We start from the raw sequence: 57,671 nt of genomic DNA, 5'->3' as shown, positions 1-57,671 counted from the left end.
CAGGTGCGGTCCAGGAACCACCGGTCGTGCGAGATCACCACCGCGCAGCCGGGGAAATGTTCGAGGGCGTTCTCCAGCGAACTGAGCGTCTCGACGTCGAGGTCGTTGGTGGGCTCGTCGAGCAGGATGAGGTTTCCGCCCTGCTTGAGCGTCAGCGCGAGGTTGAGCCTGTTGCGCTCGCCACCGGAGAGCACGCCGGCCGGCTTCTGCTGATCCGGTCCCTTGAACCCGAACGCCGACACGTAGGCCCGCGACGGCACCTCGGTCTGGCCGACGACGATGTGGTCCAGCCCGTCGGAGACGACTTCCCACACGTTCTTTTTGGGATCGATTCCGGCGCGGGTCTGGTCGACATAGCTGAGCTTGACGGTCTCGCCGACCTTGACCGTGCCGCTGTCCGGCTGCTCGAGCCCGACAATGGTCTTGAACAGCGTGGTCTTACCGACCCCGTTGGGGCCGATGACGCCCACGATGCCGTTGCGCGGCAGGGTGAAGGACAGGTCCTTGATCAGGGTGCGCCCGTCGTAGCCCTTGTCGAGATGGTCGACCTCGACCACCACATTGCCCAGCCGCGGCCCGACCGGGATCTGGATCTCCTCGAAGTCGAGCTTGCGGGTCTTCTCGGCCTCGGCGGCCATCTCCTCGTAGCGCTGCAGCCGCGCCTTGCCCTTGGCCTGACGCGCCTTGGCACCGGAGCGCACCCAGGCCAGCTCCTCGGCCAACCGCTTCTGCAGCTTGGCGTCTTTGCGGCCCTGCACCGAGAGCCGCTCGGCCTTCTTCTCCAGGTACGTGGAGTAGTTGCCCTCGTAGGGGTAGGCGCGGCCGCGGTCCAGCTCCAGGATCCATTCGGCGACGTTGTCCAGGAAGTACCGGTCGTGGGTGACCGCCAGGATCGCGCCCGCGTAGGAAGCGAGGTGCTGCTCGAGCCACTGCACGCTCTCGGCGTCCAGGTGGTTGGTGGGCTCGTCGAGCAGCAGCAGGTCGGGCTTGGACAGCAGCAGCTTGCACAGCGCGACGCGGCGGCGTTCACCACCGGACAGGTTGGTCACCGGCTCGTCCGGCGGCGGACAGCGCAGCGCGTCCATGGCCTGCTCGAGCTGCGAATCGAGGTCCCACGCGTCGGCGTGGTCCAGCTCCTCCTGCAGCCGGCCCATCTCCTCCATCAGCTCATCGGAGTAGTCGGTGGCCATCAACTCGGCGACCTCGTTGAAGCGGTCGAGCTTGACCTTGATCTCGCCCAGGCCTTCTTCGACGTTGCCGCGAACGGTCTTCTCCTCGTTCAGCGGCGGCTCCTGCAGCAGGATGCCGACGGTCGCGTCGTTGGCCAAGAAGGCGTCACCGTTGTTCGGCTTGTCCAGGCCCGCCATGATCCGCAAGACGCTCGACTTGCCGGCGCCGTTGGGCCCGACGACACCGATCTTGGCGCCTGGATAGAAACTCAACGTGACGTCGTCCAGGATCACCTTGTCGCCGTGCGCCTTGCGGACCTTTTTCATCGTGTAGATGAACTCAGCCATGCCGCAGTTATGCCTTTCTGATTTGCAGAGTGATCTCGCGGACCATCCTAGGCATCGCCCGCCGGCGGCCGCCCCGCGCCCGACCGGGCTCAGGCGGGAATGGACAGCGGAGCCTCGTCGGTAACCGCGTCACCCGTGCCGGCCGGATCGTCGTCGACCAGCGGGTCCTCGGTACTAACGTCGACGCCGTCGACGGAAGTTCCCGGGGCCGCGCTGTCCTGCCCGGCGTTGGGGCCGGTGTAGCCGGGCTTCTCGATGCGCACGATGACGCGGGACAGGTCCGGCCCGACCGCGGTCGCCCGCATCTCCACCGACGAGCGGCGGTTGCCGTCGCGGTCCTCGTATTCGCTGGTGTACACGTGACCCACCACGATCACCGGCGCGCCCTTGCCCAGCGCGGCGCCCACCCCGGTGACCAGCTTTCCCCAGCAGTTGACCGTGACGAACAGCGAGTGCCCGTGTTCCCAGCCGCCGTCACCGGTGCGGCGGCGCGAGTTGCTGGCGACCCGGAATTTGATGACCTCCTGGTCGCCGACCTTGCGGCGGGCGGGGTCGTTGACGATGTGACCGACGACGGTAAGCGGGGTTTCGAACATGGGCTGATCCCTTCTCGATTGCATTGGCTATGGCTGCCAGTAGGCGCGGCGCCACCGACGAACGCCGCGAGAACAACCCGGGAATCGGCCGTCGCTGTGGAAGAAACCGGGACTGTGGATCAGTCGGGGTCGGCGGGGGCCTGGCCGGCCCGCTTGGGCGTCTCGCCCTGCGCCAGCTGTGCCAGCATCGCGTTGTAGGCGACCAGCTCGGCGTCGTCGTCGCGGTCCGCGGCCCGGTCCAGCCGCTTGGCGGTGCGGCGATCGCTGCGCGCCCACTGGATAAGCAGCGCGAGCATCACGATCACCAGCGGGAATTCCCCTGCCGCCCAGGCGATGCCCCCGCCCAGCCGCTGATCCCCCAGCAGATCGGTGTGCCAGCTCAGGCCGAGGGAGCGGTAATAGTCGGCGCCGAGCACCTTCTTGGTGCCCATCAGCACCACCCCGAAGAAGGCGTGCAGCGGCAGCGATGCGAAAACCACGGCCACCTTGGCCAGCGGCGGGATCGGTCGCGGCGTCGGGTCCACCCCGATCACCACCCAATAGAACAGGTAGCCGCTCAGCAGAAAGTGCACGTTCATCGCCAGATGTCCGGCGTGGCTGCTCGCGGTGGTGTCGAAGAGGTTCGACAGGTACAGCCCGTAGAACCCGGCGACGAACAGCACGGTGGCCACCACCGGGTTGGTGAGGAATTGGGAGATCCGGCTGTGCAGCGCGGCCAACAACCATTCCCGCATGCCCGGCGGATCGTCACGGCCGGCCGCGGGCAGCGCCCGCAGCGCCAGGGTGACCGGGGCGCCGAGCACCAGCAGGATCGGGATCAGCATCGACAGGCACATGTGGACCACCATGTGCATGCTGAACATCGCCGGCATGTAGCGCCCGACCCCCGACGACGTCACGAACAGCAACACCAGGCAGCCGAGCAGCCAGGAAACGGTCCGACCCGGCGGCCACGTGTCGCCGCGCCGCCGCAGCCGCAGCAGCGCGGCCACATATAGCGCGGCGAAGACGAGGGCGGCGGAGCCGAAGATCAGGTCGAAGCGCCAGTCGAACAGGATGCGCGCCACGGTGGGCGGCCCGTCGAAGTCGTAACCGATCTCGGCTTCGGGGATCGACGGGAGCCGGGCCGGCGGTGGCGGCGGCGGGGTGCGGCCCAGCCCGACGGCGATGCCGAAGGTGAGGCCGAAAATGGCGGCCTCGATCAGGGTCAGCCGCAGCAGCGCACCACGTGCGCGTGCCGGATTCGGATCCGCTTGCAGCCCAGCCACACTCACGCGCCGCTGGCGCCAGCCAAGCCCGCCCAGCAGGCACAGCGCGACGAACTTGGCGATGACCAGCCGGCCGTAGTCCGTGCTGAACAGGTCGGACGGCTGCACGCGCACCAGGGCGTTGACCACGCCGCTCACCGCCATCGCGACCCAACACCACAGCGCGATCATCGAGAACCGCCGCGCGGCCAGCCCGAGGTGGCCACCGCCGCGCAGGGCGTGGGCCAGCAGGGCGAGCAGGCCACCGGCCCACAGGCTGGCGGCGACCAGGTGGATCAGCAGGCCGTTGGTGGCCAGGTCGTGCGAACCGCCGGCCGACGAATGACCGGTCAATCCCAGCGGAATCAGCGTCATCACCGACGCGGCGGCCAGCACCGGCGTCCACGACCAGCGCAGCACCGACAGGCTCGCCAGCGTGATCACCGCGGCCATGATCGCGGTCCAGCGCCAGGCCGAGGCGTTAGTGATCAGACCCGCCAACGACCACATCCGCATCGGGGGGATGTCGGCGATGGGATGGCCGGACACGTCGGAGATGGTCAGCGGGACCAGCAGGGCCGCGCACACCGCCCACACGCCCGACGCAACCGTCCCGAGCCGAAGGGCCCGATAGCCGTCGGCGTCGAGGACACCATTTCGCTGCGGCGGCACCAGGAACGCGGCGAACAGGAACGACCCGACCGCGAGCACGGCGGCGATCTCACCCGCGGCGCGAACGAACGGCAGCCCGAGCGTGGTCACCTGGCCTGGGTCGGGCAGGCCCGTCACGGTCAGCGCGCTGGCCAGCGAGAGCGTCCCGATGCCGGCGGCCGTGCAGCCCGCCAGCACCGCGACACCGGCCAGCACCGGCCACACCAGCGCGCGGCGCTGGGTGGAGGCCTCGGTCGGGGCCTTGCCGGCCGGCGGGGCGACGGTCATATGTCCAGGGTATGGGCGGGCCCGTCGGCTACAGAGGCTGGCCGTCCAGAAGGTCCTGGCGCGCCCTGGCCTCGCGGGCCACGAATTGATCCCGCGCGATCTGACCGACGTAGTTGAAGTCTTGCAGGATGTCGCGCAGCTCTCGCAGGAAAGCCCCCCGCCTGTCGGCCAGGTCCGGGGCCGGCGCGATCAGGTCTTGATCCTCGACAACCTGGCGCGCGGTGGCGAACAGCAGCGTCGACACGGATTCGCTGCTGCGGATCCGGGTCTGCGCCACATACTGTCGGCCGACGCCCAACGCCAGGTCGGTCAGTTCCTTGTGTCCGATGTCCGCGGGTGCGTCACGCAGCACGTCGGCGACGATCTCGTAGGCCTCGAAGAACACCCGCAGCATCGCATCCGCCATCAGCGGACGCTTGGCGAACAACAGCGCGTGGATCTCGTCGCCTCCGGCGGACACATGGGCTGCCCAATTGTTGTGCCACGCCATCTCTTCGGCGATGTTGTCCCGGAAGGTCGCCGAATCGGCGAAATAGAAGTCGAACTTCAGCAGATCGCGCAGCCTCATCGCCTGGGTCCAGAAGGCCTCCATGCGGTCGCCGTCGGCGTGGCGGGCGTGGGCCAGCGCGAGTTCGACGATCGAGGTCTCCAGGAAGGCGTGGATCACCGAGTTGCGGTAGAACGCCGCGGCGTGCTGCTCTTCGGGCGCGATGCGCCATACCGGTTCCCGGCCGCCGTCGACCCGGGTGATGGGGTGTCCGTTGGACAGCGCGTCGACCGCCGCGCGCACCCCATCGTGCGTGCGCAGCCGCAACGCGCTGGTGGACATCGGGTTTTGTTTGCGTTCCAGGTAATCCAGTGAGTCCTGCAGGGTGTGGTGCAGCTGGCCGAGCGTCAACGCCGCGCCGCGGGTGGTCAGCAGCAGCGCGCACACCAGGCCCGTCGCCGTCACCGGCGTCGCCTGCAGGATCCGCCAGGCGACCTCGAACGACATTTTCTGCAGCGCAAGCCTTTTGGCGTCCGGATCCTGCGCCAGCGGGCCGTGCGGGACGCCCAGGTAGTGACGCATCGACACGGCTTCGGGGAATCGGACGTAGATCTTGCCGTAGTTGCGCTCCCCCTGGGCGCGGATGAAGTTGTACAGCCAGCCGACGCCCTCGGGCGTCTTCTCACCGCCGCGGGCGTAGGCGGCGTATTCGGCGGTCTCGTGCAGCTGGTCGAAGCTGATCGAGACCGGTTGCAACAGAATGTCTTCGCTGCGGCCGTCCAGGTAGGCGTCGGCGACGTAGGCCAGCAGGCCCAGCTTGGGTGGCAGCATCTTTCCGGTGCGCGACCGGGTGCCCTCGATGGACCAGCTCAGGTTGAACCGCTTTTCGACGATGTAGCCGACGTATTCGCGCAGTACGTACTTGTAGAGCTGGTCGTTGCCGATGTTGCGGCGGATGAAGATCACACCGGAGCGTCGTAGCAGCGGTCCCATCGCGCCGAACGACAGGTTGATGCCCGCGAAGACGTGCACCGGCGGTAATCGGTTCTCCTGCATGGCAACCGGCACCACCGCGCCGTCGATGTAGGACCGGTGCGAGAACAACAGCACCGCCGGGTGCGCTTCCAGGCCGGCCCGCATCGCCGCCACCTGATAGCCGTCGTAATCGATCTCGGGATCGAACCCGCGACTGAGCATCCTGCCGAGAACCCCGACGAGGTCGACCGACGCCCGGCTCCACCCGGTGGCGAGTTCGTCGAGCATCTTTCCGGCCTCGTCGACGGTGGCGCCGGGAATCTTGGCCAGGCCCGAGCGAAACCGGTTGGAGGCCAATATTTCCGGCTTCACCAGCCGCGGCGACTTGTACTGCGGCCCGAGGATTCGGTACTCCACGCGCTCCATCGCCAAGATGGCGCGGCGGATCACGAATTGGGCGAAGTCGTTCCTGTCTTCCCCGACCGTGGTGTCTCGCCATTGCCGCCGCAGCTCGGCGACGGTGGCCGCTTCACCGGCCACCACCCGCGCGCGCAGCGGAGCGGTCCGCACGATCCGTTCTTGCTGACGCTGGTTGGGGTGGTAGGGATCCCGGCCGGGCAGCAAGCCGGCCAGTTTGGCCACCCGGCCGCGATCCGGCTCGGGCAGCCAGAACACCCGCACCGGCACAATCGAACGGTCTTCCCCGGATTCGAGCTGTTCGGCCAGGGCCGTCAGCGCTTCCGGCGGCGCGTCGAGCGGCGGCAGTTTCACCAGGCCGAAGTTTGCTCCCGGATGGCTGGTGCGCTGTTGATCCATCCACGCCGTCACCAGTTCCGTCTCGACCGGCGAGGCCATCGACGCCAATATCAGCGAGTCTCGTCCGGCAAGGACCGCGCTGCTATCCGCGGCCGGTTCGGTCACGGATGCCCTCGGGGCGGCGATTCGGATGGCTCGGCGTCCACGGCGGCGTTGCCGGCGGGTCGTTGTACCTCACCGTCTTTGAGGGCGGCCTGGGACTCGTGGCGATTTGGGTTGGGCGGTGCGGCTTTCGGTGCCGCCTTCTTCGCCGGTGCCGACTTCTTCGCCGCCGCCTTCTTCGCCGGTGCGGCCTTCTTCGCCGGTGCGGCCTTTTTCGCCGGTGCGGCCTTCTTCGCCGGAGCCTTCTTGGCCGGTGCCGCCTTCTTCGCCGGTGCGGCATGCGCCTTCTTGGCAGGCGCCTTCTTGGCCGGCGCCTTCTTGGCGGGTGATTTGGTCCGGCTCTGGGCGTTCTCTGCCGCCTCCTTTTCGGCGTACAGGTCGACCTCGGGCAGGTCGTCGACGGGCCAGTTAGCGAGGGTGTCCAGGTACAGCTGGCGCACCTCGGCGATGCGGTCGGGCAGGGTGTCGAGCGTCCAGTCCTGCACCGAGATCGGCGGGAAGACCGCGACGTCGACCGTGCCCGGGTTGATGACGGTCGAGTTGCGGGCGGCGACGAGCTCGGCGTTGCGGATCACGATCGGGACGATCGGGATGCCCGCGGCCATCGCGAGACGGAAGGGGCCTTTTTTGAAGGGACCGACCTCGGTGGTGTCCAGCCGGGTACCTTCCGGGGCCATCACGATAGAAAGCCCGCTCTTGGCTCTCTCTTCGACCGTGCGCATCGTCTCCAGCGCCGCGGCCGAATCGTCCCGGTCGATGAACACACCGTCCAACGCCTTACCGAGCAGGGCCATGATCGGATTCTTCTGCAGTTCCTTCTTGGCTACGGCAACCCAGTTGTCGTTCACCAGCGAGCCGGCGATGACCGGGTCAACTTGGTTGCGGTGGTTGTAGATAAAGACGGCCGGCCGTTGCGCGGTGAGATTTTCTTTCCCGACGACATTGAGACGTACTCCCGTGGTGGCGAGCACCGTTTGGGAAAAAACGGAGGTGAAGAAATTGGCGCCCCGCCGCCGGTTACCGGTCAACACACCCATCGCCACCGCACCAGCCCCGACGGGGACGATCGAGCCGAGTCCGGCGAGGGTGCGCACCTGCCGGCGCAGGCCCACGGGACCACGGCTACTGAATCGCAGGATCGGCCAACCGCGGCGCTTGGCCACCGCGGCCATCTTGCCTTCGGGATTGGTCGGCCGCGGATTGCCGACCAGGTACATCAGGGCGACGTCCTCGTCACCGTCGGCGTAGAAGTAGCTGTCCTTGAGATCGATGTCGTGCTCGGCGGCAAAGCGCTGTACCGCAGCCGCTTTGCCTGGACCCCACAGAATCGGCTTCTTGACGCTGCCCGTGAGCATGCCGTCCTCGGTGGTCTCGAACTTATTGGTGAGCATGTTGGAGATTCCGAGGAAACGCGCGACGGGGTTGACCTGGATGGTCAGCGCCGAGGAGCTGAGCACCACGGTGTGGCCACGGGCCACGTGAGCACGCACCAGCTCGCGCATCTCCGGGTAGATCCGCGACTCGATCCGCTGGACGAACAGTCGCTCGCCGATCTCTTCCAGGTCGTCGAGGAGTCGCCCGGTCAGCGCCGCGGCGGCCTTACCGATGAGGTCCTCGAACTCGATACGACCCAGCGTGTGACTCAGGCCGGCCTGCACCATGCCGAGCAACTCCCCCACGCCCATGTCGCGGCGCAGCAGCCGCTCCTGGGTCAGGATGACCGCGGTGAACCCGGCGACCAATGTCCCGTCCAGGTCGAAGAACGCGCCGATCTTCGGGCCCGCGGGGCTGGCCATGATCTCGGCCACCGAGCCGGGCAACCGCATGTCCCCTGTGGGGGTTTCGCCCTTGTCCCCCTGCTCTTTCGAGGCACTCACGAGCTCGCCGCCGATCGAGACGACACGGCCGGTTCGACGAATGAGGCGGGCACCGCCCGCGTTGGGGGGTCACCGGCCAGCGCCAGGATTTCGTCGAAGCCTTCGAGCAGGCATTGGGCGAACAACGCCTCGTTGCGCACCGCGGCCCTGTCGTAGCGCACGGTGATGGTGCACCAGCCACCCCGCGAGATCAGCACCACCATCATCGCCACTCCGGGCAGCGGACCGATGCCGTACTGCCGCAAGACTTTTGCGCCGGCGATGAAGGTGTCTCCCGGGAAGACGGGGACGTTGCTGGCCTGCACGTCGGAGCCGATCACCGAGCCGGTGATTCCTTCCAGCACCGCGGTGGGCAAGACGCTGAGCACCGGGGCGAAAGAACCGATGATGTTCATCGCGGGCTCGTCGCGGCGTTGCGTCATCTGAGCGCGAATCTTTTTCATCCGCGAGACGGGATCGACGGTGCCGATCGGCGCCGCGAGGTTGACGCCGGTAAATCGGTTGCCACCGGCCGTATCCGCCTCGGCCCGCAGGTTGACCGGCACCGCCATCGGCAGCGTGTTGATCGGCACGCCGAACGCCTGGTGGTAGCGGCGCAGGGCGCCGCACAGCCCGGCCAGGTAGGCGTCGTTGATCGACCCGCCGCCGGCTTTGGCGGCCTTGTGCAGGTCGGCGAGCGGGATATCGATCGCCTCGCTGCGGGTGGCCAGGCTGCGCCGCCGCAGCAACGGCGACGGCTCGGCGGCGCGGTTGAGCACCCGCATCCCCGACATGGCGTACCCGACGATCCCCGACACGGTGGCGGTCGGTTCCAGAACCGCCCGCCCGGCCGCCGAGACCGCGCCGGACAGTGCGTTCATGACGCCGCCGACCACGGCGAAGGGCAGGTGGTTAATGCCCTGGCGCATCAGATCGTTGGACGAGAGATCTTGCGGGACGGGCAGCGGCAGCGTCGGCTTGGCCGGCGGATTGCGCTCGAGATCGTAGATCTCGGAGAACATCTGAACCCCGCCCACGCCGTCGGTGACGGCGTGGCTGACATGCAGCAGCGTCGCGGCCTTGCCGTCGGCCAGCCCCTCGACCAGGGTGGCCGTCCACAGCGGCCGCGAGATGTCCATCGGCGACTGCAGGGTGACCTCGGCGAGATCGAATACCTCACGCAGCGTGCCGGGTTCGGACACCCGCACCCGACGCACATGAAAATCGAGGTTGAAGTCGGGATCGACCACCCAGCGCGGCGCCGCGGTCGGCAGGGTCGGCACGACGACCTTCTGCCGCAGCCGCAGCACCCGTCGCGAGGCGCCTTCGAATCGGGCGCGGAACTGTTCCCAGTCCGGCGTGGTGTCCAGGAGCTCGAGCGCCATGATCCCCGAGCGGGTGCGCGGGTTGGCCTCTCCCCTGTGCAGTAGGTAGTCGACGGGCCCTAGTTCGTCGGACAACCTGATCGTCTCGACGGACTCAGACATGGTCATCAGCTCGACGCGCCAACGTTGTCACCGTCGATCAAGCCTCCTGCCTTGGACCCACCCACCCCAACGGTCTACCCAACGCTAGTCGGGTTACCGCGCCGGTGAAAGAAGCGGCAGGTACCGCGACCCGGGCTCAGCTGGCCGAAGTGGCCGACAGGGGCAGCGAATCCAGGAGCAAGCTGACACGCCGCCCATAGACGACGCCGAGGAAATCGGCGACCGCATCGGCGGCCAGCCGCGACCGAACCGTCGGCGTGATGTCGAAAGCGTGGTGGGCGTTGCCGAGTTCGGCCTGGGCCACAGTGGCTGCGCCGGCCGCGCGCAGCGCCGCGCAAAAGGCACGGGCCTGGCCGCTGGGCACCAATTCGTCCTTCTCGCCGTGCAGCACGAAGAAGGGCGGGGCGTCGCTGTGCACGTAGGAAACCGGCGACGCCGACGTGAAGCGTTCGGGCTCGTCGGCGTAGCGGGCCTTCATCACGAACTGCTCGAGGAACGGCAGCATCAGCGGGTGCATGTTCTCGAAGTCGGTGAAGTCGTAGACGCCGTAGTAGGGCGCCACGGCTTGCACGGTGGTGTCGGCGTCTTCGAAGCCCGGTTGGAAGGTGGGATCGTTCGGGGTGAGGGCCGCCAGGGAGGCCAGGTGCCCGCCCGCCGAACCGCCGGTGATCGCGATGAAGTCGGGGTCGCCGCCGTAGTCGGCGATGTTCTCCCGCACCCAGGCGATCGCCCTCTTCACGTCCATCAGGTGCGCGGGGAAGGTGGCGCGCGGGCTCTTGCTGTAGTCGATCGAGACGCAGATCCAGCCGAGCTGGACCATGCGGCTCATCAGGGTGTAGGCCTGTGGGCGCCGGCCGTTCAGTGTCCACGCGCCGCCGGGCACCTGGATCAGGACCGGTGCGCGGCAGCCGGGGGCCAGGTCATCGCGCCGCCAGATATCGAGCAGGTGGTCGCGTGCGCTGGGGCCATAAGATATGTCGGAGGTCTGCGCGGCGTACCGGCGGTGCGGGCCGGGCCGGCCCAACAGGCCTCCGCGCGGGGCGCACAGGGCGCCCACCGCGGCGGGGTGACACACCTGCTCACGAAACTCGGGGCCGAAGGCCTCCTCCAGCGACGTGGTGAGGGTCTTGTCCGCCCGCTGGGCGGCCAGCGTCATGCCGACCCGGCCGACGGACGGGTGCGAGACCCGCGACAGCGCGTGCCCGGTAAGAACGTGCGGGGGAAACTCGGTGAACAGCCATCCGGCGAAACAGCCCAGGGCGAACGGCCCGCCGCGTAGCACCAGGTTGCCGAGCTGATAGACACCCCTGGCCTCGGCCGCCAGGCGTGCCGCCTGGGCGCCCGCCCATGCGCGGGGCGAAGACTGATTACTGGCCACGCTCATTGAAACGTCACCTCTCGACGTTATGCACACGCCTCGTCGCGGTTAACGGCCGATGTCCGGCCGGTTTTGTACGTGTGTCGAGGTTTTTCACGATAACCGATAAACGCGGCGCGGGAAGGGTTTTCGTGCGCGTGGCGGCGTGCAGGCGGATCGGCGAGCGCGGTTGGATAGACTGACCTGCACATTGCCTCCGTAGCTCAGGTGGATAGAGCAAGGGCCTTCTAATCCCTAGGTCGCACGTTCGAGTCGTGCCGGGGGCACCCGGCTCGGGTGGTCGGTTCACCTGCTGCCCCGAGCACCGCTCCTTATCGACAGCTTGTCAATTAGCATCTGGAGCGTGAACGCACGCCGGTTGACGCGTTTATTCGGTATCGCGGTGGTGGCGACCTGGGCCGCGCTGCTCTGCCCACCGATTTCCGCGTCCGCCGCGCCGTGTCCCGACGTCGAGGTGACGTTCGCCCGCGGCACCGCCGAGCCACCCGGCGTCGGCGGGGTCGGACAGGCATTCATCGACTCGCTGCGCTCCCAGATCGGTGGGCGGTCCCTCGGGGTGTATGCGGTCAACTACCCAGCCGGCGAGGATTTCGCCCCGTCCGCGTCGGCCGGCGCCGGCGACGCCCACGCGCACGTTCAGTCCATGGTGGCGAACTGCCCCAACACCAAATTGGTGCTCGGCGGCTATTCGCAGGGCGCGATGGTGATGGATCTGATCACCATCGCCCAGGCTTCCATCGCGGGCCTGAATCCTCAGATCCTGACGGCCGACGAAGCCGACCATGTGGCGGCGCTGGCCCTGTTCGGCAATCCGTCGGCCCGGTATCTCGGGGCACCGGTGAGTGGTGTCAGCCCGTGGTACGGCGCGAAGGCCATCGACCTGTGTGCGCCCGGCGACCCGGTGTGCACTCCGGGCGGACCCCTGGCGCTGCCGTCGCACGACGAGATGTTCTCGGCGGCGGACCTGTCCTACCAGGGGTCCGGAATGCCCGGTCAGGCCGCCACTTTCGTGGCCGGCCACCTCTGAGGTCGCCTAACCGAGTTCCTTCATGAATTCGCGCGCCAACGGCCTGGCGGAGGCCGGGTTCTGGCCGGTGAAGAGATTTCGGTCGTGGACCGTATACGGCTTCCAGACCTCGCCGCGGGAGAACTCGACGCCCATCTTCACCAGTTCGTCCTCCGCGGTCCACGGGGCCATCTCCCGCAGCCCGACCGCGTCCTCCTCGTCGTTGGTGTAGGCCGTGACCTTGTACCCGGCAAACGGCGAGACGCCATGTCGCCGAGTGGCCAGCATGGCGACCGGCGCGTGGCACACGATCGCCAGCGGCTTGCCGGAGGCGAGAGCCGCGATCAGCAGCCGGCCGGAGTCGGCGTCGCGCCACAGGTCCTCCATCGGGCCGTGCCCGCCCGGGTAATAGACGGCGTCATAGTCCTCGAGGCGGGCATCGGCCAGTTCGATGGGCCGGCGCAATTCCTCGGCCGACTTCAGGATCTCCTCCAGCTCCATCGCGATCTTCTCGCTACCGGCCATCGACGGCCGCAGGCTCATCGCATCAACGTGCGGCACAACACCGTTCGGTGTGGCAACGACGACCTCGTGACCGGCGCCGGTGAGCTCGCGGTAGGGCGCCGCGAACTCCTCGGCCCAGTAGCCCGTCGGATGCCTGGTGCCGTCCTTCAGGGTCCAATAGCTCGCGCCCGTGACCACGAACAGCACCTTCGCCATCACATACTCCTGTTCGCTCCGCAGTGGAATGCGCTCAAGCGTCGTCCATCCGGTGCTCGGGGTCAAACGCTGCGACCCGCTGCGGGCCCGGCAGGCATCGACGGGTGGTGGCGCTCGTTCGTCCTTGCCCAGCTGGGCACCCCCAGCGCATTCGACCCGACCGAAACGCGCTGCGCCACTTGGCCTATCGGGGCTACGACGCCGGGACATACTGCCACACCGAGTCACGGTTTCCCGTCGACGCCGGGCTGCACGACAATGTGAGGCCGGTTGCGTCATGCGTGGTCACGTCCGGAACGGAACAATGCCGGCCGGCCAGCGGTCGATCGAGGCTGGCGACACCGATACCCAGGCCGATCAACCCGGCCGTCGCGACGGAGACCAGCATCAGCCGGGCGTATCCGATTCTTTGATTGCGGGTCCGTGCGTACGCCCGGTACGCCATGGTCCCGGAGCGCGTCGTCCTGTACCCCGTTGTCCGCATGAGTTGCTCCTAGCGTCGATGCCGAGTGGAGAAGCCCTTTCGAGCTGACATGAGCTTGCGGAGCGCGTCTTGGCGGATCCTCAACGGATCCTTGGGCCCGGCCGACAGACTCGACCGGGCGTCACCAACCTGCTAGCGGGTCGGTGAAGTCACGTCCTGATGTTCCGACGGTGCCCGAGCGGCGAATGCACCAGTGACGCAGGTCACGGCCATATTTTCGCGCTCGCCAGGAAGGGTCGCAGAGCCCTGGCACGGAACCGCCGGTAATGCATCCGGGCAGTTTCCATACCTTTTGACGAATGCACAAAAGTCGAAGTCAGCGCCAAGAGTTTGCGGTTTAATCGTTCTGGGAACAGCGTGTCAAAACGAGCAGATGACGCTCACGGGGAGATCAATACTTAGAGCGTCTTCTCTTCGAGGGGTTGGCGATATATGGCGTCGAATGAGTGGCAGCCAGTGGTGCGCGTCGGGGAGCCGAGGTTCATAGCTGGCGTTGGCAATCGAATCAAAGTCGTAGTCAAGACGAGGGGTTGGTTGAGCCGCGATTGGCGGTGTTATTTCGGAACGCAGGTCTCTCAGCAGCAACTCGATGCCCGGTATTCTTCCTATCCGTGTTGGGACGAAGTCCAGCGCATCGAGGGCTCCTGCGCAGAGGATGACGCGGAGCGGTACATCGAAATGATCGATGCCGCAATCCATTACGCCAACAGCAGGTTGCGCAGCGATGCGCTGCCGGAGGCCATTCTGCAGGGTGCGGGCATCGGTCGGCGCGGGTGCGCGGTGCGTGAGCGCCAAGCCGAACTCGATGAGCTAGCGAAGAAGTTAGCGAAACCGGAGCTGTAACGGCTCGGGCAGATTTCGACGGCTCAACCGGGCCGGCGCGCGACGTTGGCACCCAGCGGGTTTGCCGGCGACGCACCATATGTTTTGCCAGGTCGATTCAGGCGCTCCCCAAAGATCTAAAATGCGGAAGATAACGATTTTATAAATACAATGTCACTTGTAGATTCCAATATCCGTGGCGCGGTCCGCAAAGATGTCCGCGTTTGCGCTACCAGCCGGTAACTAGACCACGCGCCCGTGAATGGCGTTCGACCATGAGCGCGTCAATATGATAGGGGAGCCCGTGTGCAATAGCCGCCCTTTCCTGCGGGTTCTCGCTAATCACGCTCACACCGGCCAATCCCATTCGGATGGCGCGAAGTAGTCTTACCTCGCCCGTGACGCTGCCGCCGGTGGACCGGTGAGGTCGGGCTGATCCACAGCCGATACACGAAGCCGGAGGTGCCCGATGGCCCAGTCCGAAGTCATCCTCTACAACGTCACCAACCGCGTCGCGCTCATCACCGTCAACGATCCCGATCGCCGCAACGCCATAACGGCCGAGTCGTCCGGGGACCTGCGCGAGGCCGTCCAGCGGGCCGAAGCCGACCCCGATGTGCACGCCGTCGTGATCACCGGGGCGGGCAAGGCGTTCTGTGCGGGCGCCGACCTAAGCGCCCTCGGCGCCGCCGGCGGCGGAGCGGCCGAGACGGGCCTGCAGCAGCTTTACGACGGTTTCATGGCCGTCGGCAGTTGCCGGCTGCCCACCATCGCCGCGGTCAACGGCGCCGCGGTGGGCGCGGGCCTGAATCTGGCCCTGGCGGCCGATGTGCGCATCGCCGGACCCGCCGCCGTGTTCGACGCGCGGTTCCAGAAGCTGGGCCTTCACCCCGGCGGGGGTGCGACGTGGATGATGCAGCGCGCGGTGGGCCCGCAGGTCGCCCGGGCGGCCCTGCTGTTCGGCATGCGCTTCGACGCCGACGCCGCCGTGCGGCACGGCTTGGCGTTGAGCGTGGCCGACGATCCGGTCGCCGCGGCCCTGGAACTGGCCGCCGGCCCGGCGGCGGCCCCGCGGGAAGTGGTGCTGGCGACCAAGGCCACCATGCGTGCCACCGTCAGTCCGGGGTCGCTGGACAACGAGCAGCACGAGTTCGCGATGCGCGCCGAGCTCGGGCCGCAGTCGTATTCCATCCAATCACCGGAGTTCGCACAGCGTTTGGCTGCGGCGCAACGCCGGTAGGTATTCCCGCGCCCGATGGGCCGCCGAGGCCATGCTGTCCAGTGGCGTAGCGGCGGCGAGATGGTGCCCCGTACCGCCGCACTCCTGACGCGAAAGCTACAGATCCAGTAGCGCCGTTTCGGGCGACTCGATCAGATCCCTGAGCTCACAGACAAATTGAGCGGCCTGGGCACCGTCGGCGATGCGATGGTCGAACACACAAGTCAACGACATTGTCGGGCGCGCGACGATCTCGGCGCCCCGTACGACGGCCCGCGGCCTGATCGCACCCATGCCGAGGATGGCGGCTTCGGGATGGTTGATCACCGGAATCCCGTCGTCCACGCCCAGCGCCCCGAAATTGGTCGCGGTGAACGTCGATCCCCGCAACTCCCCCGGCGCCAGGCTGCCCGCACGCGCACCTGCGATCAATTCAGCTGCGCGGCCGGCCAATTCGCGGGTGGTCTTAACGTGGGCGTCGGTGATGACCGGAACGAGCAGCCCACGTTCGGTGGCCGTGGCGATGCCGAGGTGCACCCGGTGCTCGACGCGCACCTGCGGCCCCTGCGGCGAGTCGACCCAGGTCGAGTTCAACATCTCGTTGTGGCGCAACGCGATGACCAGCAATCGCAACACGAGAACGAACGGTGTGATTGCCTCCTCCGCCGGCCGGATCCGGTCGGCCAGCCGGACCAACTCGGCGCAGTCGACGTCGACACCGACCTTCGCCGCGGGAATCTCCTTGTGCGACAGCGCCATTTTCTCCGCCATCCGGGCCTGCACACCCCGGACCGGTCGGACGTCGGCGCCGTTGCCGTTGCCGCGAGCCGCCGACAGCACGTCCTCCCTGGTGATGATGGCGCCGGCGTCATGCTGCACCGAGTTGAGGTCCACCATCAGCTCCTTGGCCAGCTTGCGCACCGGCGGGGCGGCGAGTGGGCGGGTGGTGCGCCGGCTGGTGTCGATGCCGGCATCGGCGCCATAACCGACCAGCGTGGGCACCCCGGTTTCGGCCGACGGTAGGTCACCACCCTGCGGCGCCGTGTCGATCCGCAGCAGCACCGCCCCCACGTCGATCACATCGCCTTCGGCGCCGTTCGTTTCGACGATCCGCCCGCCGTACGGGCTCGGGATCTCCACTTCGGCCTTGGCCGTCTCCACCGTGCACAGCACCTGGTTCAGCTCGACGTCGTCACCAACCGCCACGTGCCACCGGGTCACCGTGACTTCTTCGAGCCCCTCGCCCAGGTCGGGGACCCGAAACGACTTGACCCGCTCGTCGCTCATGGCTGCGCCAACACGCGCTCGACGCAATCCATCAGCCGGTCGGGCCCGGGCAGCCACCACTTCTCCAGCCGGGCCGGCGGATACGGCGTGTCAAACCCGCACGCGCGCAACACCGGGGCCTCCAGCTCATAGAACAGCTCCTCCTGAATTCGGGCGGCCAACCCCGCTCCATACCCCAGGCTGCGCGGGCCCTCGTGCATCACCACACAGCGCCCGGTCCGATGGATCGACGAGGCGACGGTATCGAAATCCAGCGGCACCAGGGACCGCAGATCGACGACTTCCAGGCTCCAACCACGTTGCCGCTGCGCCTCTTCGGCGGTACCGACCGCGGTGCTGACCAGGCTCCCGTAGGTCACGACGGTCACGTCGGTGCCGGGCCGGCGCACCATCGCCTGCCCAATCGGCGGTTCGGGCCTGGTGACGTCGACCAGGCCGCGACCCTGATAACGGCGCTTGGGCTCCAAATACATGACCGGGTCGGGGCAGGTGATCGCGTGACGCAGCAGCCAATACGCGTCCGCCGGGCTGGACGGCACCACCACCTTCAAGCCGGCGGTGTGGGCCCAGTACGACTCGGTGGATTCCGAATGATGTTCGGCGGCACCGATTCCCCCGAACGACGGGATGCGCACCGTCACCGGCATGTTGATTTCTCCGCGGGTACGGGTGCGGTACTTCGCCAGGTGGCTGACCACCTGATCGAAGGCCGGATAGGAAAACCCGTCGAACTGGATCTCGGGTACCGGCACGAAGCCGCGCAGCGCCAGCCCCACCGCGATCCCGATGATGGCGGACTCCGCAAGGGGCGTGTCGAAGCAGCGGCTCTCGCCGAACGCCGAGGCCAGTCCCTCAGTGACCCGAAACACCCCACCCTCGACCGAAACGTCCTCGCCGAATACCAGCACCCGGTCGTCGGCGGCCATCGCGTCGTGCAGGGCGCGGTTGAGCGCCTGCACCATAGTCAACGACTGCGCGCCGAGCGCGACGTTATCTACTGCCGCGGTGAGTGTTTCGTCGTGGCCGGCCGGGCGATCAGCGAGCTGTGTCATGAACGCCTCTCAATCACTTCGGTCGAGTTCGGCCCGCAGCTGCCGGCGCTGCGCCTGTAGTCCCGGGGTGATCTCGGCGTACACCGACGTGAACACCTCGTCGATGTCGAAATCGGGTGCGTCGAACACCGCGTCGCGCAATTCGGTCCGCATCCGCTTCGCGCGGGCGGCAACCCGTTCCTCCAACCTGTCCGACCACAGGCCCTGGCCGTGCAGGTAGCTGCGGTACCGCGCGATCGGTTCCAGCGCGGACCAGTGGTCGACTTCGTCTTGCGTCCGGTAGCGACTCGGATCATCGGATGTGGTGTGCGGGGCCAGGCGGTAGGTGACCGCCTCGATCAACGTCGGGCCGTCGCCGGCGCGGGCCCGGGCGGCCGCCTCGGCCGTCACCGCATAGCAGGCCAACACGTCGTTGCCGTCCACCCGGATTCCGGGCATCCCGTAGCCAATTGCCTTGTGCGCCAGCGATGGTGCGGCGGTCTGCTTGGATATCGGCATCGAGATCGCCCATTGATTGTTCTGCACGAAGAACACGCAGGGCGTGGCGAACACGGCCGCGAAGTTCAGCGCCTCGTGCACGTCTCCCACGCTGGTCGCGCCGTCGCCGAGGAACGCCATCGTCACCGAATCCTCGCCCAGGCGTTGGGCAGCCATCGCCGCCCCTACCGCGTGCAGGGTCTGGGTACCGATCGGGATCGACAGCGGCGCGCAGCGCTTCTTGGTGAAGTCCAGGCCGCCATGCCAGGTTCCGCGCCACGCGGCGCCCACGTGTCCCGGCGGGATCCCGCGCACCAAAAATGCTCCGAGTTCCCGGTATTGGGGAAACAACCAGTCCGTCTTACGCAGGCACGCCACGGCGCCGACCTGAGCGGCTTCCTGACCGTGGCACGAGGCGAACAGCCCCAGCTCCCCTTGCCGCTTGAGGTTGACGAATTCGCCGTCCAGCTCGCGGGTGACAACCATCATCTCGTAGAGCCAGCTCAGCGTCTCCGCGGGAAGCTCACGGCTGTAGCGGTCTTCGGGCGTCGGTGAGCCATCGGGCGCGACGAGCTGCACCGGCTCGAGATCGACAGTCATCGGCACTGAAGACACCTGCGCCACACCGCCTCCCTCGCCGGGGTGCCGCGTGGCCCGGTGAGCCACAGCGGATCCCGGCACAGTCAGCCGGGGCCCACCGCGAGCGGAGTTCAATCGCCAGTTACCCGAAACGCTTCGCTCGCCGCGACACTGACGTACTCACCATTATGCGCTCAAATGAGAAGAGACCGCGCTGATTGCGACGACGGCACAGCGTGTCGCGCTTCGCCGCGCGCGACCGGTCCGGGTTTCACTCGGGGACGGTCTCGCCCGCCCTGCGCAACGTCATCTGCGCGTGCTTGAGCACCGGCGAGTCGACCATCTGTCCCTCGAACGCGAAGACTCCGCGCTCTGACCGCGCCGCCGTCAGTACCCGTCGCGCCCAGTCCAGCCGCTCCTCGCTGGGGCGATACGCCTCGCGCACCACCGCGATCTGGCTCGGGTGGATACACACCGTTCCGCCGAAGCCCAGCGCGACGGCGTCCTCGGCCTCGTCGCGCAGGCCGTCGAGGTCCCGGATGTCCAGGTGCACCGCGTCGAGCGCCACCCGACCGAAGGTGGACGCCGTGAGCAGGGCCGTCGACCGGACGTGATGGGCGACGTCGCGGTAGCTGCCGTCGGCCTTGCGGCTGGAACTACCGCCGAGCGTGGCGACCAGATCCTCGGCCCCCCACATCAGCGCCACGGTGCCCTGTGCCGCCGCGATTTCGGTGGCGAACACCGCGCCGCGCGGCGTCTCCAGCAACGCGATCACATCGCGCGGCGCCAGCGCCGTCACCTGGGCGGCCGATTCGGTCTTGGACAGCATCACCGTCGTGTACGCGGTGCCGGCCAGGGCCTCGAGGTCGAGGGGATATTCCGCGGTGTCGGCCGCGTTGATCCGCACCACGGTGCGCTCGGGGTCCAGCGGTGTCTCCTGCAATGCCTTGCGCGCCGCGGGCTTATCCGCCTCGGCCACCCCGTCCTCGAGGTCGAGGATCACCACATCGGCGGCAGCGGCGGCCTTGGCGAAACGTTCGGGACGGTCGGCCGGGCAGAACAGCCAGCCGGGGCCCGCGGTTTGCAGGTTCACTTGGTCTCCTCGTCGCTCGGGCGCTTCTGCACCAGGGTGGTGCGCACGGCACGGGCGACGACGTCGCCGTGCTGGTTGCGCCCCGTGTGCTCGAGCGTGACGATGCCTTCGCCGGGCCGGCTCTTCGATTCACGCTTGCCCGTGCACACCGTCTCCGCGTAGAGGGTGTCGCCGTGGAACACCGGCTTGGGGAAGGACACCTCGGAGAAGCCCAGGTTGGCGACGATGGTGCCGAGCGTCAGCTGCGACACCGACAGCCCGACCAGCGTGGAGAGGGTGAACATGGAGTTCACCAGCCGCTCGCCCCGAAAGCCGGGCTGCTCGGCGGCCCACGCCGCGTCGAGGTGGAGCGATTGGGTGTTCATGGTGAGCGTCGTGAACAAGACGTTGTCCGCCTCGGTGACCGTCCGGCCGGGCCGGTGCAGATAGGTGGTGCCGGTTTCGAATTCCTCAAACCACAAGCCGCGCTGGACAATCGACTTGCCGTCAGTCATGACAGTCCCAGCGATCGCGCGATCAGCATCAGCTGCACTTCGGTTGTCCCTTCACCGATTTCGAGGATCTTGCTGTCGCGGTAGTGCCGCGCCACCGGATATTCGTTCATGAAGCCGTAGCCCCCGTGAATCTGGGTCGCGTCGCGGGCGTTGTCCATCGCCGCTTCCGAGGCGATCATCTTGGCGATTGCCGCCTCCTTCTTGAAGGGCTTGCCCGCCAACATCTTTGCCGCCGCATCGTAGTAGGCGGTACGCGCCACATGGGCACGCGCCTCCATCCGCGCGATCTTGAAGCTGATCGCCTGGTAGGCGCCGATCGACTGGCCGAACGCCTGGCGTTCCTTGGCGTACTTGACGCTTTCGTCGACGCAGCCCTGCGCCGCGCCGGTCGCGAGCGCGGCGATCGCGATGCGGCCCTCGTCCAGGATCGACAGGAAGCCCGAGTAGCCGGTACCGCGGGCACCCAGCAGGTTCTCCTCCGGGACGCGGGCGTCGTCGAAGCTCAGCGGGTGGGTGTCCGACGCGTTCCAGCCGACCTTGCTGTACACCGGTTCGACGGTGAATCCCGGTGTGCCGCTGGGCACGATGATCGAGGAAATCTCTTTCTTGCCGTTCGCGGCGGTTCCGGTGACGGCGGTGACGGTGACCAGTGAGGTGATGTCGGTGCCGGAGTTGGTGATGAATTGCTTGCTGCCGTTGATCACCCAGTCGCCGTTGTCGAGCCGGGCCGTGGTGCGCGTTCCCCCGGCGTCCGAGCCCGCCCCAGGTTCGGTGAGCCCGAAGCCGGCGAGCGCACGGCCGGCGGTCAAGTCCGGCAGCCACTTCTGCTTCTGTTCTTCGGTGCCGAACCGGTAGATGGGCATCGCGCCGAGGCTGGCGCCGGCCTCCAGGGTGATCGCCACCGATTGGTCGACCTTGCCGAGTTCCTCGAGCGCCAGCGACAGCGCGAAGTAGTCGCCGCCCATGCCGCCGTACTCCTCGGGGAAGGGCAGGCCGAACAGGCCCATCTCCCCCATCTTCGCCACGACTGCGTACGGGAAGCTGTGCTCCTCATCGTGTTTGGCCGACACCGGAGCGACCACCGTGCGCGCGAACTCAGCGACCGTGTCGCGAAGATCCTGATACTCCTTGGGTAACGCCCCCGCGGTAATGGATGTGGTCATGATGCGTCCTTACTCGAATCGGCCGCCGCGCTGGATTCTTCGGGCACCAGCCGGGCCAGCACCTGATCCACCGTCACCTGATCTCCGACGGAGACCAGCACCTCCACCTGTCCGGAAACCGGTGCGGCAAGCGAATGTTCCATTTTCATCGCCTCGACGACGACCACCACGTCGCCCTCGGAAACGTCGGTGCCCGAGGATGCCTGAACCGCGATCACGCTGCCCGGCATCGGACTGACGATCTCGGCCCGCTGCGCGCCCGCGGCGCGGTGGATCTTGTTCTCCTCGGCCTCTCGCAGGTGCCAGGTTCCTCGCTCGTCGGCGATCCACAGGTGCCTGTCGGCCTCGGCCCAGCTGTAGTCGCGGCGCACCCCGTCCAGTGTCACGCTCATCCGCGTTTCCTCGACTTGCGCTGCGGCGGACAGTATTTCACCATCGCCGACCTGCACCGTGGCCGCCTCGGGCAACCCCCACACCGAGACCGTTTCGCTGCGCAATGGGGTGCGCATGTCGGTGCGGACCGGGGCCGGGGCACCGCCGACCCGCCAGCCCGTCGGGGCGGCCCAGGGGCTGCCCGCGCAGCGGCGCGCCCGCAAGGCCAGGGCCGATTGCCGATAGAGGCCAGCCGCCGCGAGCACGTCATCGGGGGCCGGCAGCGGGGCGAAGTCCGCCAGCCGCTCGTCCAGCAGCGCGGTGTCCAGGTCGCCGGCCTGCACCCGCTCGTCGGCGAGCAGGAATCGGAGGAATTCAATGTTGGTCTGGATGCCCAGGATCGCGGTTCGGCTCAGTGCCCGATCGAGTTTCGCCAGCGCTTCGGCGCGGTCGGTCCCGTGGGCGATCACCTTGCTCAGCATCGGGTCGTAGTCGCTGCCGACCAGCGTCCCGGGCAGCAGCGAGGAGTCGACCCGCACCCCATCACCGGACGGCTCGGACACCTGCAACACCCGTCCACCGGTCGGCAGGAAGCCCCGCGCCGGATTCTCGGCGTACACCCGGGCCTCGATGGCGTGGCCGCGCAGTTCGATGTCGTCCTGGGCGAACCCCAGCTTCTCGCCGGCGCCCACCCGCAGCTGCCACTCGATCAGGTCCAGCCCGGTGACCGCCTCGGTGACCGGATGCTCAACCTGCAGGCGGGTGTTCATCTCCATGAAGAAGAACTCGTCGGGCCGGTCCGCCGAGACGATGAACTCGACGGTGCCCGCGCCGACGTAGTCGACGCTGCGCGCGGTGTTGCAGGCGGCGGCGCCGATGCGCGTCCGCGTGGCCTCGTCGAGCAGCGGCGACGGCGCCTCCTCGATCACCTTCTGGTGACGGCGCTGCAGGCTGCACTCGCGCTCGCCGAGGTGCACGATGTTGCCGTGCGCGTCGGCGAGCACCTGAACCTCGATGTGCCTGGGCCGCAACACGAATCGCTCCAGGAAAAGGGTGTCGTCGCCGAACGATGAGGCGGCCTCGCGCCGCGCACCCACCAGCGCTTCGCGCAGCTTGCCCGGTTCTTCCACCAGCCGCATGCCCTTGCCGCCGCCGCCCGCCGACGGCTTGATCAGCACCGGGTATTCGACCTCGTCCGCGGCCGCGACCAGCTCGTCATCACTCAGCCCGGACTTGGCGACACCGGGCACCACCGGGACGTCGAAGGCGGCCACGGCGTTCTTGGCGGTGATCTTGTCGCCCATCACCTGGATCGCGCGGACCGGCGGGCCCAGGAACACCACTCCGGCTCGCTCGCAGGCCGCGGCGAAATCGGCGTTCTCGGACAGGAATCCGTAGCCGGGGTGGATGGCTTCAGATCCGGTGCGCACGGCCGCCCCGACCACCTTGTCGATGTTCAGGTAGCTCTCGCGCGCCGCGGCGGGTCCCAGCCGCACCGCTTCGTCGGCCTCGAGCACGTGCCGCGCGCCGTCGTCGGGGTCGCTGTAGACGGCGACCGAGCGGATGCCCAGCCGGCGCAGGGTCCGGATCACGCGCACCGCGATCTCGCCGCGGTTGGCCACTAGTACGGTCTCGAACACTGCACTCACATCCGAAAGACGCCGTAGGAGACGGACTCCAGCGGTGCTTGGGCGCACACCGAAAGAGCCAGCCCGACAAAGGTTCTGGTGTCTGCGGGGTCGATGATCCCATCGTCCCACAGCCGGGCCGTGGAGTAGTAGGGGTTGCCCTGACTTTCGTACTGTTCGCGAATGGGCGCCTTGAATGCCTCTTCCTCGTCGGCCGACCACGGTTTGCCCGCGCCGGCGAGTTGTTCGCCGCGCACGGTGGCCAGTACCGACGCGGCCTGTTCGCCGCCCATCACCGAGATCCGGGCGTTGGGCCACATCCACAGGAAGCGCGGCGAATAGGCCCGACCGCACATCGAATAGTTGCCCGCCCCATAGGATCCACCGATCACGACGGTCAGCTTGGGCACCCGGGCGCAGGCGACGGCGGTGACCATCTTGGCACCGTGCTTGGCGATGCCGCCGGCCTCGTAGTCGCGGCCGACCATGAAGCCGGCGATGTTCTGCAAAAACAGCAGCGGGATCTTGCGCTTGTCGCACAGCTCGATGAAATGCGCCCCCTTCAAAGCGGATTCGCTGAAGAGCACGCCGTTGTTGGCCACGATTCCCACCGGGTGGCCGTGAATGTAGGCGAACGCGGTCACCAGCGTCTTGCCGTAATTGGCCTTGAATTCGCTGATTTCGCCGCCGTCGACCAGTCGCACGATCACCTCGTGCACGTCGTAGGGCACCCTCGGGTCGGGGGGCACCACGTCGTAGAGCTCCGTCTGGGCGCAGGTGGGCGCGACCGGAGATCGCACCTCCCACGGGCTGGGCTCGCGCGGGCCGAAGGTGGCCGCGATCGCGCGGACGATCCGCAGGGCATGCTCGTCGTCTTCGGCGAGGTGGTCGGTGACGCCGGAGACCCGGGAATGCAGGTCGCCGCCGCCGAGCTCTTCGGCCGACACGATCTCTCCGGTCGCGGCCTTGACCAGGGGCGGGCCCCCCAAGAAGATCGTGCCCTGCTCGCGCACGATGACGGCCTCGTCGCTCATGGCGGGCACGTAGGCGCCGCCGGCCGTGCACGAACCGAGCACGGCCGCCACTTGCGGAATCTCCTTGGCGCTCATGGTTGCCTGGTTGTAGAAGATTCGCCCGAAGTGCTCGCGGTCGGGGAAGACCTCGTCCTGCCGGGGCAGGAACGCACCGCCGGAGTCCACCAGGTAGATGCACGGAAGCCGATTCTGCAGTGCCACCTCTTGGGCGCGCAGATGCTTTTTGACCGTCATCGGATAGTAGGTGCCGCCCTTGACCGTCGCGTCGTTGGCGACGATTACGCACTCCCGATCCGACACGCGGCCGATGCCGGTGATGATCCCGGCCCCGGGAGATTCGTCGCTGTACATGCCGTCCGCGGCAAGCGGGGAGAGCTCCAGAAACGGGCTGCCCGGGTCGAGCAGGCGGTCCACCCGTTCGCGGGGCAGCAGTTTGCCGCGGCTGACGTGGCGTTCCCGTGCGCGTTCGCTTCCGCCCAACGCCGCCGCCGCGAGCTTGGCATTCAACTCATCCACCAGCCGGCGGTGCTCATCGGAGAACGACGCCTGGGCCTTGGCGGGTGAGGTCACCACGTTGTCCATCGCCGCAGCAGCCTCCTTGCCGTCGTGCGGTCGGGCTTTTTGAGTTAATGCTCATTAACTCAAGGGCCGAGAATACCATTGCCGTCGTTGCCGGTCCAGAAAGGACCGCGGTCGGCGCAGAGCACGAGTTAATCGCGAATAACTCGTGCTACGTTAGGGCCAGTTGACCAGACGGAGGTCCGTCATGACAGCGTCCGCCTCCGAGGGCCAGGCCGGTCCCGCTGACGCTCCAAATCGCCGGAGCCAGTTGAAGTCCGACCGCCGGCTACAACTGCTGTCCGCCGCCGAGCGGTTGTTCGCCGAGCGCGGGTTCCTCGCGGTGCGGCTGGAAGACATCGGTGCGGCCGCCGGGGTCAGCGGTCCGGCGATCTACCGGCATTTTCCGAACAAGGAGTCGCTGCTGGTCGAGTTGCTGGTGGGCATCAGCACGCGGCTACTCGCCGGCGCGCGGAAGGTGCAGACGGACAGCACCGACGCGGCCGCAGCCCTGGACGCGCTGATCGACTTCCATCTGGACTTCGTGTTCAATGAGCCCGACCTGATCCGCATCCAGGATCGCGACCTCGCGTACCTGCCCGCGACCGCCGAAAAGCAGGTGCGCAAATCCCAGCGTCAATACGTCGAGGTCTGGGTGGGGGTGCTGCGGGAGCTGAACCCAGAGCTGGCCGAGGCCGATGCCCGGCTGGCCGCGCACGCCGTGTTCGGTCTGCTTAATTCGACACCGCACAGCATGAAGTCCGCCGATACTTCGCGCAGCAAGACCGTCCGCGCGGCGAGGTCACGCGCCGTCATGCGGGCGATGACGGTGGCCGCGCTCGCGGCCGGAAATTCAGTGCCCATGAGCAGTCCGTCGTAAGGTGACTCAGGGTTTTAACACCGAGCCCAGGTACCCTGCATGCCATGAGGTGGACATGAACGATTCACGTCCCACCGAGCGGTTTCCTACGTCGCAGCCGGGGCCACAGCAGCCGGGGTATGCGCCGCCCGTCGATCCCGCGTACGCCGACCAGATGCCCTACGCGCAGAGCTATCGTGGGGCGGCGCCGCCCTGGGCGCCCACCCCGAACGAGACGAACACCACAAAGCGGCTGCCGGCGTACTGGCAGCAGGATCTGCCCTCGTCGGGCAACCAACCGACGGACATGGCTCCCCCGCCGCCCGAGGGCCCGAAATCGTCGCGATGGTTGTGGCTCGGCGCCGGCGCGGCGGTATTGCTGGTCGTCGCGCTGGTGATTGCCCTGGTGCTGGCGAACGACGCGATCAAGACCCAGACCGCCGTCCCGCCGTTGCCGGCGATGCCGGAGCCGACCACGGAAACGACGACCCCATCGCCACACCGGTCGCCGTCGCTCATCCCGGCCCCGATACCGCCGACCAGCGGCCCCGAGCTGCCGCCCGAGACGACCGGGCCGGCCAGGATGCAAGACGTCGTGTACACCGTCTCGGGTGAGGGCCGCGCGATCAGCATCATGTACATCGATACCGGCGGCCTCATCCAGACCGAATTCAACGTCGCGCTGCCGTGGAGCAAGGAGGTCAGCCTGTCGAAGTCGGCTGACCACCCGCCCAACGTCACGATCGTCAACATCGGCCACAGCGTCACGTGCACGCTCACCGTCGACGGGGTTCAAATCAGCAAGCGCGTTGGCGGCGGCCTGACCATCTGCGACGCTCGCGGCTAGGCGTTACCTCGAAGTCGGTTAGGACGGCTCGGCCGCGGGTTCGGCCACCGCAGCGACGCGCGCCGGAACCCGCACCGCCAGCATCGCGAGCAGTCCGGCGATCAGCACCAGCGAAATTCCGCCCAGGCCGGCCCGCACGGCGCCGAAGACGTCGACGAACACGGAGAACAGCCAGGGCGCCACGAACGCCACCGCCCGCCCGGTCATGGTGTAGAGGCCGAACGCGACGCCTTCCCTGCCGTTCTTGGCCATGTGCAGCAGCAAGGCGCGCGACGACGACTGCGACGGCCCGATGAACATGCACAGCATCAGCCCGCACACCCAGAAGGCGACCGGCCCGGACAGCGCCATCAGGGTCAGCCCCAGGGCGATGATCGCGACCAGTGACGCCACGATGACGGGCTTCGATCCAACGCGGTGGTCGACGAACCCACCCAGCACCGCGCCCACCGCGGCGACCACGCTGGCCGCCACCCCGAAGATCAACACGTTGGCCTGCGAGATGCCGTACACGTTGACGCCGAGCACCGCGCCGAACGCGAAGATCGCCGCCAGCCCGTCCCGGAAGAGCGCGCTGGCGAACAGGAAGTACACCAGGTTGCGGTCGCGCCGCCATTCCGCGGCGACCTCGGTCCACAGCTTGCGGTACCCACCCAGCATGCTCGTCGGCTGGTCCCTCTCCGCCGACTCCGTCAGCCGGTGCGCGACGAACAGCAGGGGAAGCGCCAGCACCGCGAACCAGATCGCGGCCACCACCATCGCCTCGCGGACATAAAGCCCGTCCCGCAAGGGAACTCGCAGCAGGCCACGTGTCGCGTCGGGCCCCTTGCCGGATCCGGAGATGAAGCCGGTGTAGATCACCAGCAGGAGCAGCACGCTGCCGACATAACCCGCCGCCCAGCCGAATCCGGATATCCGCCCGGCCGTCTGCGGCGTCGAGAGCTGACGCAGCATGGCGTTGTACGGGACGCTGGCCAAGTCGCCGCAGGCCGCCGTCGCCCCGAGCAGCACCAGACCGGCCCACAGATAGCCGGGGCTGTCGCGGACGAAGAACATCAAGCAGGTCAGCGTCACCGCCGTGGCGGTTAGCACACTCAGCGCCACCCGCCTGCGGTGCGGGGACTCCACCCACACGCCGACGGCGGGCGCGAGCACGGCGACGGTCAACCCGGCGACGGCCGCCGCGCGGCCCAACCAGCTCGCCGGCGTGGTGGCGCCGGAGATTCCCACGCCAACGCTGCTGGTCAGGTAGACGGCGAAGACGAAGGTCGCCACGATCGCATTCAGACCGGTCGAGCCGCAGTCCCAGAGCGCCCACGCCACCACCCGCGATCGCGCGGGGCTGACGGAACGCGACTCCGGCTGGCTCATTCCCGGCACTCTATAGGCGCCCGCGATCGCCTGCGGGCGCCATTTGGCCCGCTGTCTACGATTGGGCGCATGCCGCTACCCGCTCCAAGCCCCGAGGCGCGCGCCGTTGTGACCGGAGCTTCGCAGAACATCGGTGAAGCGCTGGCCACCGAACTCGCCGCACGCGGACACAACCTCATCGTCACCGCGCGCCGCGAAGACCTGCTCAAGGACCTGGCCACCCGCCTGACCGACAGGTACGGCGTCATCGTCGACGTGCGCCCCGCCGACCTGGCCGACCCGGGCGAACGCGCGAAGCTGTGCGACGAGCTGGCCGCCCGCCCGATCTCGATCCTCTGCGCCAACGCGGGCACCGCGACGTTCGGTCCGGTCGCCATGCTCGATCCCGCTGGCGAAAAGGCTCAGCTGCAGCTGAACGTCCTTGGGGTGCATGACCTTACGTTGGCGGTGCTGCCGGGAATGGTCGAGCGTAAGTCCGGCGGCATCCTGATTTCCGGTTCGGCGGCGGGCAATTCGCCGATTCCCTACAACGCCACCTACGCGGCCACCAAGGCGTTCGCGAACACCTTCAGCGAGTCGCTGCGCGGCGAGCTGCGCGGATCCGGTGTCAACGTGACGCTGCTGGCGCCCGGCCCGGTGCGCACCGATCTGCCCGAGGACACCGAGGCCTCGATCGTCGAGCGGCTGGTGCCGGACTTCCTGTGGATCTCGACCGAGCACACCGCGCGGGTGTCGCTGGATGCGTTGGCGCGCAACAAAATGCGCGTCGTTCCGGGACTGACCTCGAAGGCCATGTCGGTCGCCAGCGGGTACGGGCCGCGCGCCATCGTGGCGCCTATCGTCGGCGCGTTCTACAAGAAGCTGGGCGGCGGATAGGGGCTACTTCCGGCGCCGGCCGGTACCGAAGACGCTCTTGACCGCTTCGCGTATCGCGGTGTTGATCCCGCTTTTCACCGTCGGGTTCTGCAGCACCTCTTCCCACATGGTGGGCCCCTTCGGGCCCTTCGGCTCCGCCGGCTCCGGCATCGGCGGTACCGGCTCGTTCGGCGGGACGGGCGGGTAGCCGGACTGGGGCTGCGGCGGCTGCGCGGGTTGGGCCTGGGACGGCTGCGGTACAGCCTGCGGCTGCGCGGGTTGGGGAGCCGTCTGGCCGTACTTCGCCTGCAGCGGACTGTTTTTCGCCGCGGCCTCGATGTCCCCGGTGCCGATCGACGCCATCAACGAGCGCGGCACCCGCATCCGGGTCCACGCGACCGGCGTCGGTGCGCCCTTCTCGGACAGCACGGTGACCACCGCCTCGCCGATTCCCAGCGACGTCAACGCCGACTCCAGGTCGTACACATCGGTTTTCGGGTAGGTGCGGACGGTCCTGCTGAGCGCCTTCTGATCGTCGGGCGTGAACGCCCGCAGGGCGTGCTGAATTCGGGCGCCCAACTGGGAGAGGATGTCATTGGGAATGTCCGTGGGCAGCTGGGTGCAGAAGAACACCCCGACGCCCTTCGACCGGATCAACTTGACGGTCTGTTCGACCTGTTCGAGGAAGGCCTTGGACGCGTCGGCGAACAACAGGTGCGCCTCGTCGAAGAAGAACACCAGCTTCGGCCTGTCCACGTCACCGACCTCGTCCAGCTGGGTGTACAGGTCGGCGAGCAGCCACATCAGGAAGGTGGAGAAGATGACCGGACGCACCGACTGACCGGTGAACTCCAGCAGCGAGATGACGCCCTGGCCTTGATCGTTGGCGCGCAGCAGATCGTTCGGGTCGAGCTTGGGCTCGCCGAAGAAGGTGTCGCCGCCCTCGGCATCGAGGTTCACCAGCGCCCGCAGGATGACGCCCGCCGTGGTCGCCGACACGCCGCCCAGGGATTTCAGGTCCTCCTTGCCCGCGTCGCTGGTCAGGTAGCTGATGGCACCGCGTAGGTCGTCCGTGGTGACCAGCCGGCGGTTGTGATCCTTGGCCCAATGGAAGATCAGCCCCAGCGTCGACTCTTGAGTAGCGTTGAGCCCCAGCACTTTTGACAGCAGAACGGGGCCGAAGCTGTCGACGGTCGCGCGGATCGGCACGCCGATTCCCTTGGTGCCCAACGACAAGAACTCGACCGCAAACCCGGTCGGCTCCCAGTTGTCGCCGGTGTCCTTGGCCCGCGCGGCAGTCTTGTCGTTCCCTTCGCCGGGCCTGGACAGACCGGACAGGTCGCCCTTCACGTCGGCCATCAGCACGGGGACGCCTGCGGCGCTGAGTTGCTCGGCGATCAGTTGCAGCGTCTTGGTCTTGCCCGTTCCGGTGGCCCCGGCCACCAGGCCGTGCCTGTTGATGGTGGCCAACGGGATACGGATCTGCGCCGTCGGATCGGCCGCGCCGTCGATGACGACGGTGCCCAATTCCAGTGCCTGGCCGTCGACGGCGTAGCCGTCGGCGATGCGCGTCGCGGCCGCTGAATCAGTGCTCATCGTGCTGCGCCCCTCTTCCCCGATGATTCGGCATGCAGTTCGACAACGCTCACCCTACTTCTCCAGCTCATCCGGGGGCGAGGTCCGGCGCGGGCGCCGGCTGGGCCTTGGTTCTGATGGGGCGTGCCCCCAGCGCCCGGCTCCGCCGCACTTGCGATCACCACTAGTCTGAGCGCTGTGCGAGACGAATTGGTGTGGATCGACTGCGAGATGACCGGGCTTGATCTGGGCTCGGACAAGCTGATTGAAATCGCGGCGCTGGTGACCGACGCCGATTTGAACATTCTCGGCGAGGGAGTCGACGTGGTGATCCACGCCGACGATGCCGTGCTCGCGACGATGGGCGACGTGGTCACCGAAATGCACTCGCGCTCCGGGCTGACCGACGAGGTGCGGACATCCACCGTCGACCTGGCCACCGCCGAGGCGATGGTGCTGGACTACATCGGCGAACACGTCAAGCAACCCAAGACGGCGCCGCTGGCCGGCAACTCCATCGCCACCGACCGCGCCTTCATCGTGCGCGACATGCCCGCCCTGGACTCGTTCCTGCACTACCGCATGATCGATGTGAGCTCGATCAAAGAGCTGTGCCGGCGCTGGTACCCGCGGATTTACTTCGGTCAGCCCGTCAAGGGGCTGGCCCACCGGGCCCTGGCCGACATCCACGAATCCATCCGCGAACTGCAGTTCTACCGGCGAACCGCGTTCGTCGCGCCGCCGGGGCCGTCTACCAGCGAAATCGAGGCGGTCGTCGCGGAACTTGACGGTGAAAAAGACGCACCGGGGCCAAGCGATTCGGCCAGCGCGCCGCCAACCGGTTAGTATCGACGTCGCCGCTCGTTGACCGTCATCGTGCGAGGGTCGGCTTGCGGCCGTGGTGGGTGTAGTTCAGTTGGTAGAGCGTCAGGTTGTGATCCTGAATGTCGCGGGTTCGAGTCCCGTCACTCACCCCACAGGTCAGGGAGCATCACCGCTCCCTGACCTTTTATGGTGCTACCGTCTTCGCGCAAACGCCGACACATCCGTGAGTGGAAAAGTAGTGAACAGCCAACGTCCCGCCCCGCCCCGGCCCCGGCGCATTCGGCCGGGGGCGACGGCTGTCGCGGGGATCGCGCTGTTCCTCGCGGGTTGCGGTGGGTCGAGTCACACCACGATGACCGTCACGTCGACGGTGCCGGCCGAGACAAAGACGGTGACGAAGACAGTCCCCCCGCCGCCCCCGCCGGGGCCGAAGACCTCGATCGAAAAGAACGGCACCTACATCGTCAACAAGGACATCGCGGCGGGCACGTACCGCACCGATGGCGGCGTATCCGGGTGCTATTGGGCCAGGCTGCGCAGTTTCAACACCAACGACGTCATCGACAACAACGTCGGCGACGGCCCGCAGGTGGTCGCGATCTTGCCGACCGATACCGCGTTCATGACGCGCAGTTGCGGGACCTGGCACAAGATCGACTGACCGCCGTCAGGTGTTGGCGTTGCCCGCCTTCCACTGCGCCCACGGGATGTTCCAGTCGCCGAGCCCCTCGATGCCCGGCAGCGTCGGCCCGAGCGTGTGCACCACCTCGACGATGTCGCCGCTCTTGCTGTGGTCGTAGAACCACTCGGCGTTGCTCGGACTGACGTTCAGGCACCCGTGGCTGGTATTGGTGTGGCCCTGGGCACCCACCGACCACGGCGCGGAATGCACAAAGACGCCGCTGTAGGACATCTGGGTGGCCCAGTCGACTTCGGTGCGATATCCGTTGGGCGAGTTGACCGGAACGCCGTAGGTCGAGGAATCCATGATGATGTGCTTGAACCGCGCACCAATGATGTAGACCCCGTTGGCCGTTGGGGTGCTGTCCTTGCCCATTGACGTCGGCATGGTCTTGACGACATCACCGTTGACCCGCACGGTCACCGTCTTCGTGGTGTCGTCGGCCGTCGAGATCACCTCGTCACCGATGGTGAAGTGCGTCTTGACGTTGTCCTCGCCGAACATTCCGTCGCCCAGGTCCACCCCGTACGTGTTGACCGCCACGTCGATGGCGGTTCCCGACTTCCAGAAACGCTCGGGGCGCCAACGCACTTCGCGGTTGTTGAGCCAATAGAACGCGCCCTCGACCGGAGGGTTGGTGGTGATGCTGATGGCCTTCTGGGCGGCCGCGCGGTTCGCGATGTTCTCGTCGAAGCGGATCGCCACCGGCTCACCGATGCCGACCACGTCGCCGTCGGCCGGGCTGACGTAGGGCATGGTCAGGTGGGCGGGCGAACTGGTCTCGAAGGTCATCTGCTTGCTGGCCGCGCCGCCCAGGCCGGTCGCCTTGACGTTCAGCGTGTAGCGCCTGTTGTAGCCGAGCTGCTCGGTGGTGGACCAGCGCAGCCCGTCGGGACTCAGCTGCCCACTGACCGACCTGCCGTTCTCGTTGACCATGCTGACCGAGGCGAGCACGCCGTCGGCGACGGTCACTGTGACGGGTGCGTCCACCGTCACACCGACGGCGCCGTCGGTCACCGAGGCGGTGAGCTTGGGGACCAGCAGGTCGGCCAGCGGGGTGCCCTTGTCGAAGATGACCTTCGCAGGTGCCGCCCCGTGGTTGCCATTGCAGGCGGCGCTCAACACAGCAATCGGAACGATCGCGGCCACCAGCCATGATCGTCGTCGTCGCAAATGCGCCATCCAGTGACCTTCCATGCAATTCTCTAGGTGGTCACCGCTGACCAGCGAGGTAGCTGCAGGCATTCTAATGGCTTTCGCCGACACTCCCATGCGCATGCGCGACGGGCTGCCGATCGGTGTCGCCACCGCAATCAATCCGTCATTCGGGGCCGGCTCCGGGGCCCGTGCGGCCGATCAGGCCGGTACGCCGACCTCTTCGTGCAGCTGCGCTTCGACCCACTTGCGGGCGCTGACGGCCTCGACGCGCGCGAGCTTGACGATGGCCGCCGTCATCACGGCCGCCGCCGCCACCAAGGCGATCAGTCCGGCGCGACCCGTGTTCAGCGTCTCGCCGAGGACGACGACCCCGAGCACCGCCGCCACCACCGGCTGTGACATTTGCAGGGTGGGCATGGACGCGGTCAACGGACCGGCCCGAAACGCCGACTGACTCCACACGACACCCCCCAGCGCGACCAGAATGCAGGCGTAGAGCTCCGGGGTCCGGGTCACCGCGGCCGCGCCTTCGCCGAGCCGGGCGACGACTTCTTTGGCGAGCACCGCGAAGACGCCCCACAACGAGCCCGATGCGAAGGCGAACAGCGCCGCGGCCGCAGCGCCACCCCAGACCCGACCGGCGACCACGCAGCCGACCAACAGCGGCCCGAGGACAGCGGCTACCGCCGCCCAGGTTCGAAGTGATGCGCCCGAGTGACCCGCTTGCGGGTTACCGACGGTGACGAACACGATCACCGCAGCCGTGAGCAAACCGGCCCATACCCATTCGCCGCCGGTCACGGTGCGGTGCGACAACCTGGCGTTGAGGGGCAGCGCGAACAGCACCGAGGACATCAGCAGTGCCTGCACCAGCAGTACCGAGCCCTCGCCCAGCGCCGCGGCCTGTAGCGCGATGCTCGCCACCAAAAGCAGTGCGCCCCACCACCACCGCTGATTGCGCAGCAAGTTGGCGAATAATGCGACGGAACCGATCGATCTGTCGGTGATGCGGTGCGCCGCGCGCTGCTGCAGGACGTCACCGATTGCCACGCATAGCGCAGAACTCAATGCCAGTAGTGCGGCGATATTCGTGTGGGCCATAAGGGTTCTCCATCGATGTCCGTTGAGGCGGGCGCCGCTTTATTCGAAAGCCATATCCCGATAACCAGCTCATTGCCTCAGTTACGCCCGGTAGCGGCCCTGGTGGGCCACCGCCTGATCAATGACCGCCCCGCGTCGGGCGCGTCGCGGGTCCAGCGGCCCCGCCCCACCGCGACCTCGCCGTCTTCACCGGTCACAGACCGTTCCCGCAACCAGACCAATGGCCGTGGAGCCCACCACGTCCAGCGGCCCAGCAGGTGAATGAAGGCCGGCACCAGGACCATTCGCACCAGGGTGGCGTCGACAAGCACGCCAAGTGTGAGGCCCAGGCCCAGCATGCGCATGAACGACACATGCGCAGGGATCAACGCGGCGAACGAAATCGACATCACCACTGCGGCGGTCGTGACCACCCGGCCGATGCCGGCGATGCCCAGCGCCGTGCTCTCGTCGATGGCGGCGCGCGCCTCGGCCGCGGTTGATGGTGTCTCCCGGATAGCTTGCGAGGCCAGCCAGTACTCATGGATGCGCGAGACCAGGAACACCTCATAATCCATGGCCAGTCCAAAGGCGATGCAGAACAACAAGACTGGGATGTTGGCGTTCAACGTTCCATTGGGCGTGGTGCCCAGGGCGCCCAGGTGGCCGTCCTGGAAGATCCACACCATCGCGCCGAACGCCGCGGTCAGTGACAGCACGTTGCACACCAGCGCCTGCAGCGGCAGCACCGCGCTGCCGGTGAGCAGGAAGAGCAGCGCGAAGGTGACGAGCGCGATGAGACCGAACACGATCGGCAGTCGCTTGGTGATCGCATCGACGCTGTCCCGGTTGATCTGCGCGAGCCCGGTCATCTCGACCGAGCGCCCCACCGGTCCGCCGACCCGATGCAGGCGGTCGAGCTGGGTGTTCGAGGCTTGGGAATACAGCGGCGCCGTGCTGGCGACGGTAAGGAACGCGCTGCCGTTGGCCATGCCGGTGGCCGCGACCGGCGGCCCCACCCTGTTTCCGGCCACGAACGTCCCGGTCGGCGCGCTGACGGCGGACACGTCGGGCACCCGCGACAGCTCCGCCGCGTAATGCTGCAGGTCCGCGGGGGTCACGCCGTGGGCGTCGGGGACGACGACGGACACCGCCGTGCCTAGCCCGTTCGCGAAATCGTTGTCCAGCATGTCGGCGACCTGGCGCGCCGACGCCGATCGCGGGAGCACGCGCTCGTCGGGAAAGCCCCACTTCACCCCCAGAAACGGGGCGCCCAGCAACAGCAGCAGCACCACCACGCTCAGACCGACCGAGATGGCGTGGCGCAACACGAACCGGGTCGACCGGTACCAGAACTGCGCCTCGAGCGGCTGGTGCGCGTGATCGCGAAACGACCGCTGCCCGTGCAGAATGCGATGCATCACCCGCCGCGCGTCCAGCGAGTCCAACCGGGGCCCCAGCAGCACGATCGCGGCCGGGGTCACCACCACGGTGGCGACCGCCACGATGATCGCGGCGACCACGATCGTGTAGGCCGACGATTTCAGGAAGTACATCGGGAACACCGCCATCACGGCCATCGACAGCCCGACGGTGGTGGCCGAAAACAGCACGGTCCGGCCGGCGGTGGCCATGGTGCGGAACAACGCCCGGTCCCGGTCCTCGGTCCGTGCCAGCTCCTCGCGGTAGCGGGTGATGATCAGCAGGTTGTAATCGATCGCCAGGGCGAGGCCCATGGCGATGCTGAGGTCCAGCGCATACGTCGATACATCGGTGGCGAAGCTGATCAGCCGTAACACCGACATGGTGCCAACGATGGCCAATGCGCCCAAGACGATCGGCAGCGCCGCCGCCACCACTCCACCGAGCACCCAGACCAGTACCGCGAAACTCAGCGGGATCGCGATGGACTCCATGAGCAGCAGGTCGCGCTGGTTCTGCTGGTTGATCTGCGCATACGCCACGGCCATGCCGCCGGCGCGCACGGTGACGCCGTCGCGATCGTGCACCAGGTCCTTGGTCAGCGTGCTGGCGTACGTCTGCGCGTCGTTCTCCCCGCCCTTCAGGCTGGCCACGATCATTCCCGACTTGTTGTCCTTGCTGACCAGTTGGGCCGCGGCCGCCGGCGGTGACGTCCACGCCGACGACACCTTCAGCACCCACGGCGATCGTTTCAGCTGGTCGGCGATCTCGGTGCCGACCCGGCGCGCCTGATTACCGCGGGCACCGGTGGGCGCCGTCACCACGATCAGCATCTGCTGGTCGGTCTGGTTGAACTTGTCCCGAAGAACTTCGGTCGCCCGCGCAGATTCCGAAGTGGGGTCCTGGAAGCCGCCCCCGGACACTCTGTTGACCACCGGTAGCCCGAAGATCGCGGCCCCCACCAGAACGAGAGCGGCGACCGCGATGATGCGTTTGGGCGCCGCGATGGCAAGTCGAGCAATTCCTCGCAGCATTGCGATCCTTTCCCTTCCGACGCCCTCGGCGTAGCTCTATACCCAAAGCGGGCCCCCTTGACGCCCGTCAGCACTGATTTACTCCGTAGCGTCGGAGAACACGCACGTACCTTGCGAGACATTTAGACGGTCGCGTCGGCGCAATGATTCCCGTTGCATCGGTGATTCGCCTTAGATCCCTGCCCGTAGCATTACCTCTGTGGGCGGCGTCACTCAACGGCGTTGCGACGTTTCCCCATCGTGCACTCGGGTACCGAAGAAGGGGCGGGGCCCCCAGTAATCAGGCTTTGCTGGATTCGGTGTGCACATCGCTGATTCGGCTGGGCCAGTACCGAATTGGATGAGCGATGAACGCAACGAATGAAGCCATCAGGGTTAGGCATCCAACCGAAAGCGACTGGCAAGCAGTCTATGAGAATCAGGCCCGCGCATACGGGATTTCGGTCGATCCGCGCGACGTCGCGGCTTGGACACGCCGGGTCAACCTGCAAGACATCCTGATTGCCGAGGACATGTCCGACCCGGCACAGCCGTATCTGGTCGGGACTTCCCTTTACTACAGACTGCGGCTCACGGTTCCCGGTGGTGCCAGTCTGGAAGCCGCCTGGTTATCCATGATCGCGGTCGCGGCAACCCATCAAGGAAAAGGGATCTGGCAGCAACTCAGTATCCACGGTTTCGGAATACTGCAAGAACGTGGTTATCCCATTCTTTGTGGTGTTCCCACCCAGCCAACCGTTTACGAGATCTTGGGCGCCGGCGTGACGAGCTACGCCAGGACCTACGACATCGAGCCACGTTTTACCGAGATGCGTGCCAAACCCACCCGAAATCGCGCTCGCGAGGTCGACGCTTCCGAGGCGGCACGTCTGCTGCCCCCGCTTTATGACCGCTGGTGCGCCAGCACTCCGGGTGCGCTGAGCCGGGACGCCGCGTGGTGGGACGACGTTTTGGAAGACAGGATCACCCAGCGTGACGGCGGATCGGCGCTCAATTTCATCATTCATCCGGACGGCTTCGTGACTTACCGAGTGGTCGGAGCGTCGCCCCACGCATATCGGCGGCCCTTCGGCACGGTGATTGTCCAAGACTTCTGTCCCGTCACAAACGAAGCGCACACCGAACTGCTCGCCACGCTGGTGGGCAATAAGACGTTCGACAACATAGTGATCGAAGTCCCAGTCGATGACCCGCTGCCACTCAAACTCAAAGACCAGCTCGCCGCAAAAACCAAAGGTTTGAGCGATTTTCTCTGGATGCGGATCATGGACGTGCCCGAAGCGCTCGGCGCGCGCACGTACTCGGCCGACGCCGACCTCGTACTGGAGATCACAGATCCGCTTAGCGTCGCCGGGGGACGATACCTACTGCAGACGCGCGGTGGTGTGGGGAAGTGCACGCCACACGACGGCGACGCTGACGTACAAATAGGTCTCGGTGATCTGGGAACGATCTACATGGGGGCGCACCGAGCCTCGGAACTTCACCGAGCAAACCGCATCAACGAACTGCAGCCGGGCACACTGCGCGCCCTGGATGCTGCCTTTAGCACCGAGGGGGTACCTTATTGCGGCACACTGTTCTGATAGCCGTCACACTCCGAATCGGTCTGCGACACATACTATTTCGGGAGGACGTGCTAAGCCCCGACAACGCGCCGCGCGACGGTCGACGCTCATAGTGGCGGATCGGTCGAACGTCTGGTCGCCGTGACGAGGTACCCCCGGCAAGCCGAAGGCCACGTAAGCCAGCCTGGCTGGCACCGCCGCAGGAGGGTCGCCCGCAGCTCGCGACTGGGCAGCTATCCTGGAACACGGCCGGGATTTCACTCCGTGGCGCAACGCCTGTTATTGTCGCCTACGCGGTCTCGGCCGTGCACCAGCGCCGTTAGCTCAGTTGGTAGAGCAGCTGACTCTTAATCAGCGGGTCCGGGGTTCGAAACCCTGACGGCGCACCGGCCCACTATTCGGGGCTTTTCCGGTTCGATGGGGATTCCCCGTTGGGTAACAATCTCCGAGAAATCCTTTTCCCAGCTCCCCCGCGAGCCCTACCATCTCTGCGACGGGGTTTTCAGAGGGGACTTGTGAAAACTGAGCTGAAGTGGGTCGAACCCTACGAGGGCCACTTCCATGCCAACATCGACGACCGCAGCGAGTACCGGGTCCATGCGGTCTCGACGGGCGGATTCCGCGCCGAGCGCGTCGATGACGGCTTTGTGCACCACGACCTGGGCAGGGCCAACACCGCCGCCGAGGCGCAAGCGATCTGTCAGGACCTGCACACCCGGACCATGCGACGTGCCGCGTGGGAGGCCTACATGGCCGAGAACGACCCTCCCGGCTGGGAGTAAGCCGGACCACCGCCACCACCGCGACGCCGGGCCCCCTGGGCCGACGGCATTCCGGTGTACGTCCAGACCGGCCGCGTCACCGATTCCTGACGCGGCGCACCGCCACCACCACGACGAGGGCCCCGACCCCGGCCAGCGACGCCAGCACCACCGGCTTTTGCACGAATCCGATCACCCGGACCTTCAGGTCGTCGGCCAGCCGCCGGGGGTTGGCCCGCTCGGCAAGCGAGTCGACGGTGGCCGCCAGCTGGTCACGGGCGACGTCGATGTCCTGCTTGATGGCTTCGGGGTCCCGGTCCGCCACTGTGTCCTCCAAGTCGCCCACTATCCGGCTCATGCACCTGCCCGAACTACCCTAGATCAGCTGGCGGTAACCCCAACGCTCCGGTGAACAGAAAGGTAGTTACCTTGACCGAGACCACGCGGCTTGCACCGGGCGACAAAGCGCCCTCCTTCAGCCTGCCCGACGCTGATGGCAACAAAGTGTCGCTGGCCGACTACAAAGGACGTCGCGTCGTCGTGTACTTCTACCCGGCCGCGTCGACGCCGGGATGCACCAAGCAGGCGTGCGACTTTCGGGACAGCCTGGCCGAGCTCAACGGCGCCGGCCTCGACGTCATCGGGATCTCCCCCGACAAGCCGGAGAAACTGGCCAAGTTCCGCGACGCCGAGAAGCTGACGTTCCCGCTGCTGTCCGACCCCGACCGCAAGGTCCTGGAGGCCTACGGCGCCTACGGCGAGAAGCAGATGTACGGCAAGACGGTCACCGGCGTCATCCGTTCGACCTTCGTGGTCGACGAGAAGGGCAAGGTCGCCGTCGCTCAGTACAACGTTAAGGCGACCGGCCACGTCGCCAAGCTGCGCCGCGACCTGTCCGTCTAGTCGATCACGGCTGGCTGGTTGTACTCGGTAATGGGGCGAGCGATCCCCTGTTCGTCGCAGACCCGCTGCAGCTTGTCCAGCGTCTCGTCGATCCCCGGTCCAAGCCGGGTGCCGGGCGTGAAGGTGGCCGGAAGGTGCTGCATGCCCTGAATCACGCCGATCGTCGGGTAGTGCACGGTGCCCTCGGGGTCGCAGCGGTAGTCGGGCATCCGGTCGAGCACCGCGGTGAGCATTGACTTGAACACGACCCGGGCGACGTTGGAGCCGATGCAGCGGTGGATGCCGAGCCCGAAGCTGAAGTGCCGGTTGTTCTTCCGGCTCAGGTCCAGCCGGTTCGGATCGGGGAACACCGCGGGGTCGCGGTTGGCCATCGCCCAGGACAGCCACAGGCGATCGCCCTCCTTCAAACGCGTGCCCGCAATCTCGAGGTCGGCGGCGATCGTGCGACCGTCGCCCGGAGCGGGCGTGAAGTAGCGCAGGAATTCCTCGGTCGCCGAGTCGAGCAGCGTTTCCGATTCCCGCCTCAGCAGTTCGCGCTGCTCGGGATTTTCGCCCAGCCATTCGAGCGCGTGCGCCGTCAGCGCCGTCGTCGTGTCGAAACCTCCGCCGATGATCAAGCCGAGCATTCCGAGCAGTTCGGCGTCGGGCGCGGGCTCGCCGTCGATCTGCAGCCGCGCCAACGCGTCCACAATGCCGGGGCGCGGGTTGTCTCGGATCTCGAGCAGGTGGTTGAACAGGTCCGCTCCCATCGCCATCGTCTGCTCCAAAACCTTTGGGGCGTCCGGGGAATCGGCGGGAGTGTAGACATTGGCGTGGGCCGGCTCGCAATAGAGCTGCCACTTCTTCAGCGGAACGCCCATCATCGCCAGGGTCAGGACGGCGGGCACCACGTTCGCCAGATCGTCGACGAAATCGATCCGCCCGGCTTCGATCTTCTCGTCGATGCTCGCCCGTACGATGTCGTCGACGAACGGCTTCCAGCGCTTGACGGCCGCCGGCGACAGATACGGGTTGAGGATGCTGCGGTAGGCGGAGTGCTCGGGTTCGTCCATCTCGAGCATGCCGCCACGGACGCCGCTGCCCTGCGGCAGCGTGGGAATGGTGATGCCCTTGTAGCCGGTGCCTTCGCCGGTGACGTCGTGGTCGTTGGACACCTGCGGGCATCGGGCGAGCTCGAAGACTTCCCGACTGCCCGCGGCCACCCAATGCCCGTCGTAGGTGTCCGTCCACGCCATCGGGCACCTGGCGTGCATCTCCTCGGTGATCGCGGTGAACCGCTCGCGGTACTCCGGGGTGTGGCGATCGAAGTGGTAACGGCTGGTCTTGCCGGCGTCTCCGGTCAGGGTGTTTTCCGTGCTCACGGTGGCGTCTCCTGCCGACGGGTGGCTGCATCTAGAAGCAGTATGCGACGAGACCATCGGTCTCGTTAAGCATTTTGACGGTCGAGTTTCCCGCTCAGCCCAGGTTGGCCGGCAGCAGCGCCTCGCTGATCGCCGCACGTTCCAGCACGCCGAGGTGCTGGCTCTCGTTGATGCTGTGGGCCTGCGTCGCGGGGTCCTCCACGCCGGTGACGAGGATTTTCGCCTCCGGGAACGCCTCGGCGAATTCGGCGATGAACGGAATCGATCCGCCCATGCCCATGTCGATCGCGTCGACGCCCCACGCCTGACGGAACGCGGCCCGCGCGGCGTCGTAGACGCTGCCGGTCGCGTCGATCGCGTAGGGCTCACCGATGTCACCGCGCGTGACGCTGACGTGCGCGCCCCACGGCGCATGCTGTTGCAGGTGCGCGGTCAATGCGTCCAGGTGTGCCGCCGCGTCGCCGCCGGGCGCGACGCGCATGCTGATCTTGGCGCGAGCCCGCGGAATCAACGTGTTGGACGACTTCTCGATGGGTGTGGTGTCGATGCCGATCACCGTGATGGCGGGTTTGGCCCACAGCCGCTGCGGGGCCGAACCCGAACCGATTTCGGACACACCGTCCAGCAGCCCGGAGTCGGCACGCACCCGCTCGGGCGGGTAATCGACTGCGGCGGCGGTGCTTTCGTGCAGACCAGCGACGGCCACGTTCCCGTCGTCGTCGTGCAGGCTGGCTAACAGCCGCACCAGCACGCTCAGCGCGTCGGGCACCACGCCGCCCCAGATGCCGGAGTGCAGGCCGTGGTCGAGTGTGGCGACCTCGACCACGCAGTCGACCAGGCCGCGCAGGGTTACCGTCAGCGCCGGGATTTCGGTGCTCCAGTTGTCCGAGTCGGCGATGACGATCACGTCGGCGGCCAGCGCCTCGCGGTGCGCGGCCAGCAGCCGGCCCAGCGATGGCGACCCTGACTCCTCTTCGCCCTCGACGAACACCGTCACACCCACCGGCGGCTGCCCGCCGTGCGCCCGAAAAGCCGCCAAATGCGTTGCGATGCCGGCCTTGTCGTCGGCGCTGCCGCGTCCGTAAAGCCGGCCGTCGCGCTCGGTGGGTTCGAACGGCGGCGAGGCCCATTGGCTGCGATCACCCTCGGGCTGGACGTCGTGGTGGGCGTACAGCAGCACGGTCGGCGCGCCGGGGGGCGCGGGGTGGCGGGCGATGACCGCCGGCGCTCCCCCTTCGCTGACGATCTGTATGTCGCCGAAACCGGCCTGCGACAACAGATCCGCAACCGCCTGCGCGCTGCGGTGTACCTCGTCGCGGCGGCCGGGGTCGGCCCACACCGATTCGATGCGCACCAGGTCTTCCAGATCGCGGCGCACCGACGGCAGCAGCTCGCGGACGCGCTCAACCAGATCGCTCATGGGCTCGAGGCTAGTCGGCGGTCGTCTCCAGGATCGCCACCGCGGCGGCGGTATCCCCCTCGTGCGTCAGCGAGACGTGAATGATCACGTCGGCCAGGTGTTTGGCGATGTCGCCGCTCAGCCGGACCCGCGGGCGACCCCACATGTCGGTGACCACCTCGATGTCGCGGTGGATGTCCTCCGGCAGCACCGGCCGCTGGGCGAACCGCGATCCCGACCACGCCTTGATCACGGCCTCCTTGGCGGCCCAGCGGGCCGCCAGGTGGCGCGCCGCCGACGAACTCTTGTCCGACGCGTCGCGGCGCTCCCCCGGGGTGAACGTCTCGGAGAAGACGGTTCCCGGCTGGTCGACCTGCTCGGCGAAATCAGGGATGGAGACGAGATCGATCCCCACACCGACAATTCCCATGGGTCGCCAGGCTAACGGACCGAGGTCATCCGGCAGAGACCTGGTAGGCCTCGCCGTCACCCAGGCGCGAATCCGGGTTCAGCAGCATCGCCGCCTCCTGACGCTTCTCCGGCGCGTCATGGTCGAAGCGACGGTTCGGCGGCCGCTCGTACATCGGCGCCCCGCCGGCAATCGCCGACGCCAGCCGCCGCTGACCGGCCAGCAGGCGCGCGTCCGCTCGCCGCTGGTAGTCCGCGCGCTGCTCCGGGTCCAGCGCGGCGACGAACGCCTGCGGGTGCACCAGCGCCACCAGCCCCGAAACATGGCCGAACCCAAGGCTGGTCAGCAGTCCCGCCTTGAGCGGGAACTTCTCCCCGAGCCGCAGCGCCTCGCGCACCCACACGAAGTGGGCCGAGCCGGACAGTTCGTCATCGACGCAATCCAGGCTGCGGTTGGGCGGGATGACCCCGTCGCGCAGCATCTGGCACAGGCCCATCATCTGGAAGACCGCCGCGCCGCCCTTGGCGTGCCCGGTGAGGCTCTTCTGCGACACCACGAACAGCGGAGCACCCTCGGAGCGGCCGAGCGAATCGGCGAGCCGCTCGTGCAGTTCGGTCTCGTTGGGATCGTTGGCCAGCGTCGACGTGTCGTGCTTGGAGATCACCGCGATGTCGTCGGCGCCCACACCGAGCTTGGCCAGCGACCGCGCCAGCACCGAATCCTTGCCGCCACGACCGGCGCCCAGCGCGCCCAGTCCCGGCGCCGGGATCGAGGTGTGCACGCCGTCGGCGAACGACTGCGCGTAGGCCACCACGGCCAGCACCGGCAGGCCCATCTTGAGCGCCAGGTCGCCGCGCGCCAGCAGGATGGCGCCGCCGCCCTGCGCCTCGAGGAATCCCAGCCGGCGCCGATCGTTGGGCCGGGAGAACTTCGAGTCGTGGATGCCGCGGCCGCGCATCATGGAGGTGTCGGCGGTGGCCGCCATGTCCCCGAAGCCGATGATGGCTTCCAGCGTCAGGTCGTCGAATCCGCCGGTGACCACCAGCTCGGCCTTGCCGAGGCGGATCTTGTCGACTCCCTCCTCGACCGACACCGCCGCGGTCGCGCAGGCGCCCACCGGGTGGATCATCGCGCCGTAACTGCCGACGTAGCTCTGAACGACGTGCGCGGCAACGACATTCGGCAAAACTTCCTGCAGGATGTCGTTCGGCTTGTTTCGGCCGAGCAGGTTGCCGTGATACATCGTCTGCATCGACGTCATGCCGCCCATGCCGGTGCCCTGCGTGCTGGCTACCAGGCCCGGGTGCACCCACCGCATCAACTCGGTCGGGGTGAATCCCGACGACAGGAACGCGTCGACGGTCGCGACGATGTTCCACAACGCCACCCGGTCGGTCGAGCTGGCCATGTCCTGGCTGATGCCGAACACGGTCGGGTCGAACCCGGTCGGAATCTGCGCGCCGACGGTCCGCGACAGCTTGGTCTTCCGCGGCACCCGAATCTCGGTGCCCGCCTTGCGGATGACCTGCCAGTCACTGGAGTCGGGCACCGGCCGGATGATGGTGTGTTCCGGATCGAACTCGACGAAGGCGCGCGCGTCGGCCTCCGAGGACACCACGAACGCGAAGTCCTTGTCGAGGAACACCGACACCAGCAGCGGCGACGCGTGATCGGGGTCGATCGCGCCGTCGTCGACGAACTCGCGGATACCGCAGCGCTCGACGACGGTGTCGTGGTAGCGCTCGACCAGCTCGGACTCGTCGACCAGATCACCGGATTGCGTGTCGTACCAACCGGGTTGGGGGTCGTCCTCCCAGCGGATCAGGCCGGTGGTCCAGGCCAGCTCCAAGACACCCGCCGCCGACAGTTCGTTGTCGACCTCCATCTCGAAGCGGGTCCGCGACGAGCCGTAGGGGCCGAGTTCCGCGCCACCGACGATGACCACCAGATCGGCCGGGTCGACGTCGAGGTCCGCCCATTCCGGCGGCGGCGCCGGGGTGAAGCCGCGCGGCGGGGACGGCAGCGCGGCAATGGTGCCTTCGGCGCCGGCCTCGCCGGCCGCGTCCTCACCCGAGCTCGCCTGCTCGCGGGCCTTGGCGGCCAGCTCCGCCATGTCGAGGTTGGCCTCGCCCAGGCCGCCGGTCAGGTCCGCCTTGATCGGCGCACCGGCCGCGGCCACCTTGGACTCGATGTCGCAGAGGGACAGCAACATTGCCGCCATCTGGTCGGTCGAGTACGTGGTGACGCCGGCCTCCTCGACCGCGTCCACGATGGCGTCGTTGTGGCCCATCAGCCCGGTGCCGCGGGTCCAACCGATGAGCGCGTGCGCCAGGCTGACCCGGGCCGCCCACGACGACTCGGCGTGCCAGCGGCTGACCAGGGCGTCCAGCGCCGACTTGGCTTCACCGTAAGCGCCGTCGCCGCCGAACATTCCGCGGTTCGGCGAGCCGGGCAGCACCACGTGCAGCCGCGACGCGATGTCGCGCTCGGCGCCGATCTTCGACAGCCCGCCGATGAGCCGCTGCACGGCCCACAGCAGCACCTTCATCTCCATCTCGGAGCGCGAGCCGGCCTCGGACAGGTCACCCGCGACCCGCGGTGCGGCGAACGGGAACAGCAGCGTCGGGGTCTGCGCGTCCTTGATGTGAATCGATTGCGGCCCAAGGCTTTCGGTCTGTTCGGTGCCCACCCACTCGACCAGCGCGTCGATGTCGGAGTAGGACGCCATGTTGGCCGCGACCACCCACAGCGCCGCGCCGAACCGGGCGTGGTCGCGGTAGAGCCCGCGGTAGAACGCCAGCCGCTCGTCGTCCAGCTTGGACGTCGTGGCGATGACGGTGGCACCGCCGTCGAGCAGCCGCCCGACGACCGATGCCGCGATCGAGCCCTTGGAAGCGCCCGTCACGACCGCGACTTCGTGGCTGTAGCGGCCGGGGTCCGGGTTCTCGGCGCCGGCCGCGATCCGCCCGTACAGCGATGCGTGAATCTGCCGGCCCGCGGACAGGGCCTTGCCCTGCCACCAGGTGGCCTGGGTGGCCACGACATGGCCTGCGCCCTCGAACCTTTCGGACAGCTCCACCCAGCGGGCGTCGATGTCACCCTCGTCGGCCAGCCAGAGCTTGACCAGGTCTTCGCGGGCGCTGGCCCACCGGTCGTCGAACAGCACGGCCTTCTTCGGCTCGAACACCGGTGCCACCAGCCGCGGCCAGTCGGCGCCGAGTTCGGTGGTCACCAGGTCGATCAGCTCGGCATCGGTGGTCGCCGGCGACGCGCTGACCGGGTCGTCCAGGCCCAGCTGGTTGAGCACCAGGCGCGCCGCCGATGCCAGCACGCCGTCGCGGCCGGTGATCTGGTCGGTGAATTCGCTCAGCGCGGCCGCATCGATCGTCGCACCGCCGCCGCCACCGCCCGAAGACGGCAGCGCCACCGCGATGCCCCGACGCGCGGCGACGGAAGCCACCGCGGCATCGATCGCCTTGTCGACGGCCGCGGTGTCGGCCAGCGCACCCTCGTGCAGGTGGCCCATGGCGCCACCCCGGACACTGGTCCCCTCGCGGGTGCCCAGCGCGACCTCGACCGTGACGTGCTTGGCCCAGCCGTCGCCGAGCTCCCAGGTCTTCTTCACCCGCTCGGCGATGGCTGCAGGCCGCTTACCCGACGGCCCCAGCACCGTGCGCAGCTGATCGTTGATCGCGTCGGAAAGCACTGGGCCGTAAGGCTTGTAGGTGCGCGCCAACTTGGTGACCTGCGCGCGCAGCCCGGCCAGGTCGGCTTCGGCCGCGCCGTCGATGGCGCCCAGGTTCAGCTCCGAACCCAGGTCCACCAGCAGCTGGTTGCGCCGCGACGACGCGCCGTCGGTGATGGATTCGATGGAGTCCAGCTCCTCGATCTGGTCGATGCGCATCTTGGCTGACAGCGCGATCAGCGCCAGGGTGGCGTCGGCGGCGTCGAACCCGATGTCGTCGGGTCGGGCCGCACCCGACGGCGCGGTCGGCGCGGCGGCGGGGGCCGCCGGAGCGGCCGCGGCCGCTTCCGGCGCCGACGCACTGTCGGCGGGCGCCTCTGGCTCGTCCTCCGCCTCCGGCTCCGGGTCGGTGTCGGTGGCGAACAGCACCGCCGCGTCGCGCTCGGCGTTGAGCACCTCCACTGTGCTGTGGGCATATTCGGGCAGCTTGAGGGTGTTGGTGGCCAGGCCCGCGACGGTCGGTGCGGACTTCACACCGATCTCGACGAACCGCTCCACACCCAGGCCGCCGGCGGCCTGCTCGGTGAACAGCAGGTCCTGGGTTTCGATCCAGCGCACCGGGCTGGCGAATTGCCATGCCAGCAGCTCGATCAGGACGATGCGGGCCATCTCGATGCGGCGCTCGGCAAGCCAGGTGTCGTAGTCGGCGAGGATCGGGTCGAGCGGCTCGGCCGGCACCAGGTCGCGGATCTCCTGGATGAAGTCGCGGTCCAGCGTGAACGGACGCGGCACCAGGTTGGGGATGTAGCGCCCGATGATGACGTCGGGATCCTTGTCGCGCGGCATGACCCGGTCGAGTGATCGCCGGAACTCCGCCACACCGACCCGCAGCACGCGGGAGTGGAACGGGACGTCGATGCCGGGCACCAGGATGAACGAGCGCTTGCCGCCGGTGATCTCGCGGCGCCGCTCCACCTCTTCCTCGAGCGCCTCCAGGCCGCGCACCGTGCCGGCGATCGCGTACTGCGACCCGCGCAGGTTGAAGTTGACGATCTCGAGGAATTCACCGGTCTTGGCCGCGATGTCGGCGACAAACGCCGGCACCTCGTCGTCGGGCAGGTCGATCTGCGACGGCCGGATGGCAGCCAGCCGGTAGTTGGACCGGCCCAGCTCGTCGCGCGGCACGATGTCGTGCATCTTCGATCCACGGTGAAACACCGTCTCCAGCAAGGCTTCCAGCTCATAGATGCCGGTCACGCAGGCCAGCGCGGTGTACTCGCCGACGGAGTGGCCGCAGGCGATCGCATCCTCGACGAAGGCGCCCTGCTCGCGCATCTCGGCGACCTGCGCCGCGGCCACCGTGGCCATCGCGACCTGGGTGAACTGCGTCAGGTACAGCACGCCCTCGGGGTGGTTGTAGTGCACACCGCTGGCGATGATGCTGGTCGGGTTGTCGCGCACCACGTGCAGAACCGAGAAGCCCAGGGTCTCGCGGGTGAACTTGTCCGCTTTGTCCCACACCTTGCGGGCGGCCTTGGACCGGGCCCGGACGTCCATGCCCATGCCCTTGTGCTGGATGCCCTGGCCGGGGAACGCGTAGACGGTGTGCGGGGCCGCCAGGCGGGCCGTCGCCGACATCACCAAATCGGATCCGATCTTGGCGGTGACCTCCAAAACCTCGGCGCCCTGGTCGATTCCGACCCGGTCGACGCGGAAGGCGACCTCGTCGCCGGGACGCACCATGCCCAGGAAGCGCGCGGTCCAGCCGATCAGCCGCGCCGGCGGGCGGGCCTGACCGTCGGTGGCGGTCACCGCGTGCTGGGCGGCGGCCGACAGCCACATGCCGTGCACGATGGGCGATTCCAGACCTGCCAGCAGCGCGGCGGCCCGGTCGGTGTGGATGGGGTTGTGGTCACCGGAGACCACCGCGAACGGACGCATGTCGACCGGCGCGGTGATGGCGACGTCGCGGCGGCGCCGGCGCGGGGTGTCGGTCGCGTTTTCGGAGACCGCGCCACCGGCGCGCGTCGGGTCGGTCAGTTCGGCGGCCCCGGTGCGGCCCAGGATGGCGAAACGCTCATCGAGGGTGGCGATCGCCTGACCGTCGGTGTCGATGATGGTGACCGAGACCGGGACGACGCGCCCCGTGTCCGTGTCGACGGCCGCCGAAGCCGTTGCGGTGATGGTCAACTGCGACCGGGTTGCCGGCAGCTTGCCGACCATGTGGGCGGCGTGGTCCAGATGCACCAGGCTCAGCAGGCCCTCGACGACCGGGACGCCGGCGTCGGTGACGGCCGAGCCGATCGCGGAGAAGACGGCGGGCCAGCACGGTCCGACGAGCGCGTCGGGCACGGTGGTGAGGCTGGGCGCCAACGGTTCTCCGAAGGTGGCCGTGACGCCGGTGTGGTCGGCGACCCGCTCGGGGTCCCAGTCCACGGTGACGGTGGCGGTTCCGTCGGTGACGGCGGGCAGGAACTCCGGCCCGTCGACGCCGGCGGCGATGGCCAGCACCGCACGCATGGCCGTGGCGGCGTCCTCGGTGGAGACCACCGGGGTGGCGCCGTCAACGGTGTTGGGCGGCAACGTGAATGGGATGTCGATCCAGCTGCCCGACACCGGGACACTGAGCACGACGCGGTCGCCTTCGACCTGCAGCCGCGCGCCGGTGGACGAATGCGTGGCGCGGCGGCTCTCGGGTCCGTCGTGCACCAGCCAGTCGGAGGGGTCGGCGATGCGATGAACCGGGTTGGTCGCGGTGCGGCCGGCCCATTGGACATCGGGGGCGTCCAGCACGACGGCCAGCGGGCCGGTGACGTCGGCGCGGCCCGTCCGGCGTGACGTGACGGCCTTGGGCTCGACTCCGGCGGCGAGCGCCTCGTCGATGGCCGCCTGCTCGAAGCGGTCCAGCAGTTCACCGACGGGCTCGTCCATCCGGGTGATGCCCGCGACGGCCGCGGTACCCGGGATGATGCACACCTGATCGGCGTCATAGCGGGCGTCGTGCGCCTGCCACAGCGAATCGCTGCGCCACCAGCGCCGCACGTCCTTGTCGATCACCGGCACGAAGTTGACCGGCTTGCCCAGCATCTTGCACAGCGTGACGAAGAACGGGACGTCGGCCGGGTGCAGCTGCACGCGTTCGGCGTCGGGGTAATGCGCCAGGAGGGTGGCGATGGCCTCGGTTGGGTTTTCCAGCAGCCGCGCGCCGTCTTCGGTGGAGCCGTCGAACAGCGTCTCGATGGGACCGAAATCCTGTGCATGCAAACGGGCTTCGGCCCGCTGCAGCATCTGCTCGAAACGGTCGCGCCAGGTGTCGGCCAGCCACTGGCTGCCGGGTGAAGCGGTGTCGGCGGTGGAATCGCCGTCCCCGATGGACAATTCGACGTAGCGCTGCAACCACTGCAGGTAGGTCATCTCACCGGCGTCGCCGAAGTACGGCTTGGCGGTGTTGGCCATCGCCGCGATGATCTCGTCGCGACGCTCCGCGACGGCGTCGGCGTCACCGGCGACCTCGTCGAGAAGCCGGCCGCACCGCGAGGCGCTGTTGTCGATCTCGTGGATGTCCGCACCGAGCTGGCTGCGACTGGAAGCCATTCCGCCCGAGGCTTTTCCGGCGCCGATCCACCGATCGGTGCCCTGGGTTTCGACCAGCATCCGCTTGACCGACGGCGAGGTGGTGGCCTCCTTGGCCGCCATCGCCGCGGTGCCGACCAGGATCCCGTCGATCGGCATCAGCGGGAAGCCGTACGCCTGGGCCCAGCGTCCGGACAGGTAGTCGGCCGCGCGCTCCGGCGTGCCGATGCCGCCGCCGACGCAGACGGTGATGTTGGAGCGCGACCGCAATTCGGAGTAGGTCGCCAGCAGCAGGTCGTCGAGGTCTTCCCAGGAGTGGTGGCCGCCGGCGCGCCCGCCCTCGATGTGCGCGATCACCGGCTTGGTGGACACCTCGGTCGCGATGCGGATGACCGAGCGGATCTGCTCGACGGTGCCGGGCTTGAAGACGACGTGGCTGATGCCGACCTCGCCCAACTCCTCGATCAGCTCGACGGCCTCCTCCAGATCCGGGATGCCGGCGCTGACCACCAGACCGTCGATCGCCGCGCCGGACTGGCGCGCCTTCTGCACCAGCCGCTTGCCGCCGACCTGCAGCTTCCACAGATACGGGTCCAGGAACAGCGCGTTGAACTGGTAGGTCCGGCCGTCCTCGAGCAGCCCGGCCAGCTGCTCGACGCGGTCGGCGAAGATCTCCTCGGTGACCTGCCCGCCGCCGGCCAGCTCGGCCCAGTGCCCCGCGTTGGCTGCGGCGGCCACGATGTGGGCGTCGACGGTGGTCGGGGTCATGCCGGCCAGCAGGATCGGCGAGCGCCCGGTCAACCGGGTGAACTTCGTCGAGAGCTTGACCCTGCCGTCGGGCAGGCGAACCAGGGTCGGGGCGTAGCTGGACCAGGCCCGCGCCACCTCGGGGACGGCGCCGACGGTGAACAGGTTGCGCTGCCCGCCGCGGGTCGCCGCGGGCACGATGCCCACACCGAGGCCGCGGATCACCGGCGCAGTCAACCGGGTCAGGATGTCGCCGGGGCCCAGGTCGAGGATCCAGCGCGCGCCGGCGTCGTTGACCCGGGTGATCTCCTCCACCCAGTCGACCGGACGCACCAGGATGGACTCGGTCAGTTGCCGGGCCAGCTCGACGTCCAGGCCGACCTTCTCGGCCCAGCCGCCGACGATGTCGATGCCGTCGGCGAGCCGCGGCGTGTGGAAACCCACCTCGACCTGCACCGGGTCGAAGACCGGCGAGAAGACGTCGCCGCCGCGCAGCTTGTTCTTCCGGTCGGCTTCTTCCTTCTCGGAGATCTGCTGGCAGTAGAGCTCGAAGCGGGACAGCTGTTCCGGGGTGCCGGTGATGACGACCGAACGGCGGCCGTTGCGGATGGACAACACCGGCGGCAGCACGGTGCGCACGTCCTGCGCGAACTCATCGAGCAGCCGGCCGATGCGTTCGGGGTCGGCGTTGGTGACCGACACCATCGGCGGGCGGTCGCCGAGCACCGAGATGCCGCGCCGACGGGCCACCAGGGTCCCGGCCGCACCGATCAGCTGGGCCAGCGCCAGCAGCTCGACATCGCGGGCACCTCCGGCCTTCAGCGCCTCGACGGCGAGCACACCCTGGGAATGTCCCGCGACGGCCACCGGGGGCGTCGCCTTCAGGTCCATGCCTTGGCGAGCCAGCGCCCGCACGGCCGCGATCTGGGTGAGCAGCACGCCCGGGATCGACACCGCGGCCGAGGTCAGGTGCTTGTCCGAGGGGACCGGGTCCTCGGCCGCCAGCGCACGCACCCACGACAGCGGCTCGAAGCCGATCGGACGCACCACGACGAGCTCTTTGGCCACCGGCTCGAGGAGCAGGTTGACCTCACCGACCAGTGTTGCCAGGTCGGACTCGACGCCGGCCGACGACACCAGTTCTTCGAGGGTCTCCAGCCAGGCGCTGCCCTGGCCGCCGAATGCCACGGCGTAGGGCTCGCCGGCCGTCAGGCGGTCGACCAGGGCGTGGCTGTCCCCGGCGTGGCGGGCCTTGCCTTGGCCGTCGCGGTCAGCGGACACCCGGTCGTGCTCGTGGATCGTCACCTTGTCTGTCTCCCCTGTATGCGTCTTTAGGTCTCGTCGTCTGGCGGTCACCACCGCCGGGCGGGGTTCTGTCGATGCGGCGTGGTTCGGCGTCGAATCACAGCCGGGAAAACGGCCGGCCGGTGTGTTGTCGGCGGACCGCCCGGCTGGGGCTGAGCGGCGCGACGGACTCCATCGGCTGTACTAAGAGTGTCATAAGGAGCCACGCTCGTTTCGCGTGCTGATCGGTTACTGATGAGTTCTACGCATGGGTAACCGTGTCCTGGGTAACACCCGGTTTCACCGGCGGCGCGAACCCGATTACCAAACCCGCTGCATGAAGGTGGTTACGGTCGAGTAGCTATAACTGCGCAGATCAAAGCAGTCTTGTTATCGAATCGTTATATAAAAATTTTAGGTCGCGGAGTGCCGTCCCGGCGCCGTCGGCGGCATCGGACGACGATCGCCCGCCCGCGCGCTCCCGGAAAACGAGCGAACGAGTGTTTGCTGGAATTTTTAAGAATGAGAGTCTCGGCGGCGCCGGGCGGCGGCATCGGGCACTAGGCCCACTGGCCGAATTGGGGCTTGAGAATCTCGTTGATGTCCACGCCGACCCCTCCGACGCTGCGTTTGTCGATTTCAACCTGGTGCAAGTTGGCCGCCGGGTGGGCATATCCCTTGGGCGAGCCCCAGTTGTGCTGCCAGAAGTAGGAGCCCAATCCGTCGTGCAGCGCCCAGTCGATGGTTTTCGAATTGGCGTACACGCCTGTGCGCTGATGACCGATAACCGACTCCCAAGAACGCAGGTAGGGCGCCACCTGGCTCTTGTACTGCTCGTAGGAGGGGTCGTCGTCGATGGAGGCATAAATGGGTGCACTGGCGGGCCCGCCGGCCGCGGCGTGCAGCTGCATCCCACGCTGCGCGTGCTGCAGACCGGCATTGGCACCGCCCAGCCAGTCCGCGGTGCTGGCCTTGCCGTACTGATAGCAGGACACGATTTTGAGTCCGTTGCTGTCGAGGTCGCGCGCCTCGGCAACCTGGATCGGCTTGCCGAGCATCCAGTTGCCGCCGGGGCGACGGTCCGAGACGTACCGAATCGACCCCACCGCGCCCGCGGCCCGGATCTGGCTGGCCGGAATGAGGCCGGCCGCGTAGTCCAGCAGGGTGCCGAGCGACGCCGATGCGGGCGCCGCGCTCAGCGACGCGGCGGCGGCGCCCAGGCCGAGCAGGGCCGGCGTTGCGGCCGCGAATCTGAACAGATCGCGCCGCGAAACGGATGACACAAGCCACAGGGTACGACACAAACCCCATGCGACACGTTCGTCACACGGATCACATATCCATCACAGTGCCGCATCGTTCGTTTGAACGGGTTGACGCGCGGGCAGCACGATGACGCTCACGGCTTCCACTCCGCGCCGGGCGGTCTGCTGGGAGATCTCCTCGATGAAGTCGGCGGCCGCCGGGCTGATCGATCCCGCCCAGGTGCGAAATCCCTGGACGATCACCGGATCGCGCTCCAGCAGCGGTTGCACTCCCCGCAGCACGCCGACCACCTCGTCGGGCAGGGGATCGGCCAGCTGCTCATCGATCCAGCGGCGCGCGAGTTCCGGTGCCCCAGCGTCGTCCTCGCGTAACGCGATCACGTCGGCGGCCAGGCCGCGCAACCGTGCGAACAGCACCTCGTGGCCCGGGGTCTCCGCCAGTTGCGACAACAGGGTGCTGGCCGCCGTCGGAAGCACCATTTGACCGAACAACGCGGGAACCGGCAGGTCCCATTCGTCGAACAGGTCGGCGTACATCGCGGCGACGGGCGCCGGCAGCGGAGCGCTGAGCCGCCCGATCACGCCGATGCTGTCGCGGTGGGTGGTCGCCAACCGGTGCAGGATGTCCTCGTTGAGGTCCGCGTCGGTGCACTTGGTGGCGGCATCGATGGCCTGGATCAGCTGGTCGATCCGCTCCCGTTGCTCCATCAGCAGCGCACGGTGCTCGTCGAGCAGGCCGGCCAGCGTGCTGTGCCCGCCGTCGATCAACCGCGCAATGTCATTGATACCGACGCCGAGGCTTCGCATCAGATCGATGCGCAGCAGGTCGAGGACCTGCTCGAGGTTGAAGACCCGGTAGCCGTTGGACAGGTGCTGGGCGTGTAGCAATCCAATTTTCTCGTAATGGCGAATGCGGCCGGAAGCGATGCCGGTCAAGGCCGTGACGTCGCCGATCAACAGCTGCTCAGCCACCCCTTGACCTTACAACTGTGACAAGGTCTGTACTGGGCGGATGGAGCACGACCAGCTCATCGCCCTGACGCGGCGCGCGTTGAAGTTGGCGCGGGACAAGACGACCGATCTCGCTTCGACCCAGCACATGGTCGACGCGCGGGACTACACGGATACCGAGCGGCACCACCGGGATCGGGCCATGCTGCTGGCCAGTCCGCAGCTGGTCGGCTACGTCTCGGAACTTCCCGCCCCGGGTGCGTACTGCACGAAGACGGTGATGGGACGGTCCATCCTGCTGACCCGAACCACGCAGGGAACGGTCAAGGCGTTCAACAACGTGTGTCTGCACCGCCAGTCGCAGGTGGTCTCGGGTTGCGGCACCGCCACGCGGTTCACCTGTCCGTACCACGCCTGGACATACGACAACACGGGGCACTTGGTGGCGCTTCCGGGACGCGAGGGGTTCCCGGAAGTGGCCATCAAGTCCGACGGGCTGACCGAGCTCCCGGCCACCGAATTCGCCGGATTCCTTTGGGTGGCACTGGATCCCGGCGCGACGCTGGACGTGGCGGCACACCTGGGCCCACTGGCCGACGAACTCGACTCGTGGGGCATCGGGCGCTGGTCCCCGCTGGGCGAGAAGGTGCTCGACTCCCCGATCAACTGGAAGCTGGCGATCGACACCTTCGCCGAGAACTATCATTTCGCCACCGTCCATCAACAGACCTTCGGCACGATCGCGCGCAGCAACTGCACGGTGTTCGACTCCTACGGACCACACCACCGGCTGATCTTTCCACTCAACACCATCCGGGACCTCGATGACGTGCCCGAGGATCAGTGGAGTCCGTTCTACAACGTGGTGGTGATCTATGCGCTGTTCCCCAATATCGTGCTCTCGGTGACGATCGCCAATGGCGAGCTGTTCCGGGTGTACCCCGGGGATCGGCCCGGCAGGTCAATCACCGTCCACCAGAACGCAACACCGCAGGACGTCTCCGATGACGCGGTGGCAGCCGCCGTCCAAGACGTTTTCGATTATGCGCACGCCACCGTGCGCGACGAGGACTACCGGCTGGCCGAGGGGCTGCAGGCCAATCTCGAGTCGGGCGCCCGCGACCACCTGGTGTTCGGCCGCAACGAGCCGGGGTTGCAGCATCGCCACATCACGTGGGCCCGGGCGCTGTCACAGTCAGTTGGGGTCGGCTGACAGCACCGCGATCAGATCGTCGAAAAGCTTTGCCAGCGTGTCGTTTTCGACGGGTGCGGAGCGGAACAGCAGCTCGATGGCGTCCTTGCGCCGGCCGGCCGCCACCAGCGGCACGACTTGATCCACCATGGTCTGCAAAGTGGGCTCCGGCGGTACCAGGCTCGCAACCGTAGTGGACAGGACGTCGACGAGTTCCCAATCCCGGTACAACGCCAGCGAGCGTTCGTTGAACGCGAAGCCGGTCACCGGTTGTCCCCACATGGTTCCGCGGTAGCGATAGGGGCCCTCCATGTACTCGATCGGCAGGCCGTGCGCCGGGGCCGCCACCAACGGCTCGCCGATAAGGTCCAGTTGCAGTGTGCGACAGGTGATCCGGTGCCGGTCGGGCAGGTACCGGGCCGGGGCGGGGGGTCGCACCAGCGGCCGCATGGCCTCCGGCCATCGCACGTAGCTGCTCACCGTGACCTCGATGTCCTCGGCGCATTGCGGCGCGATCGCGGGGTCCGGGTGGCTTGTCGTGATACCGGTAAACGGCTGCAGCGCATTGCCATCCGCGCGGTCGAACTGGCGCCAGATGCTCAGGTCGACGCCGTTGTCGAAGTTGATGGTGCGCCATTCGTGCGACCTGGCCCGCGGGTCTCCCCCCGATCCACCGCCGCCGGCGTACTTGGGGAACCACTGTCGATCGACGTGCCCGCTGGCGCCGGACACCTGCTGCACCACGTCACCCCAGCGCAAGGTGCCGGTCATCGCCATGCCGGTCTGGAAATAGGAGTAGGTGTCGCTTTGACCGAAGCAGGCGATCTTTCCGTTGTACGTCGACGCGCCCACCGGCGTCGGTGCGCGCGTTGGTGTTACGGCCAGGTCCAACCGCATCGCCCGCCCGGATTGGTCCTGCCCGACCAGGCTGACCCGGTAGGTGTAGGGCAGCAGTTCGCCATCGCCGTTGCGGCTGGTCGTCCACGACGCGGTCCCCACGCTGCTGTGGTAGTTGATGTCGAGATGGCCGGACGCGGTCGTCAGCTTGCGCTGGGCGCCGGGCTCCATATTGGCCGGTGGCATGTCGTAGTCGGTGAAGGTGCCGTAGTCGCCGGTGTCGAGGTCGAACAGCGCCATGGTGTAGAAGTCCGCGACGACCGTTCCCCCGGGGCGGTTCTTGTTGAAGATGGTCAGGAAGGCAAACGAGCGATCGGTCTCGGCGGCGTCAAGCTGACCGGCGATGAACCAGGTGTCCGACTCCTGGTCGGGGTGTTCGCCTTCCGCGGCGGGAAACTCCAACTGGTCATCGCCGGGCACCAACCGGAACGGGTAACTGCGCCAATCGCTGGTCATATCGGGCCTCGCTGCTTTTTTCGCTATGTTAGCGTGAATAGCGAAATTGCGGTCGCGGTCCAATCCCCTGAGGAAGTGCCCGATGACAGAGACTTCTGGCCATCGCTCCTACAACGAACTGTTT

General features: G+C 67.6%; 43 protein-coding genes and 3 tRNA genes (2 of these 46 only partly in view). 16 read left to right on the top strand and 30 right to left on the bottom strand.

What is annotated here, in order from left to right:
- The 7 genes from ettA to lipQ all read right to left on the bottom strand — a co-directional run.
- Positions 1 to 1,517 carry the 5' portion of an energy-dependent translational throttle protein EttA gene (gene ettA / locus MTY59_RS17190; RefSeq protein ID WP_221042221.1) on the bottom strand. Its footprint begins 160 nt before the window's first position, so the window shows 1,517 of its 1,677 coding nt (coding positions 1–1,517); it begins with the start codon at positions 1,515 to 1,517; its stop codon lies beyond the left edge, outside the window.
- An 89-nt stretch (positions 1,518 to 1,606) separates the two neighbouring features.
- A complete protein-coding gene (locus tag MTY59_RS17185) occupies positions 1,607 to 2,113 on the bottom strand; it encodes a single-stranded DNA-binding protein (protein WP_221042220.1) in 507 nt (168 codons plus the stop codon).
- A gap of 119 nt (positions 2,114 to 2,232) precedes the next feature.
- Complete coding sequence (locus tag MTY59_RS17180; protein ID WP_221042219.1) at positions 2,233 to 4,299, bottom strand: bifunctional copper resistance protein CopD/cytochrome c oxidase assembly protein; 2,067 nt, start codon at positions 4,297 to 4,299, stop codon at positions 2,233 to 2,235.
- Positions 4,300 to 4,327: 28 nt separating this feature from the next.
- Positions 4,328 to 6,682, bottom strand: a complete 2,355-nt coding sequence (locus MTY59_RS17175) for a glycerol-3-phosphate 1-O-acyltransferase (protein ID WP_221042218.1) — start codon at positions 6,680 to 6,682, stop codon at positions 4,328 to 4,330.
- A complete protein-coding gene (locus tag MTY59_RS27710) occupies positions 6,679 to 8,556 on the bottom strand; it encodes an HAD-IB family hydrolase/lysophospholipid acyltransferase family protein (RefSeq protein ID WP_221042217.1) in 1,878 nt (625 codons plus the stop codon). The genes MTY59_RS17175 and MTY59_RS27710 overlap by 4 nt, the downstream gene beginning before the upstream one ends.
- Positions 8,553 to 10,022 (bottom strand): WS/DGAT/MGAT family O-acyltransferase, encoded by a 1,470-nt coding sequence (locus MTY59_RS17165; RefSeq protein ID WP_221042216.1) that lies wholly within the window; start codon positions 10,020 to 10,022, stop codon positions 8,553 to 8,555. Before MTY59_RS17165 ends, MTY59_RS27710 begins: the two co-directional genes overlap by 4 nt.
- A gap of 136 nt (positions 10,023 to 10,158) precedes the next feature.
- On the bottom strand, positions 10,159 to 11,406 hold the full coding sequence (gene lipQ / locus MTY59_RS17160) for an esterase LipQ (protein ID WP_221042215.1): 1,248 nt from the start codon (positions 11,404 to 11,406) through the stop codon (positions 10,159 to 10,161).
- A 186-nt stretch (positions 11,407 to 11,592) separates the two neighbouring features.
- Between lipQ and MTY59_RS17155 the strand changes: the two genes are divergently transcribed.
- Together MTY59_RS17155 and MTY59_RS17150 are read left to right on the top strand one after the other, a co-directional pair.
- Positions 11,593 to 11,666 (top strand) — tRNA-Arg (locus tag MTY59_RS17155).
- A 77-nt stretch (positions 11,667 to 11,743) separates the two neighbouring features.
- Entirely contained in the window at positions 11,744 to 12,427 is a 684-nt protein-coding gene (locus MTY59_RS17150) for a cutinase family protein (protein WP_221042214.1), read from the top strand.
- Positions 12,428 to 12,433: 6 nt separating this feature from the next.
- Here MTY59_RS17150 and MTY59_RS17145 read toward each other — a convergent pair whose 3' ends face one another.
- Positions 12,434 to 13,126 carry a type 1 glutamine amidotransferase domain-containing protein gene (locus MTY59_RS17145; protein ID WP_221042213.1) on the bottom strand — a complete coding sequence of 231 codons (693 nt, stop codon included), beginning with the start codon at positions 13,124 to 13,126 and terminating at the stop codon, positions 12,434 to 12,436.
- 193 nt (positions 13,127 to 13,319) lie between these two features.
- Entirely contained in the window at positions 13,320 to 13,610 is a 291-nt protein-coding gene (locus MTY59_RS17140; protein ID WP_221042212.1) for a hypothetical protein, read from the bottom strand.
- Between the two features lie 432 nt (positions 13,611 to 14,042).
- On the opposite strand from MTY59_RS17140, the gene MTY59_RS17135 reads away from it, so the two are divergent.
- Together MTY59_RS17135 and MTY59_RS17130 are read left to right on the top strand one after the other, a co-directional pair.
- The gene (locus MTY59_RS17135) at positions 14,043 to 14,453 is read left to right on the top strand and encodes a hypothetical protein (RefSeq protein WP_221042211.1); all 411 of its coding nucleotides are present in this window, start codon (positions 14,043 to 14,045) and stop codon (positions 14,451 to 14,453) included.
- 448 nt (positions 14,454 to 14,901) lie between these two features.
- Entirely contained in the window at positions 14,902 to 15,672 is a 771-nt protein-coding gene (locus MTY59_RS17130) for an enoyl-CoA hydratase (protein WP_221042210.1), read from the top strand.
- 96 nt (positions 15,673 to 15,768) lie between these two features.
- On the opposite strand, the gene MTY59_RS17125 is transcribed toward MTY59_RS17130, so the two are convergent.
- The 8 genes from MTY59_RS17125 to MTY59_RS17090 form a co-directional block, all read right to left on the bottom strand.
- Entirely contained in the window at positions 15,769 to 16,938 is a 1,170-nt protein-coding gene (locus tag MTY59_RS17125) for a dihydrolipoamide acetyltransferase family protein (protein WP_221042209.1), read from the bottom strand.
- Complete coding sequence (gene bkdB / locus MTY59_RS17120) at positions 16,935 to 17,990, bottom strand: 3-methyl-2-oxobutanoate dehydrogenase subunit beta (protein WP_221042208.1); 1,056 nt, start codon at positions 17,988 to 17,990, stop codon at positions 16,935 to 16,937. Before bkdB ends, MTY59_RS17125 begins: the two co-directional genes overlap by 4 nt.
- A gap of 9 nt (positions 17,991 to 17,999) precedes the next feature.
- Positions 18,000 to 19,067 carry a pyruvate dehydrogenase (acetyl-transferring) E1 component subunit alpha gene (pdhA, locus tag MTY59_RS17115; RefSeq protein WP_221042207.1) on the bottom strand — a complete coding sequence of 356 codons (1,068 nt, stop codon included), beginning with the start codon at positions 19,065 to 19,067 and terminating at the stop codon, positions 18,000 to 18,002.
- Positions 19,068 to 19,317: 250 nt separating this feature from the next.
- Positions 19,318 to 20,139 carry an HpcH/HpaI aldolase/citrate lyase family protein gene (locus MTY59_RS17110; protein ID WP_221042206.1) on the bottom strand — a complete coding sequence of 274 codons (822 nt, stop codon included), beginning with the start codon at positions 20,137 to 20,139 and terminating at the stop codon, positions 19,318 to 19,320.
- Entirely contained in the window at positions 20,136 to 20,633 is a 498-nt protein-coding gene (locus MTY59_RS17105) for a MaoC family dehydratase (RefSeq protein WP_221042205.1), read from the bottom strand. Before MTY59_RS17105 ends, MTY59_RS17110 begins: the two co-directional genes overlap by 4 nt.
- A complete protein-coding gene (locus tag MTY59_RS17100; protein ID WP_221042204.1) occupies positions 20,630 to 21,796 on the bottom strand; it encodes an acyl-CoA dehydrogenase family protein in 1,167 nt (388 codons plus the stop codon). Before MTY59_RS17100 ends, MTY59_RS17105 begins: the two co-directional genes overlap by 4 nt.
- Positions 21,793 to 23,808, bottom strand: coding sequence for an acetyl/propionyl/methylcrotonyl-CoA carboxylase subunit alpha (locus tag MTY59_RS17095; RefSeq protein WP_221042203.1), 2,016 nt, complete (start codon positions 23,806 to 23,808; stop codon positions 21,793 to 21,795). Before MTY59_RS17095 ends, MTY59_RS17100 begins: the two co-directional genes overlap by 4 nt.
- Before the next feature lie 5 nt (positions 23,809 to 23,813).
- On the bottom strand, positions 23,814 to 25,400 hold the full coding sequence (locus MTY59_RS17090; RefSeq protein ID WP_221046487.1) for a carboxyl transferase domain-containing protein: 1,587 nt from the start codon (positions 25,398 to 25,400) through the stop codon (positions 23,814 to 23,816).
- Between the two features lie 196 nt (positions 25,401 to 25,596).
- Here MTY59_RS17090 and MTY59_RS17085 point away from each other — a divergent pair, with 196 nt between their 5' ends.
- Positions 25,597 to 26,268 (top strand): SACE_7040 family transcriptional regulator, encoded by a 672-nt coding sequence (locus MTY59_RS17085; RefSeq protein WP_221042202.1) that lies wholly within the window; start codon positions 25,597 to 25,599, stop codon positions 26,266 to 26,268.
- 49 nt (positions 26,269 to 26,317) lie between these two features.
- Positions 26,318 to 27,094 (top strand): MmpS family transport accessory protein, encoded by a 777-nt coding sequence (locus tag MTY59_RS17080; protein ID WP_221042201.1) that lies wholly within the window; start codon positions 26,318 to 26,320, stop codon positions 27,092 to 27,094.
- Positions 27,095 to 27,112: 18 nt separating this feature from the next.
- Here the strand turns inward: MTY59_RS17080 and MTY59_RS17075 are convergent, their stop codons facing one another.
- Positions 27,113 to 28,465 carry an MFS transporter gene (locus tag MTY59_RS17075; RefSeq protein WP_221042200.1) on the bottom strand — a complete coding sequence of 451 codons (1,353 nt, stop codon included), beginning with the start codon at positions 28,463 to 28,465 and terminating at the stop codon, positions 27,113 to 27,115.
- 69 nt (positions 28,466 to 28,534) lie between these two features.
- On the opposite strand from MTY59_RS17075, the gene cmrA reads away from it, so the two are divergent.
- On the top strand, positions 28,535 to 29,341 hold the full coding sequence (gene cmrA / locus MTY59_RS17070) for a mycolate reductase (protein ID WP_221042199.1): 807 nt from the start codon (positions 28,535 to 28,537) through the stop codon (positions 29,339 to 29,341).
- A gap of 3 nt (positions 29,342 to 29,344) precedes the next feature.
- Here the strand turns inward: cmrA and MTY59_RS17065 are convergent, their stop codons facing one another.
- Positions 29,345 to 30,916, bottom strand: coding sequence for a helicase HerA-like domain-containing protein (locus tag MTY59_RS17065; RefSeq protein ID WP_221042198.1), 1,572 nt, complete (start codon positions 30,914 to 30,916; stop codon positions 29,345 to 29,347).
- 177 nt (positions 30,917 to 31,093) lie between these two features.
- Between MTY59_RS17065 and orn the strand changes: the two genes are divergently transcribed.
- The 3 genes from orn (at position 31,094) to MTY59_RS17050 (ending at position 32,381) form a co-directional block, all read left to right on the top strand.
- Complete coding sequence (gene orn, locus MTY59_RS17060; protein WP_221042197.1) at positions 31,094 to 31,741, top strand: oligoribonuclease; 648 nt, start codon at positions 31,094 to 31,096, stop codon at positions 31,739 to 31,741.
- Positions 31,742 to 31,796: 55 nt separating this feature from the next.
- Positions 31,797 to 31,872 (top strand) — tRNA-His (locus MTY59_RS17055).
- Between the two features lie 200 nt (positions 31,873 to 32,072).
- The gene (locus MTY59_RS17050; RefSeq protein ID WP_250160872.1) at positions 32,073 to 32,381 is read left to right on the top strand and encodes an Rv1352/Rv1906c domain-containing protein; all 309 of its coding nucleotides are present in this window, start codon (positions 32,073 to 32,075) and stop codon (positions 32,379 to 32,381) included.
- 6 nt (positions 32,382 to 32,387) lie between these two features.
- Here MTY59_RS17050 and MTY59_RS17045 read toward each other — a convergent pair whose 3' ends face one another.
- From MTY59_RS17045 to MTY59_RS17035, 3 genes are all read right to left on the bottom strand, one after another.
- Positions 32,388 to 33,599 (bottom strand): L,D-transpeptidase, encoded by a 1,212-nt coding sequence (locus tag MTY59_RS17045; RefSeq protein ID WP_221046486.1) that lies wholly within the window; start codon positions 33,597 to 33,599, stop codon positions 32,388 to 32,390.
- A gap of 159 nt (positions 33,600 to 33,758) precedes the next feature.
- Positions 33,759 to 34,661: a DMT family transporter gene (locus MTY59_RS17040; protein ID WP_221042195.1), complete on the bottom strand. Its 903-nt coding sequence runs from the start codon at positions 34,659 to 34,661 to the stop codon at positions 33,759 to 33,761.
- A 77-nt stretch (positions 34,662 to 34,738) separates the two neighbouring features.
- On the bottom strand, positions 34,739 to 37,096 hold the full coding sequence (locus tag MTY59_RS17035; RefSeq protein WP_221042194.1) for an MMPL family transporter: 2,358 nt from the start codon (positions 37,094 to 37,096) through the stop codon (positions 34,739 to 34,741).
- 347 nt (positions 37,097 to 37,443) lie between these two features.
- Here MTY59_RS17035 and MTY59_RS17030 point away from each other — a divergent pair, with 347 nt between their 5' ends.
- The 3 genes from MTY59_RS17030 to MTY59_RS17020 all read left to right on the top strand — a co-directional run bounded on the left by MTY59_RS17030 (position 37,444) and on the right by MTY59_RS17020 (position 39,446).
- Entirely contained in the window at positions 37,444 to 38,682 is a 1,239-nt protein-coding gene (locus MTY59_RS17030) for a GNAT family N-acetyltransferase (protein ID WP_221042193.1), read from the top strand.
- 295 nt (positions 38,683 to 38,977) lie between these two features.
- Positions 38,978 to 39,050: transfer RNA gene (locus MTY59_RS17025), tRNA-Lys, on the top strand.
- Positions 39,051 to 39,179: 129 nt separating this feature from the next.
- Complete coding sequence (locus MTY59_RS17020) at positions 39,180 to 39,446, top strand: hypothetical protein (protein ID WP_221042192.1); 267 nt, start codon at positions 39,180 to 39,182, stop codon at positions 39,444 to 39,446.
- A gap of 76 nt (positions 39,447 to 39,522) precedes the next feature.
- Here MTY59_RS17020 and MTY59_RS17015 read toward each other — a convergent pair whose 3' ends face one another.
- Entirely contained in the window at positions 39,523 to 39,750 is a 228-nt protein-coding gene (locus tag MTY59_RS17015; protein WP_007774063.1) for a DUF3618 domain-containing protein, read from the bottom strand.
- A gap of 104 nt (positions 39,751 to 39,854) precedes the next feature.
- Between MTY59_RS17015 and bcp the strand changes: the two genes are divergently transcribed.
- The gene (gene bcp, locus MTY59_RS17010) at positions 39,855 to 40,328 is read left to right on the top strand and encodes a thioredoxin-dependent thiol peroxidase (protein ID WP_221042191.1); all 474 of its coding nucleotides are present in this window, start codon (positions 39,855 to 39,857) and stop codon (positions 40,326 to 40,328) included.
- Here the strand turns inward: bcp and MTY59_RS17005 are convergent.
- The 6 genes from MTY59_RS17005 to MTY59_RS16980 all read right to left on the bottom strand — a co-directional run bounded on the left by MTY59_RS17005 (position 40,325) and on the right by MTY59_RS16980 (position 55,023).
- A complete protein-coding gene (locus tag MTY59_RS17005) occupies positions 40,325 to 41,689 on the bottom strand; it encodes a cytochrome P450 (RefSeq protein ID WP_221042190.1) in 1,365 nt (454 codons plus the stop codon). The genes bcp and MTY59_RS17005 overlap by 4 nt on opposite strands.
- A gap of 94 nt (positions 41,690 to 41,783) precedes the next feature.
- Positions 41,784 to 43,109, bottom strand: a complete 1,326-nt coding sequence (locus MTY59_RS17000) for a dipeptidase (protein WP_221042189.1) — start codon at positions 43,107 to 43,109, stop codon at positions 41,784 to 41,786.
- 10 nt (positions 43,110 to 43,119) lie between these two features.
- Positions 43,120 to 43,518, bottom strand: coding sequence for a holo-ACP synthase AcpS (gene acpS / locus MTY59_RS16995; protein ID WP_007774057.1), 399 nt, complete (start codon positions 43,516 to 43,518; stop codon positions 43,120 to 43,122).
- A gap of 25 nt (positions 43,519 to 43,543) precedes the next feature.
- The gene (locus MTY59_RS16990; protein ID WP_221042188.1) at positions 43,544 to 52,807 is read right to left on the bottom strand and encodes a type I polyketide synthase; all 9,264 of its coding nucleotides are present in this window, start codon (positions 52,805 to 52,807) and stop codon (positions 43,544 to 43,546) included.
- Positions 52,808 to 53,346: 539 nt separating this feature from the next.
- Positions 53,347 to 54,069: a DUF1906 domain-containing protein gene (locus tag MTY59_RS16985; protein WP_221042187.1), complete on the bottom strand. Its 723-nt coding sequence runs from the start codon at positions 54,067 to 54,069 to the stop codon at positions 53,347 to 53,349.
- 60 nt (positions 54,070 to 54,129) lie between these two features.
- Entirely contained in the window at positions 54,130 to 55,023 is an 894-nt protein-coding gene (locus tag MTY59_RS16980) for a MerR family transcriptional regulator (RefSeq protein WP_221042186.1), read from the bottom strand.
- 40 nt (positions 55,024 to 55,063) lie between these two features.
- Between MTY59_RS16980 and MTY59_RS16975 the strand changes: the two genes are divergently transcribed.
- Positions 55,064 to 56,215, top strand: coding sequence for an aromatic ring-hydroxylating oxygenase subunit alpha (locus MTY59_RS16975; protein ID WP_221042185.1), 1,152 nt, complete (start codon positions 55,064 to 55,066; stop codon positions 56,213 to 56,215).
- Here the strand turns inward: MTY59_RS16975 and MTY59_RS16970 are convergent.
- A complete protein-coding gene (locus MTY59_RS16970; protein ID WP_221042184.1) occupies positions 56,198 to 57,547 on the bottom strand; it encodes a carotenoid 1,2-hydratase in 1,350 nt (449 codons plus the stop codon). The two genes, MTY59_RS16975 and MTY59_RS16970, sit on opposite strands and share 18 nt — an antisense overlap.
- Before the next feature lie 82 nt (positions 57,548 to 57,629).
- On the opposite strand from MTY59_RS16970, the gene MTY59_RS16965 reads away from it, so the two are divergent.
- Positions 57,630 to 57,671, top strand: the beginning of a protein-coding gene (locus MTY59_RS16965; protein ID WP_221042183.1) for an aldehyde dehydrogenase. 1,425 nt of this gene lie beyond the right edge of the window; the window shows 42 of its 1,467 coding nt (coding positions 1–42); it begins with the start codon at positions 57,630 to 57,632; its stop codon lies off the right edge, out of view.

The sequence above is a fragment of the Mycobacterium senriense genome (assembly GCF_019668465.1).
GTDB lineage: Bacteria > Actinomycetota > Actinomycetes > Mycobacteriales > Mycobacteriaceae > Mycobacterium > Mycobacterium senriense.
This window is presented reverse-complemented; position numbering and strand designations above follow the sequence as displayed.

Bases quoted from the DNA above. Each gene is read 5' to 3' on its own strand.
- MTY59_RS17185 (WP_221042220.1), bottom strand. From the start codon at position 2,113: ATGTTCGAAACCCCGCTTACCGTCGTCGGTCACATCGTCAACGACCCC.
- MTY59_RS17180 (WP_221042219.1), bottom strand. From the start codon at position 4,299: ATGACCGTCGCCCCGCCGGCCGGCAAGGCCCCGACCGAGGCCTCCACC.
- MTY59_RS17165 (WP_221042216.1), bottom strand. From the start codon at position 10,022: ATGTCTGAGTCCGTCGAGACGATCAGGTTGTCCGACGAACTAGGGCCC.
- lipQ (WP_221042215.1), bottom strand. From the start codon at position 11,406: ATGAGCGTGGCCAGTAATCAGTCTTCGCCCCGCGCATGGGCGGGCGCC.
- MTY59_RS17145 (WP_221042213.1), bottom strand. From the start codon at position 13,126: ATGGCGAAGGTGCTGTTCGTGGTCACGGGCGCGAGCTATTGGACCCTG.
- MTY59_RS17140 (WP_221042212.1), bottom strand. From the start codon at position 13,610: ATGCGGACAACGGGGTACAGGACGACGCGCTCCGGGACCATGGCGTAC.
- MTY59_RS17135 (WP_221042211.1), top strand. From the start codon at position 14,043: ATGGCGTCGAATGAGTGGCAGCCAGTGGTGCGCGTCGGGGAGCCGAGG.
- MTY59_RS17130 (WP_221042210.1), top strand. From the start codon at position 14,902: ATGGCCCAGTCCGAAGTCATCCTCTACAACGTCACCAACCGCGTCGCG.
- MTY59_RS17125 (WP_221042209.1), bottom strand. From the start codon at position 16,938: ATGAGCGACGAGCGGGTCAAGTCGTTTCGGGTCCCCGACCTGGGCGAG.
- bkdB (WP_221042208.1), bottom strand. From the start codon at position 17,990: ATGACACAGCTCGCTGATCGCCCGGCCGGCCACGACGAAACACTCACC.
- pdhA (WP_221042207.1), bottom strand. From the start codon at position 19,067: ATGACTGTCGATCTCGAGCCGGTGCAGCTCGTCGCGCCCGATGGCTCA.
- MTY59_RS17105 (WP_221042205.1), bottom strand. From the start codon at position 20,633: ATGACTGACGGCAAGTCGATTGTCCAGCGCGGCTTGTGGTTTGAGGAA.
- MTY59_RS17100 (WP_221042204.1), bottom strand. From the start codon at position 21,796: ATGACCACATCCATTACCGCGGGGGCGTTACCCAAGGAGTATCAGGAT.
- MTY59_RS17085 (WP_221042202.1), top strand. From the start codon at position 25,597: ATGACAGCGTCCGCCTCCGAGGGCCAGGCCGGTCCCGCTGACGCTCCA.
- MTY59_RS17075 (WP_221042200.1), bottom strand. From the start codon at position 28,465: ATGAGCCAGCCGGAGTCGCGTTCCGTCAGCCCCGCGCGATCGCGGGTG.
- cmrA (WP_221042199.1), top strand. From the start codon at position 28,535: ATGCCGCTACCCGCTCCAAGCCCCGAGGCGCGCGCCGTTGTGACCGGA.
- MTY59_RS17065 (WP_221042198.1), bottom strand. From the start codon at position 30,916: ATGAGCACTGATTCAGCGGCCGCGACGCGCATCGCCGACGGCTACGCC.
- MTY59_RS17050 (WP_250160872.1), top strand. From the start codon at position 32,073: ATGACCGTCACGTCGACGGTGCCGGCCGAGACAAAGACGGTGACGAAG.
- MTY59_RS17045 (WP_221046486.1), bottom strand. From the start codon at position 33,599: ATGGAAGGTCACTGGATGGCGCATTTGCGACGACGACGATCATGGCTG.
- MTY59_RS17040 (WP_221042195.1), bottom strand. From the start codon at position 34,661: ATGGCCCACACGAATATCGCCGCACTACTGGCATTGAGTTCTGCGCTA.
- MTY59_RS17035 (WP_221042194.1), bottom strand. From the start codon at position 37,096: ATGCTGCGAGGAATTGCTCGACTTGCCATCGCGGCGCCCAAACGCATC.
- MTY59_RS17030 (WP_221042193.1), top strand. From the start codon at position 37,444: ATGAACGCAACGAATGAAGCCATCAGGGTTAGGCATCCAACCGAAAGC.
- MTY59_RS17000 (WP_221042189.1), bottom strand. From the start codon at position 43,109: ATGAGCGATCTGGTTGAGCGCGTCCGCGAGCTGCTGCCGTCGGTGCGC.
- acpS (WP_007774057.1), bottom strand. From the start codon at position 43,518: ATGGGAATTGTCGGTGTGGGGATCGATCTCGTCTCCATCCCTGATTTC.
- MTY59_RS16975 (WP_221042185.1), top strand. From the start codon at position 55,064: ATGGAGCACGACCAGCTCATCGCCCTGACGCGGCGCGCGTTGAAGTTG.
- MTY59_RS16970 (WP_221042184.1), bottom strand. From the start codon at position 57,547: ATGACCAGCGATTGGCGCAGTTACCCGTTCCGGTTGGTGCCCGGCGAT.